The organism is Curtobacterium sp. ME26, from assembly GCF_903970945.1.
GTDB classification, from domain to species: Bacteria; Actinomycetota; Actinomycetes; order Actinomycetales; family Microbacteriaceae; genus Curtobacterium; species Curtobacterium citri.
In genome coordinates this window covers 1-54,737 of the sequence record NZ_CAJCKG010000017.1, presented here as the reverse complement: position 1 = coordinate 54,737, position 54,737 = coordinate 1, and the positions used below count along the sequence as shown (strand labels likewise).

General features: G+C 68.1%; 57 protein-coding genes and 1 pseudogene (1 of these 58 running past the window's edge). 23 read left to right on the top strand and 35 right to left on the bottom strand.

Annotated elements, in window-relative coordinates:
• The 5 genes from H7A69_RS08825 to H7A69_RS08805 all read left to right on the top strand — a co-directional run.
• Nucleotides 1-116, top strand: partial view of a DUF4190 domain-containing protein gene (locus H7A69_RS08825; RefSeq protein WP_182046700.1) — the 3' end only. Its footprint begins 196 nt before the window's first position; 116 of the gene's 312 nt are visible here — the last part of the coding sequence; its start codon lies beyond the left edge, outside the window; the stop codon is at nt 114-116.
• Nucleotides 117-239: 123 nt separating this feature from the next.
• Nucleotides 240-404, top strand: a complete 165-nt coding sequence (locus tag H7A69_RS08820) for a hypothetical protein (RefSeq protein ID WP_182046699.1) — start codon at nt 240-242, stop codon at nt 402-404.
• A gap of 374 nt (nt 405-778) precedes the next feature.
• Nucleotides 779-1,885, top strand: a complete 1,107-nt coding sequence (locus tag H7A69_RS08815) for a tyrosine-type recombinase/integrase (protein WP_126890076.1) — start codon at nt 779-781, stop codon at nt 1,883-1,885.
• Entirely contained in the window at nt 1,882-2,214 is a 333-nt protein-coding gene (locus H7A69_RS08810) for a helix-turn-helix domain-containing protein (RefSeq protein ID WP_182046698.1), read from the top strand. Before H7A69_RS08815 ends, H7A69_RS08810 begins: the two co-directional genes overlap by 4 nt.
• Before the next feature lie 310 nt (nt 2,215-2,524).
• Nucleotides 2,525-3,718 carry a recombinase XerD gene (locus tag H7A69_RS08805; RefSeq protein ID WP_182046697.1) on the top strand — a complete coding sequence of 398 codons (1,194 nt, stop codon included), beginning with the start codon at nt 2,525-2,527 and terminating at the stop codon, nt 3,716-3,718.
• A 12-nt stretch (nt 3,719-3,730) separates the two neighbouring features.
• Here H7A69_RS08805 and H7A69_RS08800 read toward each other — a convergent pair whose 3' ends face one another.
• The 4 genes from H7A69_RS08800 to H7A69_RS08785 all read right to left on the bottom strand — a co-directional run bounded on the left by H7A69_RS08800 (nt 3,731) and on the right by H7A69_RS08785 (nt 8,715).
• Nucleotides 3,731-6,355 (bottom strand): PHP domain-containing protein, encoded by a 2,625-nt coding sequence (locus H7A69_RS08800; protein WP_182046696.1) that lies wholly within the window; start codon nt 6,353-6,355, stop codon nt 3,731-3,733.
• Nucleotides 6,356-7,000: 645 nt separating this feature from the next.
• Nucleotides 7,001-7,774, bottom strand: coding sequence for a hypothetical protein (locus H7A69_RS08795; protein ID WP_126890080.1), 774 nt, complete (start codon nt 7,772-7,774; stop codon nt 7,001-7,003).
• A gap of 130 nt (nt 7,775-7,904) precedes the next feature.
• Nucleotides 7,905-8,309, bottom strand: a complete 405-nt coding sequence (locus H7A69_RS08790) for a hypothetical protein (RefSeq protein WP_182046695.1) — start codon at nt 8,307-8,309, stop codon at nt 7,905-7,907.
• A gap of 49 nt (nt 8,310-8,358) precedes the next feature.
• Nucleotides 8,359-8,715 carry an ArsR/SmtB family transcription factor gene (locus H7A69_RS08785; RefSeq protein ID WP_058724395.1) on the bottom strand — a complete coding sequence of 119 codons (357 nt, stop codon included), beginning with the start codon at nt 8,713-8,715 and terminating at the stop codon, nt 8,359-8,361.
• A 110-nt stretch (nt 8,716-8,825) separates the two neighbouring features.
• Between H7A69_RS08785 and H7A69_RS08780 the strand changes: the two genes are divergently transcribed.
• From H7A69_RS08780 to H7A69_RS08755, 6 genes are read left to right on the top strand one after another with little or no spacing between them, the layout of a single operon-like run.
• Nucleotides 8,826-10,208 (top strand): FAD-dependent oxidoreductase, encoded by a 1,383-nt coding sequence (locus tag H7A69_RS08780; protein WP_182046694.1) that lies wholly within the window; start codon nt 8,826-8,828, stop codon nt 10,206-10,208.
• Complete coding sequence (locus H7A69_RS08775; RefSeq protein WP_182046693.1) at nt 10,208-11,611, top strand: arsenic transporter; 1,404 nt, start codon at nt 10,208-10,210, stop codon at nt 11,609-11,611. The genes H7A69_RS08780 and H7A69_RS08775 overlap by 1 nt, the downstream gene beginning before the upstream one ends.
• 29 nt (nt 11,612-11,640) lie before the next feature.
• Nucleotides 11,641-12,057 carry an arsenate reductase ArsC gene (locus H7A69_RS08770; RefSeq protein ID WP_182046692.1) on the top strand — a complete coding sequence of 139 codons (417 nt, stop codon included), beginning with the start codon at nt 11,641-11,643 and terminating at the stop codon, nt 12,055-12,057.
• Nucleotides 12,058-12,077: 20 nt separating this feature from the next.
• Complete coding sequence (locus tag H7A69_RS08765) at nt 12,078-13,475, top strand: FAD-dependent oxidoreductase (protein ID WP_182046691.1); 1,398 nt, start codon at nt 12,078-12,080, stop codon at nt 13,473-13,475.
• A gap of 12 nt (nt 13,476-13,487) precedes the next feature.
• Nucleotides 13,488-13,883, top strand: a complete 396-nt coding sequence (locus tag H7A69_RS08760) for a low molecular weight phosphatase family protein (RefSeq protein ID WP_058724533.1) — start codon at nt 13,488-13,490, stop codon at nt 13,881-13,883.
• Nucleotides 13,880-14,398 carry a GNAT family N-acetyltransferase gene (locus H7A69_RS08755; RefSeq protein WP_182046690.1) on the top strand — a complete coding sequence of 173 codons (519 nt, stop codon included), beginning with the start codon at nt 13,880-13,882 and terminating at the stop codon, nt 14,396-14,398. Before H7A69_RS08760 ends, H7A69_RS08755 begins: the two co-directional genes overlap by 4 nt.
• 12 nt (nt 14,399-14,410) lie before the next feature.
• Here H7A69_RS08755 and H7A69_RS17285 read toward each other — a convergent pair whose 3' ends face one another.
• The 4 genes from H7A69_RS17285 to H7A69_RS17450 form a co-directional block, all read right to left on the bottom strand.
• The gene (locus H7A69_RS17285; RefSeq protein ID WP_220456218.1) at nt 14,411-14,896 is read right to left on the bottom strand and encodes a toll/interleukin-1 receptor domain-containing protein; all 486 of its coding nucleotides are present in this window, start codon (nt 14,894-14,896) and stop codon (nt 14,411-14,413) included.
• Nucleotides 14,897-15,248: 352 nt separating this feature from the next.
• Nucleotides 15,249-15,932 carry a cation diffusion facilitator family transporter gene (locus tag H7A69_RS08745; RefSeq protein ID WP_182046689.1) on the bottom strand — a complete coding sequence of 228 codons (684 nt, stop codon included), beginning with the start codon at nt 15,930-15,932 and terminating at the stop codon, nt 15,249-15,251.
• Complete coding sequence (gene cmtR / locus H7A69_RS08740; protein WP_126890088.1) at nt 15,929-16,282, bottom strand: Cd(II)/Pb(II)-sensing metalloregulatory transcriptional regulator CmtR; 354 nt, start codon at nt 16,280-16,282, stop codon at nt 15,929-15,931. Before cmtR ends, H7A69_RS08745 begins: the two co-directional genes overlap by 4 nt.
• A gap of 91 nt (nt 16,283-16,373) precedes the next feature.
• Entirely contained in the window at nt 16,374-16,817 is a 444-nt protein-coding gene (locus tag H7A69_RS17450) for a M23 family metallopeptidase (protein ID WP_259346153.1), read from the bottom strand.
• Between H7A69_RS17450 and H7A69_RS17445 the strand changes: the two genes are divergently transcribed.
• Entirely contained in the window at nt 16,714-17,196 is a 483-nt protein-coding gene (locus tag H7A69_RS17445; protein WP_259346154.1) for a hypothetical protein, read from the top strand. The genes H7A69_RS17450 and H7A69_RS17445 overlap by 104 nt on opposite strands.
• A 270-nt stretch (nt 17,197-17,466) precedes the next feature.
• Here the strand turns inward: H7A69_RS17445 and H7A69_RS08730 are convergent, their stop codons facing one another.
• Both H7A69_RS08730 and H7A69_RS08725 read right to left on the bottom strand, forming a co-directional pair.
• Complete coding sequence (locus H7A69_RS08730; protein WP_126890090.1) at nt 17,467-18,060, bottom strand: DUF305 domain-containing protein; 594 nt, start codon at nt 18,058-18,060, stop codon at nt 17,467-17,469.
• 105 nt (nt 18,061-18,165) lie between these two features.
• Nucleotides 18,166-18,621: a hypothetical protein gene (locus tag H7A69_RS08725; protein WP_126890091.1), complete on the bottom strand. Its 456-nt coding sequence runs from the start codon at nt 18,619-18,621 to the stop codon at nt 18,166-18,168.
• Nucleotides 18,622-18,849: 228 nt separating this feature from the next.
• Between H7A69_RS08725 and H7A69_RS08720 the strand changes: the two genes are divergently transcribed.
• Nucleotides 18,850-19,326: a DUF4396 domain-containing protein gene (locus tag H7A69_RS08720; RefSeq protein WP_182046687.1), complete on the top strand. Its 477-nt coding sequence runs from the start codon at nt 18,850-18,852 to the stop codon at nt 19,324-19,326.
• 82 nt (nt 19,327-19,408) lie between these two features.
• On the opposite strand, the pseudogene H7A69_RS08715 reads toward H7A69_RS08720, so the two are convergent.
• From H7A69_RS08715 to H7A69_RS08685, 7 genes and pseudogenes are all read right to left on the bottom strand, one after another.
• Nucleotides 19,409-20,590, bottom strand: a pseudogene (locus tag H7A69_RS08715) (IS30 family transposase).
• A 108-nt stretch (nt 20,591-20,698) separates the two neighbouring features.
• Complete coding sequence (locus H7A69_RS08710) at nt 20,699-22,606, bottom strand: ATP-dependent nuclease (protein ID WP_182046686.1); 1,908 nt, start codon at nt 22,604-22,606, stop codon at nt 20,699-20,701.
• Between the two features lie 436 nt (nt 22,607-23,042).
• Nucleotides 23,043-23,855, bottom strand: coding sequence for an AAA family ATPase (locus H7A69_RS08705; RefSeq protein ID WP_002857202.1), 813 nt, complete (start codon nt 23,853-23,855; stop codon nt 23,043-23,045).
• Nucleotides 23,852-25,246, bottom strand: a complete 1,395-nt coding sequence (locus H7A69_RS08700) for a Mu transposase C-terminal domain-containing protein (RefSeq protein WP_182046685.1) — start codon at nt 25,244-25,246, stop codon at nt 23,852-23,854. Before H7A69_RS08700 ends, H7A69_RS08705 begins: the two co-directional genes overlap by 4 nt.
• 6 nt (nt 25,247-25,252) lie before the next feature.
• On the bottom strand, nt 25,253-25,855 hold the full coding sequence (locus tag H7A69_RS08695; protein ID WP_002857200.1) for a recombinase family protein: 603 nt from the start codon (nt 25,853-25,855) through the stop codon (nt 25,253-25,255).
• Nucleotides 25,856-25,995: 140 nt separating this feature from the next.
• On the bottom strand, nt 25,996-26,580 hold the full coding sequence (locus H7A69_RS08690; protein WP_182046684.1) for a uracil-DNA glycosylase family protein: 585 nt from the start codon (nt 26,578-26,580) through the stop codon (nt 25,996-25,998).
• Complete coding sequence (locus H7A69_RS08685; RefSeq protein WP_182046683.1) at nt 26,577-27,734, bottom strand: TDT family transporter; 1,158 nt, start codon at nt 27,732-27,734, stop codon at nt 26,577-26,579. The genes H7A69_RS08690 and H7A69_RS08685 overlap by 4 nt, the downstream gene beginning before the upstream one ends.
• Before the next feature lie 70 nt (nt 27,735-27,804).
• Here H7A69_RS08685 and H7A69_RS08680 point away from each other — a divergent pair, with 70 nt between their 5' ends.
• On the top strand, nt 27,805-28,731 hold the full coding sequence (locus H7A69_RS08680; RefSeq protein WP_182046682.1) for a LysR family transcriptional regulator: 927 nt from the start codon (nt 27,805-27,807) through the stop codon (nt 28,729-28,731).
• On the opposite strand, the gene eno is transcribed toward H7A69_RS08680, so the two are convergent.
• The 7 genes from eno to H7A69_RS08645 form a co-directional block, all read right to left on the bottom strand.
• Nucleotides 28,716-30,050: a phosphopyruvate hydratase gene (eno, locus tag H7A69_RS08675; RefSeq protein ID WP_182046681.1), complete on the bottom strand. Its 1,335-nt coding sequence runs from the start codon at nt 30,048-30,050 to the stop codon at nt 28,716-28,718. The genes H7A69_RS08680 and eno overlap by 16 nt on opposite strands.
• A gap of 152 nt (nt 30,051-30,202) precedes the next feature.
• Nucleotides 30,203-30,688 carry an inorganic diphosphatase gene (locus tag H7A69_RS08670; RefSeq protein WP_182046680.1) on the bottom strand — a complete coding sequence of 162 codons (486 nt, stop codon included), beginning with the start codon at nt 30,686-30,688 and terminating at the stop codon, nt 30,203-30,205.
• A gap of 47 nt (nt 30,689-30,735) precedes the next feature.
• Nucleotides 30,736-31,107 (bottom strand): fluoride efflux transporter FluC, encoded by a 372-nt coding sequence (locus H7A69_RS08665; RefSeq protein WP_182046679.1) that lies wholly within the window; start codon nt 31,105-31,107, stop codon nt 30,736-30,738.
• Entirely contained in the window at nt 31,104-31,607 is a 504-nt protein-coding gene (locus tag H7A69_RS08660; RefSeq protein ID WP_259346148.1) for a fluoride efflux transporter FluC, read from the bottom strand. Before H7A69_RS08660 ends, H7A69_RS08665 begins: the two co-directional genes overlap by 4 nt.
• A complete protein-coding gene (locus tag H7A69_RS08655; RefSeq protein ID WP_259346152.1) occupies nt 31,604-32,341 on the bottom strand; it encodes a 2,3-diphosphoglycerate-dependent phosphoglycerate mutase in 738 nt (245 codons plus the stop codon). Before H7A69_RS08655 ends, H7A69_RS08660 begins: the two co-directional genes overlap by 4 nt.
• 5 nt (nt 32,342-32,346) lie before the next feature.
• Nucleotides 32,347-32,853 (bottom strand): universal stress protein, encoded by a 507-nt coding sequence (locus tag H7A69_RS08650; protein WP_182046677.1) that lies wholly within the window; start codon nt 32,851-32,853, stop codon nt 32,347-32,349.
• Nucleotides 32,854-33,496: 643 nt separating this feature from the next.
• A complete protein-coding gene (locus H7A69_RS08645; protein WP_126890096.1) occupies nt 33,497-34,201 on the bottom strand; it encodes a hypothetical protein in 705 nt (234 codons plus the stop codon).
• 872 nt (nt 34,202-35,073) lie between these two features.
• Here H7A69_RS08645 and H7A69_RS08640 point away from each other — a divergent pair.
• Nucleotides 35,074-35,478, top strand: coding sequence for a hypothetical protein (locus H7A69_RS08640; RefSeq protein ID WP_126890097.1), 405 nt, complete (start codon nt 35,074-35,076; stop codon nt 35,476-35,478).
• Between the two features lie 430 nt (nt 35,479-35,908).
• Here H7A69_RS08640 and H7A69_RS08635 read toward each other — a convergent pair whose 3' ends face one another.
• From H7A69_RS08635 to H7A69_RS08625, 3 genes are all read right to left on the bottom strand, one after another.
• Complete coding sequence (locus H7A69_RS08635; protein ID WP_182046676.1) at nt 35,909-36,265, bottom strand: cupin domain-containing protein; 357 nt, start codon at nt 36,263-36,265, stop codon at nt 35,909-35,911.
• A gap of 48 nt (nt 36,266-36,313) precedes the next feature.
• Nucleotides 36,314-37,345 carry an alcohol dehydrogenase catalytic domain-containing protein gene (locus H7A69_RS08630; protein WP_182046675.1) on the bottom strand — a complete coding sequence of 344 codons (1,032 nt, stop codon included), beginning with the start codon at nt 37,343-37,345 and terminating at the stop codon, nt 36,314-36,316.
• 73 nt (nt 37,346-37,418) lie between these two features.
• Nucleotides 37,419-38,099 (bottom strand): SDR family NAD(P)-dependent oxidoreductase, encoded by a 681-nt coding sequence (locus H7A69_RS08625; protein ID WP_182046674.1) that lies wholly within the window; start codon nt 38,097-38,099, stop codon nt 37,419-37,421.
• 101 nt (nt 38,100-38,200) lie between these two features.
• Here H7A69_RS08625 and H7A69_RS08620 point away from each other — a divergent pair, with 101 nt between their 5' ends.
• Nucleotides 38,201-39,034 carry a helix-turn-helix domain-containing protein gene (locus H7A69_RS08620; protein WP_182046673.1) on the top strand — a complete coding sequence of 278 codons (834 nt, stop codon included), beginning with the start codon at nt 38,201-38,203 and terminating at the stop codon, nt 39,032-39,034.
• Between the two features lie 12 nt (nt 39,035-39,046).
• On the opposite strand, the gene dhaM is transcribed toward H7A69_RS08620, so the two are convergent.
• Genes dhaM through dhaK form a run of 3 tightly spaced genes read right to left on the bottom strand, consistent with a single transcriptional unit; the run spans nt 39,047 to nt 41,405 of the window.
• Nucleotides 39,047-39,748: a dihydroxyacetone kinase phosphoryl donor subunit DhaM gene (gene dhaM / locus H7A69_RS08615; RefSeq protein WP_182046672.1), complete on the bottom strand. Its 702-nt coding sequence runs from the start codon at nt 39,746-39,748 to the stop codon at nt 39,047-39,049.
• Nucleotides 39,745-40,371 (bottom strand): dihydroxyacetone kinase subunit DhaL, encoded by a 627-nt coding sequence (gene dhaL / locus H7A69_RS08610; protein ID WP_069710885.1) that lies wholly within the window; start codon nt 40,369-40,371, stop codon nt 39,745-39,747. The genes dhaM and dhaL overlap by 4 nt, the downstream gene beginning before the upstream one ends.
• A gap of 32 nt (nt 40,372-40,403) precedes the next feature.
• Nucleotides 40,404-41,405, bottom strand: a complete 1,002-nt coding sequence (gene dhaK / locus H7A69_RS08605; protein ID WP_182046671.1) for a dihydroxyacetone kinase subunit DhaK — start codon at nt 41,403-41,405, stop codon at nt 40,404-40,406.
• 312 nt (nt 41,406-41,717) lie between these two features.
• Between dhaK and H7A69_RS08600 the strand changes: the two genes are divergently transcribed.
• Both H7A69_RS08600 and glpK read left to right on the top strand, forming a co-directional pair.
• On the top strand, nt 41,718-42,443 hold the full coding sequence (locus tag H7A69_RS08600; RefSeq protein WP_182046670.1) for an MIP/aquaporin family protein: 726 nt from the start codon (nt 41,718-41,720) through the stop codon (nt 42,441-42,443).
• A gap of 44 nt (nt 42,444-42,487) precedes the next feature.
• Nucleotides 42,488-43,999 (top strand): glycerol kinase GlpK, encoded by a 1,512-nt coding sequence (gene glpK, locus H7A69_RS08595; RefSeq protein ID WP_182046669.1) that lies wholly within the window; start codon nt 42,488-42,490, stop codon nt 43,997-43,999.
• 83 nt (nt 44,000-44,082) lie between these two features.
• Here glpK and trpD read toward each other — a convergent pair whose 3' ends face one another.
• A complete protein-coding gene (trpD, locus tag H7A69_RS08590) occupies nt 44,083-45,138 on the bottom strand; it encodes an anthranilate phosphoribosyltransferase (RefSeq protein ID WP_182046668.1) in 1,056 nt (351 codons plus the stop codon).
• Nucleotides 45,139-45,208: 70 nt separating this feature from the next.
• Between trpD and H7A69_RS08585 the strand changes: the two genes are divergently transcribed.
• The 5 genes from H7A69_RS08585 (at nt 45,209) to H7A69_RS08565 (ending at nt 50,602) form a co-directional block, all read left to right on the top strand.
• Nucleotides 45,209-45,847, top strand: coding sequence for a heme-copper oxidase subunit III (locus tag H7A69_RS08585; RefSeq protein ID WP_069710889.1), 639 nt, complete (start codon nt 45,209-45,211; stop codon nt 45,845-45,847).
• A gap of 21 nt (nt 45,848-45,868) precedes the next feature.
• Nucleotides 45,869-46,672, top strand: coding sequence for a cytochrome c (locus tag H7A69_RS08580; RefSeq protein ID WP_069710890.1), 804 nt, complete (start codon nt 45,869-45,871; stop codon nt 46,670-46,672).
• Nucleotides 46,673-46,705: 33 nt separating this feature from the next.
• Entirely contained in the window at nt 46,706-47,773 is a 1,068-nt protein-coding gene (locus H7A69_RS08575; protein ID WP_069710891.1) for a ubiquinol-cytochrome c reductase iron-sulfur subunit, read from the top strand.
• Entirely contained in the window at nt 47,773-49,467 is a 1,695-nt protein-coding gene (locus H7A69_RS08570) for a cytochrome b (protein ID WP_182046667.1), read from the top strand. The genes H7A69_RS08575 and H7A69_RS08570 overlap by 1 nt, the downstream gene beginning before the upstream one ends.
• Before the next feature lie 175 nt (nt 49,468-49,642).
• Complete coding sequence (locus tag H7A69_RS08565) at nt 49,643-50,602, top strand: phosphodiesterase (RefSeq protein WP_182046666.1); 960 nt, start codon at nt 49,643-49,645, stop codon at nt 50,600-50,602.
• A gap of 285 nt (nt 50,603-50,887) precedes the next feature.
• On the opposite strand, the gene H7A69_RS08560 is transcribed toward H7A69_RS08565, so the two are convergent.
• The 4 genes from H7A69_RS08560 to H7A69_RS08545 all read right to left on the bottom strand — a co-directional run.
• Nucleotides 50,888-52,441, bottom strand: coding sequence for a stealth conserved region 3 domain-containing protein (locus H7A69_RS08560; protein WP_182046665.1), 1,554 nt, complete (start codon nt 52,439-52,441; stop codon nt 50,888-50,890).
• Nucleotides 52,442-52,527: 86 nt separating this feature from the next.
• Complete coding sequence (locus H7A69_RS08555) at nt 52,528-52,974, bottom strand: DUF6804 family protein (RefSeq protein ID WP_259346147.1); 447 nt, start codon at nt 52,972-52,974, stop codon at nt 52,528-52,530.
• The gene (locus H7A69_RS08550) at nt 52,974-53,558 is read right to left on the bottom strand and encodes a GDSL-type esterase/lipase family protein (RefSeq protein ID WP_182046664.1); all 585 of its coding nucleotides are present in this window, start codon (nt 53,556-53,558) and stop codon (nt 52,974-52,976) included. Before H7A69_RS08550 ends, H7A69_RS08555 begins: the two co-directional genes overlap by 1 nt.
• Nucleotides 53,555-54,737, bottom strand: a 1,183-nt coding sequence (locus H7A69_RS08545) for an SDR family oxidoreductase (protein WP_182046663.1), incomplete at its 5' end; no start/stop codon positions are given. The genes H7A69_RS08545 and H7A69_RS08550, both read right to left, overlap by 4 nt.

Genomic DNA, 54,737 nt, shown 5'->3' with positions numbered 1-54,737 from the left:
AGGCGCGTGGCATGGTCTTGGGCGGCATCATCCTGTCGATCGTCGCCATCGTCCTCGCGGTCATCGGGTTCATCCTCGCAGCCGTGGTCTTCTCGCAGCTGATGCAGAACCAGTAGCGACACCGGACGGGAGGCGCGTGGCGGGGTCGCCACGCGCCTCCCGCGTGTCCGTGGCCGGGTCGCGCACCCGGTGGCCGGTCTCCGAGACCGCCCGGACCGACGGCGAGTAGCGTCCGCGCCATGAGCTACAGCCAGCCGGACCCCGCAGAAGAGACCACCCAGGCCGAAGCGCCCGAGCAGCCGGACACCGACCGCGCGAACGTCGAGGAGGACGGCCGCGAGCAGGCCGCCCTCGAGATCGACGCCGACGACGTGCCCACCGGCGACGAGACGCCCGAACACTGACGGGACGGCCGTCGCACCGAACCGCTCGGTCGCACAGAACCACGGAGACGACGTCGAACCAGCCCACCGTGCTGGTTCGACGTCGTCTTCGTGGTTCGTCCCGTCTGTCCAGCAGTGAGGCCCGAGCGCCGATAATGCATATTATGTCAACTCAACCCGGTATTATCCAACCAGACGCAAGATCCTGGCCTCGAGCCACTCCGACCACTGGCCCGAGCCACCTTTGCTCGTCTACGGGCATATTTGGGGCGCTCGCTCCCTGCGGGCGGGCCACGCGACTCGCCGCGCGAAGTCTAGACGCGCCGATCCGAACCCACTGCTTGCGCGGATCCTTCAGCTGATGCATGATTCTCGCGTCTAGTGAAAGGATCGGAATGACTGTTGACGACCGGGGCCTGTTCGTCGTAGACCCTCACCGACTCCCCCTTCTCCGCCCTGATGCGCAGACGTTCGAGGAGATGCTGCATGGTTTCCGAAATCAGCAGCTTGCCCGGAGCCTCGCCCTCAAGACGGTTGAGCAGCGCGAACGGTTGGTGCGGATCTTCGTCGATCACGCTGGCACGTACCCGTGGGACTGGACGCTGCAGTCAGTCGATGAGTTCTTCGCCGATCGTCGATCGGTTCACCACAACCTCCACACCACAATCCGTAGCTACCAAAACGCGCTGAAGCTCTTCTGCGACTACGTTTGCGACCCTGGCTATGGGTGGGTCGAACGCTGCCTTGAGCTCTTCGGGACTCATCCCGTACGAGTGATCAACGACTGGAACACCGCGCGCCATGTGCAGGACGTCGAGCACGGTGGAGGTAGGCGCGCGTTCACTCGAGGCGAGCTCCAATCCCTCTTCGACGTGGCGGATGACGACGCCGACCGAATCGCGCGTCTTGGGCGCAAGGGGTGGATGACGGCGTTCCGTGACGCCACCGTGCTGAAGACTGCCTATATGTTCGGACTCCGCATCAACGAGGTCCGCCACCTGCAGACCGTCGATTTCACCAGGAACCCCTACGCGCCGGAGTTCGGCAAATACGGGCACCTCAACGTGCGCTTTGGCAAAGCCATGAAGGGCAGCGGTTACAAGCAACGAAACGTGCTCGCGGTCCTGCCTTGGGGGTCTGAGATTCTCTCCGAATGGGTAGAGCGAAGTGCTCGGTTCCGCGGCGAGTCGCTCGACCTCTTCCCCACTGAGCGATCAACGCTTGTCTCGGAGGCGACGCTGCAGTCCAAGTTCCGCCGGGTCCGCGCCGAGATTGGACTTGGCGAGGAAGTCACGTTCCACTCCCTGCGACGCTCATACATCACACATTTGATCGAAGACGGTTTCGATGCGCTGTTCGTGCAGCAGCAGGTCGGACACGAATACGCTTCGACCACGGCGATCTACACCGGCGTCTCGAGCGACTACCGAACGTCCACGTTGCGGGCTGTGCTGGACGGCATGATGGGAGATGCCCTTCAAACGACGACGGGAAGCTCATGAGACGCGACACCGATTACACCTGGCACCTTGCCGAGCTGATGGCACGCAACGGCATGCACAACTCCACGGACCTCGCGCCCCATCTCGTTGAACGGGGCATCAACCTGTCCGCAGCCCAGATCTGGCGCCTGGTTAAGCAGCGCCCCGAGCGCATCTCCATGCCTGTCCTCGCCGCAATCTGCGACGTGTTCAAGTGCACGCCCGCGGACCTGATAACCGTCACCGCGGTGGATGCGGCGCTGACGAAGGCCGTCAACGCGGCGCCGCGGTACGACGCACCCGACGCGAAGGCCCGACCGCGGCGGGCGCGGGTGACCCGAGATGACTGAACCCCCTGCTCCTCGTCGAGGTCGTGGAAGACCTCGAGCGGCGGGCGCCGTCGACTGCCCTCGATGCCACGAGATGGTGCCGCGGGTGAAGTACTCGTTTCCCGAAGGGCGGATCTGTGGCCGCTGCTTCGACGAGGCGATACATACGTCCGGACGCTGCGCCAGGTGCGGCATCGCCCGGCTTCTCCCCGGGCGAGACAGTCGAGGCGCAGCAATCTGCGGTGACTGCGCAGGGATTCGCATGTCGTTCCGATGTGGCACGTGCGGCGAGGAAGGGGCCCTGAAGCGAGCCGGGCAGTGCGAGAGGTGCGTGAACCGAGTCGATCTGAGCGAATACCTCCGGCTCGACCGTCCCGCGGCAGACCCGGCCCTAGACCGTCTTCGCGACCGGCTTTTGAGTGCGGACCGGCAGGCAAGTATTTACCAATGGCTTCGGTTGAAGCGGCCCCGGGATTTGTTGCACGCGCTCGGATCGGGAGAATTGCCCCTAACGCACGAATCGTTCGATGCGCTCCCTCAAAACGCTGCCGTCCGGCACATGCGCGCTCTTCTGGTCGACGTGGACGCACTCCCCCGGCGTGACGAACCCCTTGCGCAGTTCGAGATGTGGATCACGTCGAAGATCGCGTCCATTGACGACAAGACAGCACGGGATGCCGTGGACCGGTTCGCTCGATGGCACCACTTGAAACGGCTGCGCGCAGGGACGGAACGATGGGATAGCCAGCGAAGCGTGCATAACGCGAAGCAGGAGATCACGGTCGCAGTCGACTTCGTCGGGTGGATTTCTAGCCGGGGCATGCCCCTGGCTCAGTGCAGTCAGGCCGATGTCGACGAGTGGCTCGTTACCGGGGCCACGACACGCTACACCGTTCGCCAGTTCCTGCTGTTCGCCTCACGCGCTCAAGACACGGTCCCTCTCGACGTCCCCCGCCGGCCTGCTCGGAGCACGCGCCGGATTAGTCAGCAAGAGCGCCTTGCCGCCATCGGCTCGTTCCTGCAAGATGAAACGGTCACCCCGGCCGATCGCGTGGCGATGTTACTTCTGCTCGTCTTCGCGCAACCCGTCGCGCGGATCGTCGAGTTCCCTCTGACAGTCATCCGAGAACTGGACGACTCGAGACTAGTTCTCGAGGTCGTCTCCGATCAGGTCCCCATCCCCGAACCGTTTGCAAGCCTTGTCCGCGATCACCTCGCGGCGCGATCACGAGATCGGACGGGGAACGTGGCTCGGAATCCGTTCCTGTTTCCCGGAACCCGTGCCGGCTCGCATGTGACGCAGAACCACCTCCGCACTGTCATCGCCGGCCTTGGCGTGAATGTTCTCGCGGCAAAGAACGGCGCTCTGGACGAGCTCGTCGCGGCGATGCCTGCTCCTATGGTCGCCGATGCGCTGGGGTTCAGTTACACCGCCCTTGGGCAGCACGAGCGCTACCGTGGCTCACAGTACGAACGGTACGTCTCCGCGCGACAGGGCCTAGAGGCACGGCGCCCGCGTCGGTGAACGGCGCCGAAGTCACGCGTTGATCGAGGCGCGGAGTTTCCGGGCGCGCCTGTCAAACGGCACCTTGCCTCCCTCGAGATGATGCAGCGCAAGCGTATTGACGTCGTGCCGTTCCAGCGATCCGCGAGCTTCGACCTCACCTCGCGTGGCCGTCGCTTTCATGGTCACCAGTTGCTCCGCGTCCGCGCTGACCACGAGTCCTGCGCTTCGGGTGGCGAACAAGTACTGGCGGGTGCCTCGGAGATCGCGGAGCCGATCGACAAGGTAGTCCTCGATCCATGGCGCGTGAAGGGCATCCTCGGGTTGGTCAACAAGAACGGGCGTGTCACCGTCAGCAAGGAGGATGACCAAGACCGCGGTGCATTTTTGGCCGTGGGAGAGGTGTTCGATTGGAACGTAGTCGTCGCCTTCGGGCTTCTTGAATTTAACGTCTAGCTTGTCGGGGAGATCGACGATCTGCATTGCCAGGAGCTCCGACCATAGCGCCTTGTCGGCGATATTAGTCTGCAGTCGGGCAATGTCGGTGGCGTTAACGCCGTCTGGGAGCGGCCCCAGCAGTGAATGGTCGCCGGACCAGATCGCCCGAGCGAGCGAATACGGGTGGATCTTCTCGGAGATGGTGTCGAGGACTGGCCCCTGGAGATGCGACCCGACCTTGATCTCTTCCAAGCGGGCGCGGTACTCGGTGCGATCGGATCCGTTCGGCACGTCCAGCTTGACGATCCCGGCGGTTTCCTTGTTCAGTACCTTGACGCGGCGGCGGCGCAGGTCACGTCGGTCATCACGGGCACCCTTCAGCTGCGTGAGGAGTCCTTCTCGCTCGACCAAGAGTCGGGTCAGTTCCGGTGCCGCGGAGTCGCTGAGGTCCTTGGCTGCGCTGTTCGCCAGCGTGAGCGCCGCCTGCACGGCCTGCAGCTCGGCCAAGAGGCTCGCCATGGTGCTTTGACCGGACTGTGCGAGCCGCTCCTGGAGCGTGTTCTCGAATGCGGCATAAGACCCGTCCAGTTCTTGCCGGACGGCGATGAGTTCGTCTAGCAGCGCCCTCCGCGCGGAGGCAGTATCACTCCTGGCGCGTGTGATCGTAGTTTTGAATGCGGCTTGTTTCTGAGTCAACCTTTGGAAGGCTGCTTCGTGACCGTCGATTCGTGCGGCGGGTACCACCGGTGGGTCCGGGAGTTGGAGACTCCAGCCGTCGATCTCCGTGCGAAACGCAGACAGGTCAGAGCGCTCACTGGACCACTCTCGCTGCTCGTTGACAAGATCTTGATCGAAGAAACCGGAGAGTTCACTCTCGCGTGTAGTCAGGGTCGGGGCTGTCGACGACTTTTTGCCGAGGTCTTCGTACCGCTTCCGTGACTCGACGAGGTCCGTCGCGTTGGCGGCGAGGGCGGCCTCGGCAGCTTCGATTCGGCTGTCGATCTCGACGAGATCGATGTGCGCATCAACGAGTCCGACACGCCCCACGGGTTGGCGGGAGTACTCAAGGATCTCGCCCTGAGAGAAGGCGGCGATCGGCAGGATGAGAGCCGGGCCGCGTTCGATGGCAACCCACTCATCCCCCAGCCGTTGTGCGACTTCTGGCGCGGACGGCGTGGCGGTGAGCCGTCTACTGAACCGGTACGTCTCACCTCCCACGGACGCGGTCACAAGCACCGTCGTTCCGACACCGAGAGCGAGCGAGAGGCGGAGGTCGACTTCTTCGCGGATGGCGGCAAACGCCGCGGCGTCCACCTGCTGGTCGACGGCGAAGCGGATGCTCTCAAGTACAAGGGACTTCCCGGCGCCCGTACCTCCGAGCAGACAGTTCAGGTCTGGGCTCAGGTCGATGATCGTACCGCCGAGAAAGCCGGCGGTGATCTCCACCCGCTCGATGGTCGGGTGCCCCTCCGACGCGGTTGGGTCGACCGTACGGATTCGCAGTCCCGGGTCTTCGAGTGCGTAGCGAACGCCGAGGAGATCCGGGCGGGCCGCTTTGTACCAGGTGCGACGGTGCCCGATTCCCGAGAGCGCGTGGTGGCCCAGTTCGGCGCTGAAAGTGTCAGAGTGCCGCACCATTGCTGGCGTACGGCTGTCGCCGAGTTTGGCCACGACCGTCGCCACCGTCTCGGCGCGAACGTATTCGAATCCGGCGATGTGGGGGTGCGCGAGGAGCTCATTCACATAGGTCTGTACCTGCTGGCGTAGCAGGCCGCGCTCTTTGTCAATGTGGGCCGCGATCGCGAGACCGTTCGCGGCCTCAATCTGCGTTGCGCACTCCCCCATCCCGTACGCCGCGGTCACGTTAGTTGCGCCGAAGTCGCCGCGGCTGATGCCGAGCTTGAGGAGAACGTCCTCAATCTGCTGAGCGGGGGTGCCCTCTTCCCAGATCCCGAGCAGGTGTCCCTCGCGAGTGCTGAGCTCAACCCCGGGGAGGACAACGAGAGGTGTGTCGCGCGCGGCATCGGATATGCGATCACACCACGCGGCGGTGTTGTGGTCTGTCACGGCGATCGCTGCGAGTCCCTGGTCGAGCGCCGCCTGAACGACATCTTCCGGAGTGCCGTAGTGCGCGTCGTCGGCGTCTTGCGAGCCAGGGGTGTGGACGTGAAGGTCGACAGCCCAGAATCGGGCCCAGCTCTCGTCGACGTGCTCCGTCATGATGTTCTCCCCCAGTTCGGTGCGCTTGAGTGCTCAAACCGCTTCTTTATCCCCCTAAACGAGGACTTCCTAAGTAGAGCACGAACCTGGCGGGAACGACAAGTCCGAAACTACTGTCGGTGCTTCAACCGGATGGCTACTCGCCCGAGGAAATGGTCCTCCCTGATGACATGAACCATCTGCAAGGCGGAAGATGACACGACGATCAGATCGACGCCATGAGGTTCCCGCCTACCTACCTGCGCCGACGTTTGTGCCAATACTGGAGCACTCAGCGCTTTCACCCTCGGCCTGAGCTTCGACGGCGATGCACATCTCGAATCCCTGCGGATTTCGAAAGATGTTGTGCACGGCGCAGGATCAGCTCGTTGCCCGCTTCGGATCTGGTTTCTTCGAGTCTTTTACTCGACCGGTCCCGAGAGATCAATAACTCAGGCGCACTCGCTCACTCGGCTGGCCAGCTAGAGAATGAGTCAGGTCGCCCGCCGAGTGTCTTATCCACCTGACAAAGGACCTGTCCTCAAATTCGGAGGTGAACATATTAGTTGACGGCCCCGCCGGTGTTCCTCAATGCAACTGACTACGCGGCGGCGTGACCGCTACGCACCTTGGTGCTCGCATAGAGTGATTCACCCCTACTCTGCATCAAGAGAGCCCAGCGCTCAGGTCGTCTCGCCGAACTGCGCGTCGTCGATGCTCAATACTGACTCCGTCAGTGAACAGGTTGATGAGGACCAGTAGATAAGCCTCGTACCATGCATCTGCGATCTGTTCAGCGCGGCGGATGCGCTGGAGATCCTGCTCGGCGAAGCTGATGAGCTCGGGATGTTCGTCTTCGTCGACCGGTTCGTAGGTGGCAGCATCCAACCATCGACGTTCGTCTGCTTGCCAGATCAGGCCAACCCAGTCGTCTTCTTCGCCGGACAGGGGCTCAAAGTCGAACTGCCAGTTGTCAGCCCATGCCTTTCCAGTCGAGCAAGCGGCGTAGCCGTCGGGTTGCGGCGTCTCGTCCGGAATTGGTTCGTGGGGGTACCGCATGATCGTGTTTCCGTATGCCGCGTAAAACAGGACCTCACCGGTCAGCAGGGCGTCGACAACCGATTGATGTTTACCTCTGCTGGCGAGGTCGCCGCGGAACATCCATAGCGCCGTGTCCGCTTGCTTCTGCCAGTGGTCCCATGCCTCCTCGGGCCCCGGCAGTGTCTCGCCGGGTGGCTCGATCGTCCACGTGGTTCGGTTCCCGAGGACCCATGTCAGAGTGGCCCGTTGAGTCGCATCGGGTTGGAACCGCAACGTCTCTGGCCCGTTCTCCTCGCCGGCGACGGTCAGGCGGGGAGCGTTGAAGTGACGGCGGACTGCAGAGTGGTCGACCTGATGCGATGGCCATTGATAGCGGATCTCTAGCACTACCGTGGCCACGCGAACCTCCCGCGACGTCGTACTGGTCGCTGACTCAGCGTCCCGTCTCTGTGGACGGGCACGGTAGTAGTGATCGCCGCCAGGGTCCCACGCCTTAGCGCTTTGCTGGACGCAAGTTTCGATCGTTCGATCAGAATTGGATGTAGCCGTTCCAAGCTGCCTTTGCCTTTGCTTCGTCCTCACCGAAGATGTCAGGGTCAACTGGGAAGTGCTCGTTCCGGAAGTGGTCCAGCTCCAGCTGCGCACGATCTCGGAGTGTCGCTCGGTCCTCGTCAGGATGTCCCAGAGCAAGCATGGCGATGCGCCGCTCGATGACGGCATCCCACAGTTGTCGTCGGCTGACTTCCGCGATCAGTTGCGAAGCAACGAGCATCGAGTTGAACTCAAGCGACCCAGCGAATCGGTCCATCAAGGTGACGAGGTCCCTGTCCTTCACCTCGGTGAACACCTTCGGCTGCTTGCGTTGCTCCTCCATCATCCAACGGATCTGTGCACGGGCGTCCGCGATTGGGTTGGATTCTTGCTCGTCGGTCATGTCTTCATCCTCACCGTGCGGAGGCTTCGTCGCGAGGCGAGTTTGGTGATCAGCGGGTGGGTGAGGTGAGCAGTGCCGCGACCGACTCGAGGGCACCGGGGACGAGGGAGAAGTAGGCCCAAGTGCCGCGCTTCTCCCGGTGCAGGATGCCGGCGTCGACGAGCACCTTGAGGTGGTGCGACACGGTCGGCTGAGACAGCCCGAGCGGTTCCTGCAGGTCGCAGACGCATGCTTCCGCACCCTCGTGCGCGGCCACCATTGAGATCAGTCGGAGCCGCGCCGGGTCCGCGATCGCCTTCAACGACTTCGCCAGGACTTCCGCGGACTCCTGCGTCATCGCTTCGGTGGTGACGGGCGAGCAGCATGCGGTGACGTCCTGGATGGGGAGCAGCTCGATCGTCGTCATCACCCCATCATCCCACGTCCTTCGATGCACGTCTATATTTGCGCTCATCGATATCGACGTGCTTCGATGTCCCTGCTCGCCTTCCGATCGATCTGTAGAGGACCGACCCGATGACTCACCTTGTTGCCGTTGGTGGCAGTGACGCCGGCATTGCCGCGACGCTGCGCGCCCGTGAGCTCGACCCGTCGACCGATGTGACCGTGGTCCTCGCCGACGAGTTCCCGAACTTCTCCATCTGTGGCATCCCCTACTGGGTCTCCGGCGACGTCGCCACGGAAGCGTCCCTCGCGCACCGCACCCGCGCCGACCTCGAAGCCGCCGGGATTACTGTCCGCTCCTCGACGTGGGCTTCCGCCGTCGACATCGACCGCCGGCTGCTGAGTGTCACCGGCCCGGCCGGCGATGAGCAGATCGGGTACGACGAGCTGCTGATCGGGACCGGTGCGGAGCCGGTCCGCCCGGCCGGGATCCCGTTCGGTGAGCCCGGGATTCACCTGCTGCACTCGATGACCGACGCCGAGCAGGTCGTCGCCGCCTTGGAGCTCCTGCCGGCCGGAAGCCGCGTCGCGGTCGTCGGCGCCGGCTACATCGGCCTCGAGATGACCGAGGGGCTCGTCGCCCGCGGCTTCGACACGACGCTGATTCAGCGCAAACCGGAAGTGCTCTCCACCCTCGACCCGGAACTCGGGTCCCTAGTCACCGAGGAGGTCCGTCGGCACGGCGCGACGGTGCTGACCGGTGCGACCGTCACCGGAATCACCCCCGCTGGCGGCGGGCAGTGGAGCGTCGCGACTATCTCCACGTCTGGTGACGCAGCCGGAACGTTCGCGCTCGTGGTGGTCTGCGTCGGGGTGCGGCCGGTGACGGATCTCGCGGCCGCGGCAGGCGCGCAGCTCGGCCAGGCCGGCGCGATCGTCGTCGACGAGCAGATGCGTACCGGGGTGCCGCACGTGTGGGCAGCGGGTGACTGCGTCGTGACACACCACCGCTTTCTCGGGACGACCTGGCTGCCGCTCGGGACGACCGCGCACAAGCAGGGACGCGTCGCCGGGGAGAACATGCTCGGCGGGTCCCGGACCTTTGCAGGCTCGGTGGGGACGCAGGTGGTGAAGGTGTTCGACCTCGTCGCCGCCCGCACCGGCCTCCGCCACCACGAAACCGCCCCGCTGGACGTGTCGCCGCTGACGCGTGTGACGGTCGCGGACGACCACAAGCGGTACTACCCGGGTGCGGTGCCGTTGACGATCAGCGTCACCGGCGACCACACGTCCGGACGGCTCCTTGGGGCGCAGATTGTCGGGGAACGCACCGCGGAGATCAGCAAGCGGATCGACACGTTCGCCACCGCCCTGCACGCCGGCCTGTCGGTCGACGACGTCATCGACTTGGACCTCAGCTACACGCCGCCGCTCGGGTCCCCGTGGGATGCCGTGCAGGTCGCCGCGCAGGGCTGGGAACGCGCCGTAGCGAACCAGGCCGGGGTGGGCGTCTGATGGTGCTGGCGGTCGTCGCGGCGGCGATCTTTGTCGCGACGCTCGTGGTGGTGATCTGGCAGCCCAAGGGCTTTCCGATCGGCTACACCGCGCTCATCGGCGCGGTCATCGCCCTTGCGACCACGGTCGTGGGGCTCGGTGATGTGCCGACGGTGGTCGGGATCGTGTGGAACTCGACGCTGACGTTCGTCGCGGTGGTGCTGATCTCGTTGATCCTCGATGAGGCCGGGTTCTTCGAGTGGGCCGCGCTCCACGTGGCCAGGTGGGGTCGCGGGAACGGTCGGCTGCTGTTCGTGCTGATCGTCGGCCTCGGTGCGGTCATCGCGGCCGTGTTCGCCAACGACGGGGCCGCGCTGATCCTCACCCCGATCGTTGTCGGGATGCTTCGCGCCTTGAACATGCCGGCGAAGGCTGCGCTAGGGTTCATCCTCGCCACCGGGTTCATCGCCGACACTGGCAGCCTGCCGCTGGTGGTGTCGAACCTGGTCAACATTGTCTCCGCCGACTACTTCGGCATCGGGTTCGCCGAGTACGCCACCGTCATGGTGCCCGTCGGCATCGTGTCCGTGCTGGCGTCCCTCGGGATGCTGCTGGCGTACTTCGGCCGGTCGATCCCGAAGCGGTACGACGTCCTCGCCCTCACCCGGCCCGCCGCCGCGGTGAAGGACCGAGCGACGTTCCGCGTCGGATGGGTGGTCCTCGCCGTGCTGCTGGTCGGCTACTTTGCCGCCGACCCGCTCGGGGTGCCCCTCGCCGCCGTCGCTGGTGTCGGCGCGGTCGTGATCCTTCTCGTCGCTGCCCGGCAACCCGCATTCCTCTTCGCCTGTCAGGCTGCGTCCCCGGTCCTCGTCACGACCGGCGGCACCGCCACCGTCACCGGCGGCAGTGGTGGCACCGTTGGCGGGTCGGGGCGGGTGATTCCGGTGTGGAAGACGATCCGGGAGGCGCCGTGGCAGATCGTGCTGTTCTCGATCGGCATGTACCTCGTCGTGTACGGGCTGCAGAACCAGGGCCTCACCGACTACCTCGCCCGCCTGTTCGACGTGCTCGGGGACCACGGGGTCCTCGTCACCGCGCTCGGGGTCGGGTTCGTGATCGCGATTCTCGCGTCGCTGATGAACAACATGCCGACCGTCCTCATTGCCGCCCTCGCGATCGGCGGAGCCGGCGCGACCGGCCTGACCCACGAGGTGATGATCTACGCCAACGTCATCGGCTCCGACCTGGGCCCGAAGATTACCCCCATCGGGTCGCTGGCGACCCTGCTGTGGTTGCACGTGCTCGACCGGAAGGGCATCCACATCGGCTGGGGGCAGTACTTTCGCACCGGCATCGTGCTCACCGTCCCCGTCCTCGCCGTCACCCTGACAGCCCTCGCCGGCTGGCTCACCCTCATCCGATGACCACGCCTACGCCTACCGAAAGCACCGCCATGACCGCGACGCCCACGATCCTGTTCGTCTGCGTCCACAACGCCGGCCGCTCCCAGATGGCCGCCGGCTACGCCCAGGCCCTCGGCGGTGACCGCGTGCAGGTCCTCTCCGCAGGCAGCGCGCCGAAGGACCAGATCAACCCCGTCGCGATCGAAGCGATGGCGGAGGACGGCATCGACATCGCCTCGAACCAGCCGAAGATCCTCACTACCGACGCCGTCCGCGAGTCCGACGCGGTCATCACGATGGGCTGCGGCGACGCGTGCCCGATCTTCCCCGGCAAGCGGTACGAGGACTGGGACCTCAACGACCCCGCCGGGAAGGGCATCGACGACGTCCGCCTCATCCGCGACGAGATCAAGACCCGCGTGCAAGCGCTCCTGGCCGAGCTGCTGCCCACCGAAGCATCCGCCTAACCACCGGAAGGACCAATCCCATGACCCTCACCCTCACCGTCCCACCCCGAGCCGACGCGGACCGCCTGACCGGGCTGCCCGTCGCGGTCATCGGCGCCGGCCCCGTCGGGCTCGCCGCGGCCGCGCACCTGCTCGAGCAGGGTCTGCCCGTCGTCGTCTACGAAGCCGGCGACCAGGTCGGTACGTCCGTCCGGGCGTGGGGGCACACCAGGCTGTTCTCCCCGTGGCGGTACGTCATCGACGACGCCGCCCGCCGGCTCCTCGAACCCACCGGCTGGACTGAGCCGCGCCGGTCGTCGCTGCCGACCGGCAACGACCTCGTCGCCCAGTACCTCGAACCGCTCGCCCAGACACCCGAGCTGGCACCGGTGATCCGGTACGAGGTCCGCGTCGACGCGTTGTCCCGGCAGGGCATGGACCGCACCCGCTCCGCCGGCCGCGCCGACACCCCGTTCCTCCTCCGCCTCCACACCGCGGACGGCGTCGAGGACGTCACCGCCCGCGCCGTCGTCGACACCTCCGGCACGTACACGTCCCCGAACCCGCTCACCGCCGCCGGCCTCGCCCCCGCAGCGGACCTCGGCGACCGCATCGTGCACGCTCTGCCCGACGTGCTCGGCGCGGACCGGGCTCGGTTCGCCGGGAAGCGGGTCCTCGTCGTCGGGGCCGGCCACTCGGCAGCGAACACGCTCATCAAGCTCGCCGCCCTCGCCAAGAACGAACCGGGCACGACGCTGCTGTGGGCGATCCGGAACGCCGGCACCGCTCGCCTCGGCGCGGACGCTGCCGATGGGCTCGCCGCACGCGGGCAGCTCGGCTCGAACGTGCACGGCCTCGTCGAGTCCGGGCACATCGAGCAGCTTGCCTCGTTCGAGATCGACGACGTCCGTCCCGTCGGCGACCAGGTCGCCGTCACCGGCCGCCGTACCGGGGAGCCGTTCGCGGTGACGGTGGACGTTGTGGTGAACGCGACCGGGTTCCGGCCCGACCTCGACATGCTCCGCGAGATCCGCCTGGGCCTGGACGACATTGTCGAAGCACCGCGGGCGCTCGCGCCACTGATCGACCCGAACCTGCACTCTTGCGGCTCCGTCCCGCCGCACGGTGTCGCGGAGCTGGCGCACCCGGAGCCGAACTTCTTCATCGCCGGGATGAAGTCCTACGGCCGCGCCCCCACGTTCCTGCTCCTCACCGGCTACGAGCAGGTCCGCTCCATCGCCGCGGAACTCGCCGGCGATCATCAGGCCGCCCGCGACGTGCAGCTCGTGCTCCCCGAGACCGGCGTTTGCACCACCGATGTTGGCGGCTCATCCTCCTGCGGCGTTCCCGCCACGAACGAAGCGGCCGAGGGGTCGTCCTGCTGCGTTGCACCCGCCTCGGCCGCTCCGCCCGCCAGCAGCTCCTGCTGCACGAACTGAACCGGACCCCACATGACCACCAAGCCCACCGTGCTGTTCATCTGCAAGCACAACGCCGGCCGCTCCCAACTCGGCGCAGCCCTCCTCGAGCTCGCCGCCGACGACCGCTACACCGCCACCTCCGCCGGGATCGCCCCCGCCGACGAGGTGAACCCGTCGATCGCCGCGACCGTCGCGGAACTCGGCCTCGACATCAGCGACCGCGCCCCGCGGAAGGTCACCCCCGAACTGCTGGATCAGGCCGATGTGGTTGTGCTGATGAAACCCGGCCTCGACCTTCCCGCGACGCCCCGCGGGAAGGTGTTGCAGTGGTCGTTCCCGGACCCGGACTCCTGGGCCCCCGACGACGTCCGCCCCATGCGCGACGCCGTCGCCGCCCGCATCCAGGACGAGCTCCTGCACCCATGACCGATCCCACGGTCCTCGTGCGGCCGATGGCCGCCGCGGACTGGCCCGACGTGGAAGCGATCTACCGGGAGGGCATCGCCACCGGGAACGCGACGTTCGAGGCGGCACCGCCGACGTGGGAAGCATTCGACGCCGGGAAGCTGCCGGAGCACCGGTTCGTCGCAGCCGACGGTGACGCGGTTCTCGGCTGGGTGGCGGTCTCTCCGATCTCCGCCCGGCCGGTGTACCGGGGCGTCGTCGAGCACTCCGTCTACGTCGCCGCCGCAGCGCGTGGTCGCGGCGTCGGACATCTGCTCCTCGACGCCCTGATCGCGTCGACCGAGGCCGCCGGCATCTGGACCATCCAGTCCGGGATCTTCCCCGAGAACGCCACCTCCCGCGCCCTCCACGCCCGCCACGGGTTCCGCGAACTCGGCACCCGAGAACGCGTCGGCCTCATGACGTTCGGGCCGTGGGCCGGGCAGTGGCGCGACAACGTCCTCGTTGAACGACGTAGCCCACGGGTTGGCTGCTGAGCAGCAGCGCTGTCAGTCGCTGACCGATGCCAGGCTCAGTGCGTCAGCTTCTTCACCGTTGAGCTCACCAACGAGTTCGGCGATCTTCTCGGCGATGACCGCCAACGAGTCTTCCTCCGTGCTCAGGCCACCGCGAGAGGCGAGCATCGGGCTTACCTGGTCAAGTTCCTCGAACGACACCCCGTGCAGCACCGGCACCAGCAGGCTCCGGCGCAGCAGAGCGCTGAGTTCACTGCTCGCCACACTGCGGTCCGTGCGGAGCTTGTCGAGCATCGCGGGCGTTACGAGCACGATTCCGATGCGGGACGTCACGAGCCCCTTGTCGATGGCCACCCGCATGTCGGTGCCAAGCTGAAGAGTGACCTCGCTGAACCAGACCGACACGTCCTCGCCGCGGAGCAAGTCGTAGAGGTCCTTCGCGTCTGCCTGACGATCCGGCCACGCGTGACAGAGGAAAACGTCGTGCACCTGCGTCCGCGTCGCGGCTGCGGCGCGCACCGGCTCCAGGTCGCGAACTTCCTGCGCTGTGTACGAGACCGAGGACGTGCTCGGCTGCCAAGACGGCCGAGCGGCGCGTCGGGCCCCTCCTCCACCGCCGCTGCTACCCCGACTGATGCCAGCGCCACTCCGCACTGATGCGGCTGGAGCGGGGAAGGATGGGTGCGAACGCGGCGGCGAGTAGCTGTACCGTCCGCGCCGTCCGCAAGACGGGCACGCAGCAGCAGCGGCGGAGGACCGATGACCCCGTACGGGCGCGGTGCAGTACGACATGCGGCTGATCGTATCCACAGCCACCGACACCGATGAGCCACCTCATCAGGCGATGAGATATGGACCCACCTCGACGGAGTCAGCAGCAGTCGCAGGCGTCGACTTCTCGCTCGCCGGTGAGCGCAGAGACGGGCTGCTTGCACGCGTCACCGCGCCACGCTTCCAGACCTTCCCGGACCGCGAAGACGACCACGACGAGCCCCGCCACCGGGTCTGCCCATGACCATCCAAACAGGGTGTTCAGCAGCAGGCCGATGAGGACGGCAGCCGAGAGGTAGCTGCAGACGAGGGTCTGCTTCGAGTCCGCGATCGCGGACGCGGAGCCGAGTTCCTTCCCGATGCGCCGTTCCAACAGGCTGAGGAACGGCATGACCGTGAGGCTGACCGCAGCGAGGATGATGCCCACGGTGCTGTGCTCCGGCTGGCGGAGCCCAGCGAACGTGAGGCCCGCGTTGACGGTGACGTACAGCGCGAGGCCGAAGAACGACACCGCGACGACCTTCAAGGCGGTGCGCTCTCGCGCCTCCGGGTCACGTCCGGCGAACTGCCACGCCACCGCGGCGGCGGAGAGGACTTCCACGATTGAGTCGAGGCCGAACCCGATCAGTGCCGTCGAGGACGCCACCGTGCCGGCGGCGATCGCTATCACGGCTTCGATCACGTTGTAGGTGATCGTCGCGGCGACGATCCACCGCACCCGCCGCTGTAATACGCTCCGGCGCGTAGCCGACAAGGGCGCAGCGAGCTGCACGGCGGCGCTCATGCGCCGGCCCCGCAGCACAGCGGTACGTCGCAGTCCTCGTCCGCGCATCCGGCGCCGTCGTCGACAGCGAGCACGACGTCGACCAGCGCGTCTATCGCACGTGTCAGGTGCGGGTCCGCGATCTCGTACCGGGTGCTTCGCCCCTCCTGGACGGCGACGACAATGCCGCACCCACGCAGGCACGCGAGATGGTTTGACACGTTCGTGCGCGTTAGATCCAGCTCCTCCGCCAGCCGCGCCGGGTAGCCAGGCTCGTCGAGCAGTCGGAGCAAAATCCGGGCTCGCGTCGGATCGGCCAGCGCCCGGCCGAGACGGTTCATCACGTCAAGCCGCGAAGCAATGGTCAGCATACGGTGACTATACAGCCGACGATGAGCATAGGACGAGAGCCACCCTGTCTCGATAGCCGATGGCGCTCCGGACATTGGCGTGGCTGACGTCCTAGAGGGTGCGTCCAGCGTTCGCGGTGAGCCACGGGATCGGGTTGACGGGCGTGGTGCCGCCGGGCATGACTTGGAGGTGCAGGTGCGCTCCGGTGCTCGCGCCGGTGTTGCCGACGAGTCCGACGAGCTGCCCGACCGCGACGGTGTCACCTGGTCGCAGCGGTGAGGAGCCGAAGATCATGTGCGCGTAGAGGGTGGAGACGAGGCGGCCGTCGATCTGGTGGTCGATGATGACGTACTGCCCGTACTCCGGGTGCGTTGTCGACACTCGGACGGTGCCGGCAGCAATAGCGCCGACGGGGGTGCCAGCACCGGGAGTGAGGTCGACGCCCTGGTGGATGGAGGAGCAGGTCGCGCATGGTGCGCTGCGCGGGCCGAACGGTGAGCTGATGGTGATGGCACCGGCGATGGGCCAGCGAATGTCGCCGGTACCCGTGTTCACGATCGTGCCGCCTGTGGTCACGGGGACGCTCTGCTTCGTCGACGGGGAGGAGCCGGTCGACGTCGTTCGTGGAGCGGGTGTGGTCTTGGTGATGACGGGCTTCGGGGCCGGCTTGGTGATCGTGTATCCGTCGCGGTCGACCGCGTCGGTCAACCCAGACGCGGTGAAGCTCTGCCCGGCAGCGGTGGGAGCGACTCCGGGCACGACGGCCGCGGGGCCGGTCGTTGCCTGCGCGGGCAGCGCTGCGGCAGCGGTGAACAGTGCCATCGCGGCCGCAGCGCCGGTGATCGGGACCGCGGCGAGAACGCGTGACCGCAGCGAGCGGATCGGCGTTACCGGTGCGAGCGTCGCGGTCGGTAGTGGCCGCGGTACCGGCTGATTAGCGGCGGTGGTCGTTGCGCGACCAGTGCGGTTGGTGGTCAGGGTTGCGGCGGCTCGTTCGGCGGCGAGGGCTTCGCGGCGCGTCAGGGGTGCGGGAATGGCGGGGGTCTGGTGGTGCTGCTGGGGCACGGACAGGCTCCAAGAGTGGTGGTGGCCGGCAGGCCTAAACATGGGGTGACCCGAGCGGGAGTCGGGCAGAGGGGAAGGGGTGGAGCCGGTCGTGGGCCGCGGCGGGAAGGGGGGAGCCCGCCGCGACCCACGCCGGGGTTTAGAGGGACGCGAGCATGTCCTGCATCTGGGTGATCTGCTCGGTCTGGCTCGACACGATCGACTTCGCCATCGCGACGGCGTCGGTGTTCTTGCCCTTGTCGACTTCGGTCTTGGCCATGTCGACGGCGCCCTTGTGGTGCTGGACCATCTGCTCGAGGTAGAGCTTTGCGGCGTCCTTCGCGGACGCCTGGTCGAGGTCGTTCATGTCGGAGTCGGACATCATCCCGGACATGGAGTGCCCCATCCCGGAGTGCTCCGACTCGGTCGGCTCATCCCAGCCCTTCAGCCAGCTGGTGAGCTGGCTGATTTCCGGGGACTGCTCGGCCTTGATCTGCTTCGCGAGGTCGGTGACGCCGGTGTCGACGCCGGAGCCCTTGGCGAGGAGCATGTCGCTCATCTCGACGGCCTGCTTGTGGTGCGGCAGCATCATCTGCGCGAACATCACGTCCTGGTCGTTGTGCGCCGATGCGGCCGACGTCGACGACGATGCGCCAGCGTCGGAGCTGCTGTTGCCGGCGGAGCAGCTGGCGAGGGTGAGTCCGAGGGTCAGTGCGGCCGCGACCGCGAGCGTGCGCGTGGTGGTGGTGTGCATGATCTTCCGTTCCCGTGGATGCGTCAGGTGTTCCGGGCAGGCGGACGCCTGCCGGATCTGGGCATGCGGGAGCCACCCTTCGGGGGTGGGTCCCGCAGGGGCGGATCAGATGCGGATGATCTGCAACGCCGTCAGTGACGGCGGTTTCGGTGCCGCGATGCGGCGCGGCAGCCGGTCAGCCAGCGCGAGCAGGCGCGCGAGCAGGTAGAGGATGCCGCCGGTCCGTGCGCGCAGCAGCGCCCACGTGAACAGGGCGACCGTCAGCGCGCACGCCATCCCCATCAGCGAGCACATCAGCGCACAGAGGCCGCTGTCACAGCCTGCATCGGTGAGGACGGTCATCACCGCTGTCACGGGAGCTGCGTGCTCACCGTGGCTGGCAGCCGCGACGTGGCTGTGCTCGGCGGTGGCCGCGGGAGCAGCCATCGGGTGCTCGTGGCCGGCGGTGTGCCCGGCCATCGTGCGCATCAGGAGCGTGAACCCGACCAGCAGCAGCAACGCCAGCGTCGCCGTGGCCTGCAACAGCAGCCGGCGACGCGGGGAGACGGTGGTGGTGAGCATCAGTCTTTCGAGCAGACGGGTCGGAGGAGCGCTTCTATGGTGCGGTACCCCGAACGGCGGCGGCAACTCGGTGTCCGGATTCACACCGATCCCGCCGCGACCGACTCACTCGGGAACACCGCGCGGGGCCCCGCGTTACAGCGCATGGTACCCCCCAGGGGTATACGCGAACTGTTGACGTCAGCAGCGTCAGATCGGAGCAGCATGAACACGCACGAGCACCACCAGATGAGCGGACACGAGCACGCCGGCCACGCCACCGAGCACGGGACGACGACGTGGTCGATGGCGGCGCAAGCGACGCTGCACTGCCTCACCGGCTGCGCGATCGGTGAGGTTCTCGGCATGGTCATCGGCACCGCAGCCGGCTTCCATAACGCCGGAACTATCGTTCTGTCGATCGTCCTGGCATTTATCTTCGGCTACGCCCTCACCATGCGCGGTGTCATCAAGTCGGGCCTGACGCTCGCGGCGGCGTTCAAGGTCGCTCTCGCGGCGGACACTGTCTCGATCGCCGTCATGGAGATCATCGACAACACGGTCGTGGTCGCGATTCCGGGAGCGATGGACGCGCAGCTCAACCAGTGGCTGTTCTGGGGCTCCCTCGCCCTGTCCCTTGCCCTGGCGTTCGTGGTTACCACCCCGGTGAACCGGTGGATGATCAGCCGCGGGCTCGGCCACGCCGTCGTTCACGGCCACCACTGATCGTGGCAAGGAGCGCCGCCGGGAATCATCAGCCCGGTGGCGCTTCCTGGCGTTCAGCGCGTCTCGATAGACGATGGCGGTTTCAAGGGGTCGTTGCAACGGGTGGTTGTTTCGGGTCTGACAGTAGCTGCTGAAACGCTTCCGCCGGGGTGCGGTGGCCGAGAGTCTTGCGGGGTCGACCGTTGAGTTCGGCGGCGACCTCGAGGAGCCGTTCGGGTCTGTGAATTGTGAGGTCGGTGGACTTCGGGAAGTACTGCCGGAGTAGGCCGTTGGTATTCTCGTTCGAGCCGCGCTGCCACGGCTTGTGCGGATCGCAGAAGTAGATCGCGAAGTCCGTGGCGAGGGTGATGTCCTTGTGCCGGGCAAGCTCCGTGCCCTGATTTCATGTCAACGACCGACGGAGATGCTCGGGCAGGGCCTGGATGGTGGGGATCATCGCGTCGCGGACCGCGTCGGCGCTGTGTCCATTGGGGAGGTGGAGCAGCATCACGTATCGGGTGGTGCGTTCGACGAGGGTGCCGATCGCGCTCCTGGCGTTGATCCCGACGATCAGATCGCCTTCCGAGTGCCCGGGAACAGCCCGGTCGTCGACCTCGGCCGGGCGTTCGCTGATCAGGATCATGTCGCGGATCTTCGACCACGACGCCCGCCGGGGCTCACCCCGGTGTCGGCGGATGGCGCGGCCGGTGCGGAGGTGTTTGTGCAGGTCAGCGCGCAGGTGCCCGCGGCCCTGCACGAACAGGGACTGGTAGATCGTCTCGTGCGACACGTGTATCTCCGGCCGGTTCGGGAAGGACCGGATCAGGTCATCACGGATCTGCTCCGGGGACCAGTTCCTCACCAACCGCAACTCGACCTGCAGCGCAAGCTCGACCCGGTCAAGCTTCCGGGGCTTCGGGCACCGCGCTCGAACTCGGCACTGCTTCTCCGCCGAGTACGGCCGGTAATTCCCGCCAGCTGCAGCGTTCCTGCTGAGCTCGCGTCTGATCGTCGATGGCGCCCGGCCGAGGGCTTTCGCGATCGCGCGCACGCCGACACCGTTGAGGCGCAGGTCCGCGATCTGCAGCCGCTCTTCCTGACTCAGGTACCTGTCCGAGCGAGGCTTGTGGGCGAACGGGTTTCGCCCGCCGGCTGCTTTGACCCATCGGTATCCCTGACGTCGATCCACGCCGACAGCATCACACGCCGCCGTACGGCCAAGGCCCTGTCTCAATAGCTCCCAGAACCGAGCCTCTCGAGCGCGGTGTTCCAGCCTCGATCCCATCTGCAGCATTCCGATTCACGGTGGTGTTGCAACGACCGGCTGAACCCAAGGATCCCTCAGCGGGCTAGGACGCGAGTTAGGCCTCTGTTCGGCCGGGCTCAGTAACACTCAAGGAGTGGAAGCAACGAGTGCGCGAGCGGCGACCATTACCTCCATGAGTTCACCACTGGGGGCAGCCGGGCACTCCTGAGCGGCCAGGGCGTATGTCGCCGCGTTTTTCCCCGCAGCGCCACGACCGCTGTCGACGATTGACTGCCGAGTGCTGTTCCACTCGCCCCACTCGTTGTCGATTACGTCCTCCAGCCGGTCTGCCCACACGTGGAGAGTGGCGCTGACCTGTCCCTCGGGGTTATCTACGACGGTCTCTCCCAGGTACGCGAGTAGCCGTCGGTTCGTGCGGATCTCATTCGCCTCGGTTGCAGCGGCATCGTGCTCTGGCTTGCCGTTGGCCCGTAGCCGCGAACCGCCGCCCTTGTCGTTATCGAACACGACGAGCGTCGGGATGGACAGTTCCGCCAGGATCGCGTGGGGTATGAAGAGATGCTGTTTTCCGCCGGAGTAAGCGACGGTTATGCCCTCCACCTCCAGAGCGGTCTGTCCTTTGCGTGCGGCAATGCCATCAAGGATGCCCTTATCGGTGTCGCCCTCGACCAAGACGACGGCGTCAGCGAAGAACGCCTCAGCCAGGTTCTTCGTCCACACCTGATCCCATCTTGACCGCAGGGCGTCATCGGTCACCTCGGAGCCGTTGAGTCGCTTGGTTACGGCATCAAGAGATGCGAGGTGAACGCTGACCGATGGATGCTCGTCCGGCGCGTGCTGGCGACGAGTGACACGACGAACCTGGTCAAAGAATCGTGGGTCAATGAAGTATGGGGAATGCGTCGCGTACATGACCTGGAGCCCGCCTGTGAGGTTATCTGCTAGATCCCGTAGCACTTTCGAGAATACCCGCGCCTGGGTTGGGTGTTGAAACAGTTCGGGCTCCTCGATGGCGAGGCAGATGACACTGCCGTCGTTACCTTGGGCGCCGCGGGCGGCGAGTAGTTTGAGTGATGAGATCAGCAGCGCTCGCTGGAAGCCGTGCCCCTGGCGATCCACGCTGGTTTCGTTCAGAGCGTCACTGATGGCGACGCTGATCGATGCCGGGCTGGGGCGTAAGTCTGAGGTGCGCGGGTGAAGTCGAATACCGCGGCCGGCGGTGAAGGCACGCACCTCGGCGGTCAGCGCGTCAGCCAGATCGTTGAGCTGCTCGCCGAGGTGTTCCTTGTTGATCGCCGTTTGCTTCTCGCTGACCTCTTTCGCAAGAGCCTCGAACGCTGCGTTGGCACTCTTCCGGTCAATGGTGCGTTCGAGGATGCGTCCGATGATCGTCTTCTTGCCCTCCACGCTCTCCTCGCTAGCGCGAAGATCAGCCGTCACGAGCACGAAGTCAAACAGCCCAGACAACTTGTTTTGCCCGTTGAACCCGAACAGGTGCGTGACTCCACTCTCCGTCTCTTCAAGACGATCGGGGTTGTGACTCTCCCATAGCGTCATCGCCTGGTCAGCAGCACCTTGGTTTTTCCAGTTTGGCAGCCCGGGTGCTTCACCGCGCGCAATCAGATCATCCCAGAGACCTCTCTTCTCCTTCGCTGATCCCGCGTTCCGGATTTCCTCGAACGCTGGAAATGACCGGGCTCGCGCAGTCATCTTGTCGCTGCCGTTATCCCAGATTCGCCAGGCCGTGAAGGTCGTGGAGCCGGGGGGAGCGTAAGTCGACCCGAGGGCTTCGCGATCCGCAACGCTGAGATCGGAGAACTTGACCTCGACGCTAATCCGCCGGTCCTCGACTGCCCCGGAATAAACATCCTCGTCGACCAGGCGTGTTTCACCGTTGAAGAACCAGTCCAGCGCGCGAAGGACTGTCGACTTACCTGCTCCGTTCGGCCCGACGAACGATGTCAAAGTTTCCATATCGACGCACACGTCCTCGAGGCACCGGAAGTTCTTGACCCTGATCGACTTGATGCGCATCTCTACCCCCTGATCGCGGCCGCGCGGCCGAAACTATTGTTACAGCGGCGGGTCTCCAACGCTGGAGCGACACGGTAGACGGGCTCGACGACGGTGCGGCACGGCAGGCATGTCGAGCGTGGCTGGCCGCTCATCATCCTCGCTTTGCAGGTTTGAATTCAGCGCTTCGCTCGTCGATCCTGGATCAAAGCGATGGGCACGCAGATCGCAAGAGCTATGAGAATCGGTTCCGCCCAACGCCCCGCTCCAGGGGTGAATGTGACGCTAGCCTCCGCCGTAGGGAAGCGGCAGTCCCTGCGAAGGGCGACAGAAACCACCGGTCGGCCGCGGACGGGCCGTCCGATAGCCGGTCGTGAACCGGACGTCCAATATCCAGGATGGGATCCTGTCAGCAGCTTCGCTCTGTGTCGCGGTTTTCGCTGCGTTCCGTGTCGGGTTAGGTGGTGCCGATGACGAGGGTGCTGCGGGCGGCTTCGACGACGTCGTTGGTGATGACGTCGAGCTCGTTGATCTTCAGGACACGTTGAATCTGTGGGAGGAGACGTTCGAGGAGACGGAAGTTGCCGCGGGTGATGCGTTCGACGGCGGCGATGGCTTGCGCGTCAGTGAAGTCGTCGGGGTCGAGGGTCTTGCCGAGCTTGCGCCATTGACGTTCGAGGACGAACAGCAGCTCGTCGTGGCCGAGGGGGCGGTACTGGTGGGCGAACCCGAGTCGGCTGTAGAGCTGTGGGTAGTGAGTGAACTGCTTCTCGATGCCGGGCATGCCGATCAGGATCATCGCGATGCCTGTTCGGTCGTACTGGTCGCGGAGCCACTCGATGGCGTTGCCGGTGAGGCGTTCGGACTCATCGATGATGATCAGCTCGAGCAGTGACGGGTTGGGGCCGTGCGCGTGGTCGACGTGGCCGCCGTGGAGGACGAGGTGTTCCTCAATGCAGCGTTCGGTGCGGATCATGTCGTGCCGGAGGTCCTCTTGCAGGGCGCGCATCGTCGCGGAGACCTCGGGCGTGTAGAAGACAGTCCGGGCGCGGTGGGCCGCGGCATAGATCTTGGTGTCGTCTTCACTGCGTGCGGCCCACCTGGCGATGAACGGGCCGATGCTGTCCCAGTGCGCGTAGCGGCGCGCTGAGAGGGTCTTGCCGACGCCGGCGGGCCCGAAGCAGACGCCGATGGTGTTCTGCTTCCGGACCGCGTCGGCAAACTCCGCGAACCGGCGGTGCTCCTTGGTGACGATGAACTGGCTCGTCATGACCGGTCCTCCTCGTAGGTCTTCAGTCGCGGCCGATCCGTCTCGACGGCTGCCGGTGTGGTGGTGTCGTCGAGTTTGGGATTGACGATCGCGATGCGTTCGTGGATCTGCCCGCGTAAAGCCCGGCGCTGAGCGTTCCTGGCGGCTTGGATCTGCTTGAGGCTGATCGTCTCGGTCTGGTGCTCGGTGCTGATCGCGGTGCAGAGGAACACGTCGCGGTGGAAGACGCGGATCTCGGTGACGTCGCGTGGGTCGTACCGGACACTCACGGTGCTACCGACGAACGGCGCGAGAGTGGCCGCGGTGTAGCGGAGGCCCTCGAAGTGGATGCCATCGCGCTGCACGACCCGCGTCGTGGGGACGGTGAGCAGGAACCCGTCGAGCTGTTCAAGGGACTCCGGGAGCCGTGGCAGCCACCCGTCTGCGATCCACGCGTGCAGTGGGCTCGTCCGGAGCTCGCGGTGGGTGCGGGCGTTGTAGCTGCGGATGAACGTGCTGATGGCACTGTCGACGCCGCCGAGATCCAGCGCCGGCGTCGGCGCCGAGGATCCGGCTGCGAGGTGGCCGGGGAGCGTTGGGAGCAGTTCGGTGTTGATCGTGCCGAAGAACCGCTCGATCTTCCCGCGCCCCTGGGGCCGGGCGACCTGCGAGTGGATGATGCGGAGGTGCAGCACAGCGGCGGTGTCGCCGAGACGATGGCTGGTGAAGTCGGACCCGTGGTCCGTGTAGAGCACGTCCGGGATCCCGCAGACGGGCCAGTCCGGTTCCGGCTTGTGCCAGATCGCTTGGCGCAGCGCGAGCGCGGTGTTCGCCGCTGACGGGGCACCGAGGAACACCATGTACCCGCAGATCGCGCGGGAGTAGTCGTCGAGGATCACCGTCAACCACGGCCGTGCGGGCTTGCCGTCGGGCCCGACGATGAGCAGGTCAAGCATCGTGTGGTCCGCCTGCCAGATCGCGTTCGGGCGGTCCGCGCGACGTCGGAGCAGCAGCTCGTGTTTGTCACGGTATGACGCTGGCCCCTCGAGTGCGAGCGTCACCATTTCGGGATCGAGCCCGTTCACGATCGACCGCACGGCGGAGTACGACGGCGACGGCAGTCCCCGTTCAGCGCAGTGGACGCCAACCTGACGGTGAATGGTGGCGATCGACGGCCGCGGCTTGGTGAGCGCAAGCCCTTCGACCAGGCGGACGAGTTCCGGTGCTGTGCGTCGGACGCCATGGTCGGCGCGAGCGTCGTCGGCGAGGGCGGCGTATCCGCCTGTCCGGTAGCGGGCGAGCCAGCGTTGCAGGGTGCGCTCGGTGACGCCCGTGCTGCGGGCCAGGGTGGCAAGCGGGATGGCGTCCTCGACGTGCAGTCGAAGGATTCGCCACCGCTCGCTCGCGTCCATGACCGGCTACATCGTCGGTGAGGGCTTTGCGCGTCGGCGGGCGACCGGTTCGGCGTGCTTCGCGAGCGTCCGATAGATGGTGGTGCGGCTGACGCCGAGGACATCGCCGATCTGCGCGACGGTCATGTCCTGCTGTTCGTAGAGCCGGCGTGCGGTGCGCACCTGGTCTGCGGAGAGCCGAGATGGTCGGCCTCCGGTGCGGCCGCGGGCTCGGGCGGCGGCGAGGCCGGCGTTGGTGCGTTCCTTGATGAGGTCCCGTTCGAACTCCGCCAGCGCGGCGAAGACGTGGAACACGAGCCGGCCACCGGGTGAGGTGGTGTCGATGGTCTCCTGCAGTGACCGGAACCCGATGCCGCGTTCGGCGAGTGCGTGCAGCTGGTCGATGAGGTGCCGGATGGATCGACCGAGCCGGTCGAGTCGCCAGACGACGAGGGTGTCGCCGGGGCGGAGCTGGTCGAGGAGCTTGTCGAGCTCGGGCCGGTGTTGCAGCGACCCGGACATGGTGTCGACGAACACGCGGTAGCAGCCGGCGGCGCCCAGCGCGTCGATCTGTAGCGACGCGTCCTGGTCGGTGGTGGACACGCGCGCGTACCCGAGGAGGTGACCCATGGAGAGAACGTAGCGAAACTCGACCAGGAGGGGTAGTGGTGGCACGTAGATTCCGGGATTGGGTTCCGTTACAAGACACGCCGCCTCACACGCTGCCGAACCGTCGGCACGGGCAGTTGTAGCGGAATCGTTCGTATTTGCTACAGCCGGTGAGTCAGCGCCGCGAGCCGGAGCGCTTGGACGGAACGTCGTTGTTGTTCCGCGCGATGGCGGCCGTTGGCCGGAGAGGGGTGTGGTGCCGCGATGACGGGTACGAGTCGGGGGTGTTGGTCCAGGGTGAGGTGCCGCATGACTCCGTCGAGGGCGGCGGTCCCGTACGTGACGATGGCATCGAGCACGGGGAGCACCTTGAGCAGAGTTTCGAGGGCGTGTCGCCCCTCGTCGATGTCCACAGGTCGGACGCGGCCGAGAATCTCCCACGGGATGAGGTTCCAGCGGAGGTACTCGTTGCGTGCGAGTCCGGACTCGATGCGGGCCGCGCGGAACGCGGCCGCGGTCGGGCCCGGGTTGTCCTCACTGCAGATCGCCGTGTGCGCTGTGGCGATCGTCTGGGGGCCGGGCGACTGCATGAGGACCAGGACGCGGCTGGATGTGCCGCCGGATCGTGGGTCGAAGTTCGGGACGAACCGCCGTGAGCCGTCGGGTCCGGTGCGCCATGTCTCGGCGAGGGCGTTCAGGGATCGAACGTCCGCGAGCTCGTCCGCGAGTTCGTCGGGGGTGCTCATGCCGGCTGTGGTGGTGCGAGGAGTGTGCCGCGGATGACGGAGCCGTGGAAGGTGCGGACGGCGACGGTGATCCACGCGGCGACCAGGCCCGCGTAGTAGACGACTGCGATGACGGCGACGACGGTGAGTCCGGAGTGCAGGGCCAGGCCGTTCAGGCCGGTGACGCATGTGCCGACGGGGAACGTGAAGGACCACCAGGTCAGGCTGAACGGCAGGCGCTCCCGGGCGGTCCGGATGGTGATGGCGAGGGCGATGACGGTCCACAGCAGCGCGAAGCCGACCATCGCGAACCCGTACACCAACGCGACGACCAGCAGTGCGTGGGCGGTGGAGGCGTCGACGACGGTCGGGGCGTTCGATGCGAGGAGGTTCACGGCGGTGATGGACTGCCCGACAGGCCCGAGGACGATCCAGAGGGTCGGGACCATGCCGGCGGCACCGACCTTGTGCTGCGCCAGTCGGTTCCAGATCAGCGTGATCACGACCAGCGACGTGACGAGGCTGAGGCCGAAGAAGCCGTAGCAGGACCACAGCAGTGTCTCCCGCGCCTGCCCGGCGGGGGCGTACGGCAGCAGGAGTGCGCCGGTGGAGGCAGACACCATTGGCGGGACGATCGGCATCAGCCAACCGCCGAACGCGGAATCGGGCGTGTTCTCGTGGCGGGTGAACGCCAGGTACGGCACCAGGACCGCCGTGAACAGTCCGCCGATGGTACCGATGCTCCAGAGGACCCAGTCGACGGTGACGGCGGCGGGAAGGCCGATCCAGTCCTTGCCGAGGAGGATCGTTCCGGCGCCGACGGTGAGGAACGCCATCGGCGGTGCCCCGTAGAAGTGGGAGATGACCGGGTTGAGGTGGTGCTTCGCTGCGGTGCTCCGGTAGCGGACCCAGTGCAGGGCCGTCGCGATGGTGAGGGCGACCAGGAGGACCGCCGCGATCGCCCACACGATCGTCGCCGCCGTGCGCAGGCCGGGGAACTGCAGCGGCAGCGATGCGGCCGCGACGGCGACGATCCCGGTGCCCATGATCGACGCGAACCAGTTCGGGGTCAGGTTCGACACGATCAGACCGGGCCGCTCCAGCTCCCGGAACAGCCGCCGGTCGCGCGCATCGTGCTCGGACGTCGCGGGTGCGTGGGCGAGGTGAGCGGACATGCACTCATCGTGCGCGCGTTCCCCGTGGTTCGGGAACGGCGGACTCGTTGGCAGGGCACAATGGTTGCTTGTGGCACTGCGGCGGTTGACGGACCGGACTCTGGACCTCGACACCCTCGAGGTTCTCGTCCGCGTCGCGGAGACCGGTTCGTTGACCCGCGCGGCCGAGGTGTTGGGGGTGACACAGCAGGCGGTGTCTGCGCGCTTGCGTGCCGCGGAGCAGGCGACCGGTCAGCCGCTGGCGCACCGGACGGCATCCGGGACCGCGCTGACCGACGCCGGCCGGGTGGTGCTCGGTCTCGCCGTCCCGGTGTTGGAGGCCTCCCGGCGGCTTGAAGCAGGCGTCGCCGCGCTGCGGGAACCGGCGGGATCCCTCGTGATCGCAGCGTCGCAGACGATCGCCGAACTCCTGCTGCCCGGATGGTTGCTCACCCACCGTGCTGCCGCGCAGGATGCGTCGGTGCGCCTGATCGCGGGGAACTCCGCCGACGTGACCGACCTCGTCCGTTCCGGCGCTGCCGACGTCGGGTTCACGGAGACTCCTGCTGCGCCGATTGGCCTCTCATCGCTGGTGGTCGATGAGGACGAACTCGTGGTCGTCGTCGCTTCGCACCATCCTTGGGCAAGCGCTTCGGCCATCACCTCGGATGACCTCGCGGAGACGCCCCTGCTGCTCCGCGAGGAAGGGTCCGGCACCCGCGCCACGGTCGAGGCGTGGCTCGACGACGCGGGTCTGACCCTGGTCCCGCCGGCTGCAGTGCTGGAAACGACCGGCATCATCCGCGCCAACGCTCGAGCGGGCATCGCGCCCGCGGTGATGAGTCTCCGCACCGTCGACACTGACCTCGAAGACGGTGCCCTCGTCCGGGCGCTACTGCTCGGCCCGCCACTGATCCGGCCGCTGCGAGCGATCTGGTCAGGCCGCCCGGGACCCGCTGTGACGGCGTTCCTGGACACCGTCCGCAGCTCGAGTACCGGTGGTCAGATCAGTCCGTAGGGCAGCTCCGGGTGCTGCTCGGCGATCTCGGTGAGCCGGTTGTACTTCGCGACGCGTTCCCCGCGGGCGGGTGCGCCGGACTTGATCTGCCCGGTGCCGGTCCCGACAACGAGGTCCGCGATGAACGTGTCCGTGGTCTCCCCAGAACGGTGGGAGACCATGCTGGCCATCCCGATGCTCTTGGCGGTGGCGATCGCGCCGAGGGTCTGGGAGACGGTCCCGATCTGGTTCGGCTTGATCAGTGCCGCGTTCGTCAGCTGCTGCTCGCCGCCGTCGCGGATCCGCTGTGGGTCGGTGACGTAGAGGTCGTCGCCGACGATCTGGATCCGGTCTCCGAGCGCCGCTTGCATGCGGCGGAACCCCTCATGGTCGTCCTCCGCGAACCCGTCTTCGATGCTCCGGATCGGATATGCGTCGACCAGATGCCGGTAGTAGTCGACCAGCCCGTCCCGGTCGAGGCTTTCGTTGAGCACCCGGTAGGAGCCGTCGCCCTGGGAGAACTCGTTCGCTGCCGGATCGAGCGCGATCGCCACCTGATCGACGCCCGGCTCGTAGCCGGCGGTACGGATCGCAGCGACCAGCAGGTCGAGCGCTTCCTCCGGGGCGGCAATCGACGGTGCGAAGCCGCCCTCGTCGCCGAGGCCGAGGCTGCCAAACCGGTCCTGAACCAGGGCCGCGAGAGCGTGGTAGACGTCCGCTCCGATGCGGACGGCGTCGGCCATCGAGTCGGCATCGACGGGGGCGATCATGAACTCCTGGAAGTCCAGGGCGTTCGCTGCGTGCGCGCCGCCGTTGAGGACGTTGAAGTGCGGGACCGGCATCCGCGGCGTGCTTCCGGTGATCTCGGCGATCCACTGCCAGAGCGGCAGGTCCGCGGCATGGGCAAGAGCCCGGGAGGCGGCGATCGAGGTCGCGACGATGCTGTTCCCGCCGAGCCGGCGGTACCCGGTGGTGCCGTCGAGGTCGGCGAGGGCGGCGTCGATCCGCCCGATCGCCGACCAGGACCGGCCGGTGAGGAGCCCTGAGATGTCGGTGTCGATCAGGTGAAGCGCCTGAGTGACGTCACGGCCGCCAAACGCGGAACCGCCGTCACGGAGCTCGACGGCTTCGTGGGCGCCGGTGGATGCGCCCGCGGGGGCGTCCCCCGTGACGGTGCGGCCGTCGTCGAGCTCGAGGGAGACGCGGACGGTCGGGTAGCCGCGGGAGTCGAGGATGCGGGCGCCGTGCACGGCGTCGATGGTGATCGGGTGGTCGTGGTGGGTGACGTACTCGCCCTGATGGGCTCCGTGGTGGTGGATGCCGCTGATGTAGTCGTTCACGGTGACGCTCCTTCGGTTCGGTTCGGTTCGGTTCGGGTCATGCGTCGGGCTGGGGTGTGGTTGGAAGGGAAAGCCGCGGGGAGGCGGAGGGACGACCTGCTGGCGATCACTCGGCGCCAGTGCCTCCCCGCGGCAGTCTGTGGACCCGTGGGTCACGGGTGTCGGGTGTGGGCTTCCTGCGCGGTGCGAATGACGGCTTCGGCAGCAGCACGGTCGGCCCACCCGTTGGTGGTGACGTGCTTGCCGTGCTCGATTTCCTTGTAGTGGGAGAAGAAGTGCTCGATCTCCGCCAGCGTGTGCTCCGGCACGTCGGTGATGTCCTGCAGCTGCGCGAAGCGGTCGTCGTTGGCGGGGACGGTGAGGATCTTGTCGTCGCCGCCGTTTTCGTCGACCATGCGCAGCATCCCGATCGGCCGGACCGTGATGACGACGCCGGGGAACGTGGGACGGGGTAGGAGCACGAGGGCGTCGAGGGGGTCGCCGTCATCGCCGAGGGTGTTGTCGATGGAGCCGTAGTCCTGGGGGAACACCATGCTGGTGAACACGGCCCGGTCGAGCCGGATCCGGCCGGTGGTGTGGTCGACTTCGTACTTGTTGCCGCTGCCGCGGGGTATCTCGATCGTGACGTCGAAGAGCATCAGCGCCTCCGGTTCTGGAGCGGGTGTGTGGTCCGTGGGCGGGGTGGTCACAGGGTGCCGCCGAGGAGGATGCCGGCGGTCGCGGCGGCGACGGAGACGACGAGCATCCCGAGACCGTTGATCGCGGCGGCGGTGATCCGGCCGCTGCGGGCGAGGCGGACGGTTTCGAAGCTGGCGGTGCTGAACGTGGTGTAGCCGCCCATCACCCCGGTGCCGAGGACCGCGACCGGTACCGCGCCGAGGTGGGTGGCGGTGCCGACGGTGATCCCCAGCAGCAGCGACCCGGTGATGTTGATCGTCAGCGTGCCGACGGGGAGCCGGAACTCTCGGCCGGCGTTGATCAACCCGTCGAGGAGGAACCGGCCGGCAGCGCCGGCACCGCCGCCGAGGGCGACGGCGAGGACCAGGAACGGGCTCATGCTTCCTCCGTGCGGGGTCGGAACCAGCCGGCGACGACGAGACCGACCGCGGTCGCGATCGCGCCGGACAGGACGGTTAGGAGTGCGTAGCCGGTGCCGGCGAGGCCGTGGCCGTCGCGGAACAGGGCGGCGGTGGACTCGGCGAGGGTGCTGTAGGTGGTGAACCCGCCGAGGACCCCTGTCCCGAGCAGCAGCCGCAGCACGCGTCGGCGGCCGGCGTCGGGCCCGCGGTGCGCGAGCGCTTCCAACAGCACACCGAGGGCCAGCGCCCCGGTGATGTTGATCCAGAAGACCGACCAACCCACCCCGCCATCGGCGGGAAGCAGGCTGCTGATGACGTCGCGGAGGGCAGTGCCAGCGGCGCCGCCGACTGCGACGAGGCCGACGTACCGCCACCGCAGATGCACCGGCCGCATGGTCGTTGCGGGGTCGGAGACGTCGACGTCGGGGTCGGAAGGGAGCTGGTCGTCGGGCATCGGGGTGTCCGTTCGGGTGGTCATGTTCCGCCTTCTGCCGCGACCAGCGCCGCGGCGTGCTGTGCTGCTACCGGATCGAGGAACGCCCCACCCCGCGGGACGAGAGCACCCGTCGGGGCGAGGTGGTACTGCACGGGTTGCCCGGTCGGCAGGTTGAGCTGCTCGAGCTCCGGGTCGGTGAGGTCGTCGATGCATGCGCAGAGTGCGCGGAGCGAGTTCCCGTGCGCGACGACGAGGACGCTCCGCCCTGACCGCACCATCGGCAGGAGCCGGTCGTGCAGCACGGGACGGACCCGCTCGATGACGTCCGAGAGCGCCTCGGTGCGTCGGAGGGCACCGTCGGGCAGGCCGCGCAGCGCGGAACTTGACCGCAGTTCCTCCCACAGCTGCAGCGACATCGGTGGCGGTGTGCCGGTACGGGACCTGCGGAGCCGCATGTACTCGTCGTCACCGAGCATCCGACGGGCGTCGGTCTTCGTCATCCCGGTCAGGGCGCCGTAGTTGCGTTCGTTGAGCTGCCACACCGCTTCCGTGGGCAGCTGTGTCCTGAGGGCGTCGCAGACCAGTTCGGCGGTGCGGACGGCACGGTGCAGTGTGGAGGTGACCACGACGTCCGGCGTGATGTGGTTCGACCGGAGGAGCCATCCGGCTGCGGACGCTTGCCGTCGTCCGTGGGGCGTGAGCGGGACGTCGAGGAGCCCGGTGAAGGTGCCGGCTTCGTTCGCGGTGCTCTCCCCATGCCGCAGGAGCGTCAGCATGCCAGTCACGGGGCTTCCGACGGGAGGAGCACGGTGACGCCGACCGGGTCATGCGGGACGACCAACACCGGCCGGTGCTGCTGATGGGTCAGATGCGCGGCGACGGACCCGTTGAACAGTTCCGCCATCCGGCGTCGGCCGACCTGCGATCCGACGACGATCATCACCGCGTCACGTTCCTCAGCCACCGCAGCGAGTGCTCGACCCGGATCTCCGACCCGGGAGAGAATCTCGACGCCCACCGACCGCGCCGCAGCAAGACCGTGAATGACCCGCACGTCATCGTCGGGCAGCTGCTGCGGGTCGCTGTCCGCCGTGTCCGGGTCGATCGGTTCGATTATCTCCGACCCGTCCGCACGCACCCCCGCTGACAGCAGTGCCGGATCGACGACAACACACACCATCGGGGCGCTGAAGCGTTCAGCGACGTCAGCCGCGACGCCGACGACGTCGTGCGCCTGCCCGGACTGCACACCGACGACGACAACACCGGCAGTGCTCGACTCGACCATGACATCTCCCTACCTCAGGCGCACAGAAGCGCAACCGACTGAGATAGGGACTGTTGTCGACGAGTGTCGAGGTTGGGTCCGGCAAGCCCCACTGCCGGGTCCGAAGACACCACCAGTATGCACCCACCACCCCATGCCCGCACCGACGATCTTCCGCACCTCGAGAACCGGTCCGCTTCGTGACGCGGGACGACAGGGAGAGAAGCTTGAAGGGCGACACTGAGCGGAGCTGCTCACAGGGATCCTTCGGAGGGTGCACCCACGCGCTGTCCGGATAGATGGTCCGGAATAGGTTCCGAAGAAGGCCCCCTGAGCGGGACGGTTAAGCAGCTGAGAAGGCCTGCCCGTCGGCCTTCATTCGCCGAAGAATCCCGCCTGGCCCGCGAGGGAGATCATGTCCTCAGCTCGCCCGGTCGCAGGGTAACGAAGGGCTCCGGAATGAGCACCTTCCCGACGGTCCCGACATCCTCGGCGAGGACCGGTCAGATGCGGAACAGGCGCGGAACGGACACATCGAGTTCCAACTCGACAACCTTGAGCTTCCGCCGCCGCCGGCGCAGCATCAGGAGTACGACAAGGTGCGTGCTGCTTCAGAGTGTGAGGTAGTGCGCCAGGGGATCGAGGAGCTCCTTACCCGAAGGAGCTATCTCAAGCGCCGGGTTTCGAGCAGCTCCAGCAGCGGCTTCACGTCGCGGCCCGCAGTGAGCCACTCAACCGGCGTCGCCGGTTCGCCGTCGAAGGACGTGTACGAGTGCGGAGTCGTCATGAATCCGAGGATCGACGTCGGGTGCATGTCGTCATCGAAAGCTCCGACCAGCGACGTCATGTAGTTCAGCGATGGTTGATCCGGATCGTCGGTGAACTGCCATGTCGGGAACAGAAGCTCGTCGTCGCACACGAACGCGAACAGGTCGCCGAACGCGAGATCTGTGAGGACCCGGCCAGTTCCTGTGTCCAGCCAGTCGGCTGCCTGTTCCAAGGTGAGTGAGGCGCTCAATCCGCGCTGCCACGATCGGCGTTCAAGTGCGTCGAGCTCTCCACGCGCGACAGCAGCCTTCGCCGCTTCATACCGCTCCCGCGTAACGAACACGGCCTCGATCAGGACCCCCTCCTCGTCAGGGGTAAGGTCCCGGCCGGTCTGCGTTCGCGGCGGGTTGTGGCGAGGCCCAAAGTCGTGACCGCCGGCGTGGACGCCGATGAGCCTCCGGAAGGCGCCATCGAGCCGGGGCGAGTCGAGCTCGCGGTCCCGTGCAACTTGGACCGCGTCGTCGGCGTCCGCAAAGTCCATCGCGGCAACCTCTCGGACGCTTTCCAGCAGCTCCTCACCGGTCCGGACGGCGAGAGCCACACGTGCGCGAGCGCGAGCGATTTGTAGCCGTGACGTCATCGGGGGTTCACAGTGGTTGCTTCCTCTGCTTCAGCCGAAGTGTGGACGCCGTTTTTCCCCAGCCGATCTCACCGATCATCCCGTCCTCCGAGAACGAGATCTGGGAGGCGTGAAGCGGACCCTTCGAGCACAAGCAGCAAGGTCCGCACCACGGGCCAAGGCGATCCGCCCGCGATTAGATGTTCTCGTGGGCTGCACCGCGAGCCGCCCCGCTGCAAGTGCGGGTCTTCGGAGCACATCAGGCGAGTAACTAGTGCCGGCGGCGCGTCCGGGGGTATGCATTGCAGCACCGTCGGGAGGACCTCGGAGATGAGCTCCAGAGTCCGGGCACCGGCGTCGATGAACTGCCACGAAGGGAACAGCAAGGCTCCAGCCCGTTCGAATCCCCAAAGCTGTCGAGAAACCATGTCAGCCCGAAGCTCACGGAGAGTGCTCCCCCGTCGTCGGGCCACGTCATCGGCCTGCAACACCGTCGCGTGCTCGATCGATATGGCTCGGATCAGCACGGTCATGAGATTCCGGTCGCTCAGCTCCGCTTCCCATTGGAACTCGTCACCGACGGCGCCGATCCACTGAAGGATGAGGGCTCGCTTCGCCGTTCCCAGCGGACTCGGCCGGTTGAGCGCCGTTAGCGAGTCCGCGATCTGCGCCACTGTTGCGTCGAACTCGAGGCCAAGCGATTGGATGGCCGCTTCCAGCGCGGCGACCGACGTTTGATGCGAGCCCGCAGGCTCCAACGACGCAGGGGCCGCCCCTGATACGTCCGACGCCACTTCCCCACCTTCCAGCCGCTTGCGACCCGACTCATGCCGCGTGCTGATTATAATCAGCGCATGGGAGAAGGCGAGCAGGGCGCGGGTTCTGCTTCACCGCGCCTCACGATCGAAGCCGCAGTCGGCACCAGAGTTGAACTCTCTTGGCTGGACGCGGTCGTGGTTCCCGAGGCCGCGCGTATCGACTATCGAACCATCGGGCGTCGCGGTGACTTCGTCGTGACCGTCGGAGCTGCCGAACTCGCCGCTGTCTGTGACCTCGACTCCGGCGAGTACGTCATCAGCGGAGAGCTTGGAGGGGACGAATCGGCGGCGGCGCTGATGCGCGAACTCCTGAGGCGCCGCCTCCAACACCTTCATGAGGCTCCCATCGAGTCTCGGCAACGCTTCGAGGGACGCCTCCGTTCCCTCGCTGAGATGTCGGGCGGAACCTGGTTTGCTTTCGAAACGGTGATCGACCCCTAACGGGCGGGTCGTCGCCACAGTTCGGCGTCGAGGGCAAGCTCGAGCCGAGCGAGCGTGGCGAGATCCGGCCAGGAACGACCGGCTAGAACACCGAGCAACGTTGTGTGGTGCACTCCAGCAGCCGTCGCGACAGCGCGTGTGCTCTGAGTTCCCATCGCCTGTCTCAGTCGCACCACAAATGTACGAGCCGCTTCTGCGATCGCGTCGTCGGCAGGAATCTCCGGCCAGGGTGCCGGAGCGAGCTCGAACGGTCGCTGTCGGGGAGTTCTGCTCACGCGTCCCAGCGTAGAGCGCGAACCGTCCATCATGAGGATCGCCAACTGCCTCTGCGGCCTCGGCTCCTCCGAACAACCACCTCTCAGACGCAGATCAATATCAAAACGAATATTGACGTCCACCAGCAGGCCTTCGGAGGCCCGCTCCTGACGGGTCACGGCGCGGCTCGCGGCGTCGCGAGCGGTCGCCCCTCCGGGTGCACGGCGACGAACACCAGCACGAGCTCCTCGTCGGACACGTTCGACGCCTCGTGGTCGACGAACGGCGGCTCGACCAGGACGTCGCCCGGTCCGTAGTGGCGGACCGCGTCAGCGGTCCGGTGCCGCAGGCGTCCGCGCGCGACGATGCCCGTCTGCCAGGCGTCGTGCCGGTGCCACCCGGTCGATCCCCCGGGCGGGATCCGCGCCACGAGCGAGCGCACCGTCGCCTCGATGGGGCCGTCCGGGTGCGGCACCGTGCACGCCGGCTCGGCGGCCCGTTCGTCGACGCGGATCTCCGGAGTCTCCGTCATGCACGTAGTATTCCAGATGCCGACACCGGTGTCCGGGAGTCCGAGCCCTCAGAACACCGCGACGGTCATGCCGGATCCGCTCGCGGGCCGGTCCATCGCCTCGAGTGCACCCGGCAGGTCGTCGAACCCGATCGTCGACCCGATCGACTCCGCGGGCCGCAGCCGACCGGCCACGACGTCGTCGAGCATCGCGGCGTACTCCCCCACGGCGATCCCGTGGCTGCCGAGCAGTTCGAGCTCGTCGGCGATGACGCGGCCCATCGGGATCGCCGGCGTCGCCTCGTCGTCGAGCAGGAGGCCGACCTGCACGTGCCGACCCCGGGGACGCAGCGACGCCACGGCCGCCACGGACGTGGCCCGGCTCCCGTACGCGTCGACCGACACGTGGGCACCACCGTCGGTCAGCCGGTGCACCGCGGCCGGCGCCTCGTCGTCCATCACCAGGGTGGCCGCCCCCAGCGCGGCGGCACGGTCGAGCGCCGCTGTCGAGACGTCGACGGCGACGACCCGGGCCCCCGCGGCGACGGCGACGATGATCGTCGACAGCCCCACGCCGCCGCAGCCGTAGACGACGACCCACTCCCCTGGTGCCACCCGACCGCGGGCGTGCAGTGCGTGGTACGCGGTGCCGAAGCGGCACCCGAGTCCGGCGGCCTCGGCGAACCCGACCGCGTCCGGCAGGTGCACGAGGTTCACGTCGGCGTGCGGGACGACCACGGACTCCGCGTACGAGCCCTGCAGGGTGAAGCCGGGCTGCTGCTGGCGTGTGCACACCTGGGTCGCGCCGTCGCGGCACTGGTCGCACGTGCCGCACGCGAAGACGAAGGGTGCGGTGACCCGGTCCCCCACGACGACACGGGTGACGGACGCCCCGACGGCGGTGACGACCCCGGCGAACTCGTGCCCCGGGACGTGGGGCAGCCGCACGGAGTCGTCGTGGCCCCGCCAGGCGTGCCAGTCGCTGCGGCACACGCCGGTCGCCGCGACCCGGACGACGACGCCGTCGTCCGGGGCGTTCGGCTCGGGGAGCTCGACGATCGAGGGGGTGGAACCGAACCGGTCGTACTGGACTGCGCGCACGGCGCCATCCTGGCAGACGCGCGACGCCGGGCGCGCGGCAGGTCGACCGCGCTCCCGGCGCTCGACGGCCCGCCTAGTACTCGATGCGCCCGTCGCGGTCGTGGAACTCCCCCGTCGGCCCGTCCGCGCCGATCGTCGCCAGGGCCACCGTCGCGTCGGTGCCCTCGGTGACGGTCTGGTGCCCGCCGAAGCCGTTGAAGGCCGTCGCGGTGTAGCCCGGGTCGCTCGCGTTCACCCGGAAGCCGGGCAGGTTCTTGGCGTACTGCACCGTCATCGCGATCAGCGCCGCCTTCGACGCCGCGTACGGCACGGCCGCGACCGGGTGCTCGTCGCGTCCCGGCGTGGTCAGCCAGCGGGCGAACCCGACGCCGGATGCCACGTTCACGATCACGGGGTTCTCGGAGGCGCGCAGGAGCGGCAGCGCCGCCTGCGTCACCCGGACCACGCCCGTGACGTTGGTGGCGAGCACGGCGTCGAGGGCGCCGGCATCGAGGTCGTCGACCCCGAACGAGGTGCCGAGCACCCCGGCGTTGTTGACCAGCACGTCGAGCTCCGGCAGTGCCGCGATCGCCGCGTCCACGCTGGCCTGGTCGGTCACGTCGAGCTGCACGACGTGCGCGCCGAGGGCCCGGACGTCGTCGCCGTCGGCGGTGTCCCGCATCCCGGCGTACACGGTGTGCCCGGAGTCGATGAGCCGTCGTGCGGTCTCGAGGCCGAGGGAGCGGTTGGCTCCGGTGATGAGTGTCGTCGTCATGCCTCCACCCTGCTCTCCGGTCGACCGTGTTCCCAGGCACCGTTCGACGGTGGGACCAGCGGTACCAGGACCGATCCCGCCCGAACGGCGAGGATGGGACCATGAGCGAGTTCGCGGACGTCCTGCGGTCCTGGCGTGACCGGGTCCGACCCGAGGAGGTCGGGCTGCCGGCCGGCGCGGGACGTCGGACACCCGGACTGCGGCGCGAGGAGCTCGCTGCGCTGGCCGGGGTCAGCGTCGACTACGTCGTGCGCCTCGAGCAGGGCCGGGCGACGAACCCCTCGCCGCAGATGCTCGGCGCGCTGGCGACGGCACTCCGCCTGTCCGTGGCGGAGCGCGACCACCTGTTCCGGGTGGCCGGCGCGGCCCCGCCGTCCCGCCAGCTCGTCCCCCGGCACGTGCCGCCGGGCGTGCAGCGCATCGTGGACCGGCTCGGCGACGTGCCGATCGCGGTGTTCACGGCCGCCCACGACATCGTCCTCTGGAACGACCTGTGGGCCGCCCTGAACGGCGACCCCTCGGGCTGGACCGGCATCGAGGGCAACCTCGTCTGGCGGCACTTCGTGCACGGCCACGACGGCGTCTCGTGGGACGACACCCACCAGGAGGACTTCTCGAGCGACCTGGTCGCCGACCTCCGCGCCGCGTCCGGACGCTACCCGGCCGACCGCGACCTCGCCGCCCTGGTCGCCCGCCTGCGTCGCGAGTCCCCGGAGTTCGAGCGACGGTGGGAGACCGGGCGGATCGCCGAGCACCGGACGAGCCGGAAGGTCGTCGCGAGCCGCGTCGGTCCGGTGGAGATCGACTGCGACGTCCTCACGGTGCCGGGCAGCGATCTCCGGATCGTCGTCTACACCGCGACGCCCGGTTCACCGGACGCAGCCGCCCTCGACCTGCTCCGGGTGACCGGGCTGCAAGAGCTGCCGACCGCCTGAGCGGGCGCAGGGCTACTCGCCGAACCCCGAGCGGACCAGTGCCACCAGCGTGTCGACGGCGTCCTGCGCGTCCGGACCGTCCGCCTCGACCGTCACGGACGCCCCCTGCGGCAGCGCCAGCGCCATGATCGCGAGCAGGCTCTTCGCGTCGACGCCGTTCACGCGGACGCGTGCCTCGTGCTTCGCCGCTGCCTTCACGAACTCGGCCGCGGGGCGGGCGTGCAGCCCGCTCTCGTTGACGAGCTCGACGGTCGCCGAGGCGACCGTCCCGTCGACGGGAGTTGCCTCGTCTGCCGGTGCCGTGCCTCCCGGCCGGGCGTCGTCGTCGAGCGTCGACCCGCCGGCGGACGCCGCTGCCGCCAGGACCGCCTTGGCGTCGCCGCCGGTCTGCGCGGCGACCGCGGCGGCGACCGTCCCCTCGACGAGCGGCGCCTGCGAGACGTGCACGCGGGCGCGGGCCTCGTCGTCGAGGAAGTCGAGCGCGGTGTCCGTGGTGAGGTAGGCGGACCCGAGGTCGCAGAGCACGACGACGGCGTCCGCGGCGGCGAGTTCCTCGATGCCGTCGGTGATCGCCTCGAAGGACGTCCCGATGCCGCCGTCGTCCGTGCCCCCGGCGGCGACGAGCGGGACGTCCGCCGCCATCTGGCGGGCGAGCTCGACGGTACCGGTCGCGATCGCCGCACTGTGCGACACGACCAGGATGCCGACGGTCACGCTGCGTCCACCGCTGCGCGCAGGATGTACGCGGTCGACTGCGCGCCCGGGTCGCGGTGCCCGACGGCGCGCTCGCCGAGGTAGCTCGCGCGCCCCTTGCGGGCGACGAGCGGGTCCGTCGACTCGGCGCCCGTGACGGCGGCGTCGGCCGCGGCCTCGAGCACCCGCTCCGGGCCCTCGCCGGCCGCTGCCGCCGTGCTCGCGGCGTCGACGGCGGCGGACCACGCGTCGACCATCGTCTTGTCGCCGACCTCGGCCTTGCCGCGCGACACGACGCCGTCGCGGGCGGCGGTGAGCACCGCGACCAGGGCGTCCGCGTCGAGCTCGGTAGCCTCCCCCGCCGCCTGCGCGGCCTTCAGGTAGGCGGTCCCGAACAGCGGACCGGCGGCGCCGCCGACGGTCGAGATGAGCTTCGTCGCGACGACCTTGAGGACCGCTCCCGGGGTCTCGAAGGAGCCGGCGTCGACGGCCTCGAGGACGGCGCGGAAGCCGCGGTCCAGGTTCTCGCCGTGGTCGCCGTCACCGATCTCGCGGTCGAGCGTGACGAGTTCTGCCCGGTGCTCGTCGATCGTCGCCGCGGTGCGACGCACCCAGTCGATGGCCCATGCGGTGTCGAGCGCCAATTCGTGTTCCCTTCCTGGACGGTGGTCGGTGGTCAACGGCCCCAGCGCAGTGCCGGGGTCTCCACCGGAGCGTCCCAGAGGGCGGTGAGCTCCTCGTCGAGCACCGTGACGGTGATCGAGAAGCCCGGCATCTCCAGGGACGTGACGTAGTCGCCGACCAAGCTACGCGCGACGTGGTGCCCGCGGTCGGTGAGCACCTCGGCGGCGCGTCGGTAGACGATGTAGAGCTCGGACTGCGGGGTCCCGCCCATGCCGTTCACCAGGAGCAGCAGTTGCGAGCCGGCCGGTGCGTCGAGGTCGGCGAGCACCGGTCCGAGCACGCGGTCGACGAGCTCGTCGGCGGGCGCCATCGCGATCCGCTCACGACCGGGCTCACCGTGGATCCCGATGCCGAGTTCGACCTCGTCGTCGGCGAGCGTGAAGGACGGCTCCCCCGCGTGCGGCACCGTGCCGGAGCCGAGCGCGAGCCCCATCGACCGCGTGACGTCGTTGACGTGCCGGGCGACGGCCGCAACGGCGTCGAGGTCGTCGCCGCGCTCGGCAGCGGCGCCGGCGCACTTCTCGACGACGACGGTCCCGGCGACACCGCGGCGCCCGGCGGTGTACAGCGAGTCCTGCACGGCGACGTCGTCGTCGACCACGACCGACTCGACACGGACGTCGTCCATCGCGGCGAGCTCGGCGGCGGTCTCGAAGTTGAGCACGTCGCCCGTGTAGTTCTTGACGATGTGGAGCACGCCCGCTCCCCCGTCGACGGCCTTGGTCGCTGCGACGATCGGGTCCGGGGTCGGGCTCGTGAAGACCGGACCGGGGACGGCCGCGTCGAGCATGCCGTGGCCGACGAAGCCCGCGTGCAGCGGCTCGTGTCCGCTGCCGCCACCGCTGACGATGCCGACCTTGCCCGCGACCGGGGCGTCGACGCGCCGGAGGTGGATCGGGTCCTCGACGAGGACCACGTGGCCCTCGTGCGCCCGGGCGAAGCCGCGGACGGTCTCGGTGACGACGTCGTGCGGATCGTTGATGAGCTTCTTCACGCTGACCTCCACGGGTGCGGGGCCGACCGTCGGAGGAGCCGTCCACCGCCGTCGTCGACCGGAGTGGGTTCACCCTACAGCGGGCGCTCGTTCGCATGCCGTGCACGTTCGTGCACGACCATCGCGGTCAGCGGGCCGCTTCGGATGGCGCGCCGCACACTGCTCCTGCACGTTCGTGCACTTCGCGGAGGTTCCCTCGGCGCCGCATCGCGGAGCGGTGACCGGCGTCACTATGCTCGGCCCCAATCACTCGACGGGGAGTGCCGGACGCAGCACCACCGGACCCCCACCCACTCGCACTGGAGGTCACCGATGGACGGCATCGGCGTCAATTTCATGTCAGAGCTCGTCGGAACGGCGTTGCTCATCATCCTCGGTGGCGGTGTCGTCGCCGCCGTGTCCCTCACGAAGTCCAAGGGCTTCGGCGCCGGCTTCCTCATGGTCACGATCGGCTGGGGCTTCGCGGTCTTCGCCGGCGTCACCGTGTCGTACAGCTCGGGCGGCCAGCTGAACCCCGCCGTGACCCTCGCCCAGGCGCTCCTGGGCAACATCACCGTCGGCGAGATGTTCCTCTACTGGATCGCCCAGCTCATCGGCGCGATCATCGGTGCCGTCATCGTGTGGCTCGCCTACAAGCAGCACTTCGACGAGGAGCCCGACGCAGCCGCCAAGCTCGGCGTGTTCTCCACCGGCCCGGCCATCCGCAGCTACGGCTGGAACGTCGTCACCGAGATCATCGGCACCTTCGTCCTCGTGTTCGTCGTCCTCGCCTTCACCAACGGCAAGACCCCGGCCGAGCTCGGCGCGGTCCCCGTCGCCTTCCTCGTGATCGCGATCGGTGTCTCGCTCGGTGGCCCCACCGGCTACGCCATCAACCCGGCCCGTGACCTCGGCCCGCGCATCGCGCACGCGCTCCTGCCCATCAAGGGCAAGGGCTCGAGCGACTGGGCCTACGCGTGGGTCCCGGTCGTCGGCCCGCTGATCGGTGGCGCCCTCGCCGCCGGCGCGTCGACCTTCCTGCTCCCCGTCGTCTCCTGACGACCTCCCGTCCACCACACCGAACACACCCCCAAGGAGAACCCATGGCCGACTACATCGTCGCCATCGACCAGGGCACGACCTCGACGCGCGCCATCGTCTTCGACCACTCCGGCTCGATCGTGTCCGTCGGACAGAAGGAGCACGAGCAGATCTTCCCGCGAGCGGGATGGGTCGAGCACGACCCGGCCGAGATCTGGGACAACGTCCGCGAGGTCATCGGCCAGGCCCTGTCCCGCGCCGACATCACCCGCCACGACGTCGCGGCGGTCGGCATCACGAACCAGCGCGAGACCGCGGTGGTCTGGGACAAGAACACCGGCAAGGCCGTCTACAACGCCATCGTCTGGCAGGACACCCGCACGCAGTCGATCGTCGACAAGCTCGCCGACGGTGACACCGACCGCTACAAGGCGGTCGTCGGCCTGCCCCTCGCGACGTACTTCGCCGGCACCAAGATCGCCTGGATCCTCGAGAACGTCGAGGGTGCGCGCGAGAAGGCCGAGGCGGGCGACCTGCTGTTCGGCACCACCGACACCTGGGTCCTCTGGAACCTGACCGGCGGCACCGACGGCGGCGTCCACAAGACCGACGTCACGAACGCGTCCCGCACGCTGTTCATGGACCTCGAGACGCTGCAGTGGCGCGACGACATCCTGGCCGACTTCGGGGTGCCGAAGTCGATGCTCCCGGAGATCGTCAGCTCCTCCGAGGTCTACGGCCACGTCGAGTCCTCGAGCCTGCTCCGCGAGGTCCCGATCGCCGGCATCCTCGGCGACCAGCAGGCCGCGACCTTCGGGCAGGCGGCGTTCGACCAGGGCGAGTCGAAGAACACCTACGGTACCGGCAACTTCCTCATCTTCAACACGGGCACGGAGATCGTCCGGTCGGAGAACGGGCTGCTCACCACGGTCGGCTACAAGCTCGGCGACCAGGAGACGCACTACGCCCTCGAGGGCTCGATCGCCGTCACGGGCTCGCTCATCCAGTGGCTCCGCGACAACCTCGGCATCATCGGCAGCGCACCGGAGGTCGAGGCCCTCGCCAAGACCGTCGAGGACAACGGCGGCGTGTACTTCGTGCCGGCGTTCTCCGGCCTGTTCGCGCCGTACTGGCGCCCGGACGCCCGCGGCGCGCTCGTGGGTCTGACCCGGTACGTCAACAAGGGCCACATCGCCCGTGCCGCCCTCGAGGCGACGGCGCTGCAGACCCGCGAGGTCCTCGACGCCGTCAACGCCGACTCCGGCGTCGACCTGACCGAGCTCAAGGTCGACGGTGGCATGACCGCCAACGACGCGCTCATGCAGTTCCAGGCGGACATCCTGAACGTGCCGGTCGTCCGCCCGGTCGTCGCGGAGACCACCGCCCTCGGTGCCGCCTACGCCGCCGGTCTGGCCGTCGGGTTCTGGGCGAACCTCGACGAGCTCCGCGCCAACTGGCAGGAGGACAAGCGCTGGGAGCCGCAGCTCGACGACGCCGAGCGCGACCGCACGCTCCGCCTGTGGAAGAAGGCCGTCACGAAGACCTTCGACTGGGTCGACGAGGACGTGCGCTGACGCTCTGCTGAGGTGACCGCCTGGAGGCGCGGTGCCGGTCCCACGGACCGGCACCGCGCCTCTCGTGCGTGCGCTGGTGGTGCTCAGGCAGCGGGTGCCGCGCCGACCCAGTCGGCGAGCTTGCGGGCCGCGGCGCCGGAGTCGACCGCGTCCGCCGCCACGACGAGCTGCTCGCGGAAGCGCTGCAGGATCGGCCGGTCGGCCTGCTCCGGGTCCTCGGCCAGGCGGAAGGACACGAGACCGGCAGCGGCGTTGAGCAGGACGATGTCGCGGACCGGTCCGGTCTCCCCGGCGAGCACGCGGTGGACGACCGCGGCGTTGTGCTCGGGGTCGCCGCCGAGCAGGTCCTCGGTGCGGGCGCGGGCGATGCCGAGGTCGCGGGGGTCGAGGTCGTGCTCGGTGACCCGCCCGCCCGTGACCTCCCAGATGTGCGAGTGCCCGGTCGTCGTGAGCTCGTCCAGCCCGTCGTCCCCCCGGAAGACCAACGCGGTCGCGCCCCGGGTCTGGAACACGCCCGTGATGATCGGCACCAGTTCGAGCTGTGCCACGCCCACGGCGTTCGCCTCGCAGCGCGCCGGGTTCACGAGCGGCCCGAGGAAGTTGAACACCGTCGGGACGCCGATCTCGCGACGGACGGGGGCGGCGTGCGCGAAGCCCGGGTGGAAGGCGCTCGCGAAGGCGAAGGTCAGTCCGACACGCCGGAAGGTGTCCGCGACGCGCACCGCGTCCATGGAGAGGTCGAGCCCGAGCGCGGCGAGCACGTCGCTCGACCCGGACTTCGAGGAGCTCGCGCGGTTGCCGTGCTTGACGACCGGCACGCCCGAGGCGGCGATGACGATCGCGGCCATCGTCGAGACGTTCACGGTGCCGACCACGTCGCCCCCGGTGCCGACGATGTCGAGCGCCATCGGGTCGACGTCCAGCGGTACGGCGGCGTCGAGGATCGCGTCGCGGAACCCGACGACCTCGTCGACCGTCTCGCCCTTCGCCCGCAGCGCCACGGCGAAGGCGGCGATCTGGGAGTGGGTCGCACGTCCCTGCACGATCTCCTCCATGGCCCACGTGGACTGGCTGATCGTGAGGTCCTCGCGTGCCATGAGGGCGCTGATCACCGCGGGCCAGGAGAGTGGGAGCGACATGCCTCGATCGTACTGAGTTCGGAAGACCCGCCAGTCTGCTGCGAAAACACTGTCACCGGTTTCGGCCATAATGGAACACGTGACTAGCACCCCTCTCTCCAGATCCGCCAGCGGTCCGGTCCTGAACAGGCCGAACGCCGTTGCCGTGGGGACGATCGTGTGGCTGGGCAGCGAGGTCATGTTCTTCGCCGGCCTGTTCGCGATCTACTTCACGCTGCGCAGCACGTCCCCCGAGCTCTGGGCCACCGAGACCTCCAAGCTCGACGTGCCCTACGCCTCCGTGAACACGATCATCCTGGTGCTGTCCAGCTTCGCCTGCCAGTTCGCGGTGTTCGCCGCGGAGCGCTTCCAGGTGCACCGCACGAGCTGGAACCCGAAGGACTGGGGCATGACGGAGTGGTTCTTCGTCACCTACTGCATGGGCGCGATCTTCGTCTGCGGCCAGCTCTTCGAGTACGCGCACCTCTGGCACGACGGGGTCACGCTGTCGTCCAGCGCCTACGGCTCCGCGTTCTACATGACCACCGGCTTCCACGGCCTGCACGTCACGGGTGGTCTCATCGCCTTCCTCCTGACCCTCGGCCGCGGCTTCGCCGCCAAGAACTTCGGTCACAAGGAAGCGACCACCGCGATCGTCGTGTCGTACTACTGGCACTTCGTCGACGTCGTCTGGATCGGCCTCTTCGCCGTCATCTACCTTCTCAAGTAGGAACTGGATAGCCCCCACCGCATGTTCAACAGAAGCAAGTCCAAGAAGGGCCGCCGCTCCCCGATGGCGACCGTGTCGCTCATCGTCGTGGGTCTGATGACCACCGGCGGCGCGTACGCGCTGTTCAGCTCGACGGCCAACGCCGACGACAGCACCACCACCGCTGCGTCGAGCCAGTCCCAGGTGAACGAGGGCGAGAAGCTCTTCGCCTCGAACTGCGCCACCTGCCACGGGCTCGATGCCCAGGGCACCGGCGAGGGCCCGTCCCTCATCGGCGTCGGCGCCGCGTCGGTCGACTTCCAGGTCGGCACCGGCCGCATGCCGATGGCTGCGCAGGGCCCCCAGGCCGAGGAGAAGCCCGCTCAGTTCACGGACGAGCAGGTCGACGCCATGGGCGCCTACGTCGCTTCGCTGGGCCCCGGCCCGTCGGTCCCGTCCTCGTCGCTGACGGACGGCAAGGGTGACGCGGCCGAGGGCGCCGAGCTCTTCCGCATCAACTGCGCCATGTGCCACAACGTGGCCGGTGCCGGTGGCGCCCTGACCGAGGGCAAGTACGCCCCGAACCTGCAGTCGGTGTCCGGCAAGCACATCTACGAGGCCATGGTCACGGGCCCGCAGAACATGCCGGTGTTCAACGACCTGAACCTCACCCCGGAGCAGAAGGCCGACATCATCACGTACCTCAAGTACGTGCAGGACAACAAGTCGCCCGGCGGGTTCGCCCTCGGCTCCCTCGGCCCGGTGGCAGAGGGTCTGTTCATCTGGATCTTCGGCCTCGGTGCCGTCGTCGCGATGACCGTCTGGCTGACGGCGAAGTCCAACTGATCGTCCGTGTCGAACGACACTGAAGGGAACACCATGGCAGAGCACGACGACGAGGCACTGAACTCGTCCTCGGCTGTCGAGAAGCACGGCACGACCAGCACCTCCGTCGGGACGGCTGTCGTCCCCGCCGAGCCGTTCGAGAACCCGGGCGAGCCGCCGCACCGCCCTCGCCGCACCGACGTCGACCCGAAGAAGCAGCGCCTCGCCGAGCGTCAGGTCGCGACGTTCTTCTACCTCTCCGTCGTGGGCAGCGTCCTCGCGATCGCGGCGTACGTCGCGTTCCCGATCGACCCCGAGGACTTCGGAACCGTCCGTGCCGGCAACCTCTGGCTCGGCCTCTCGATCGCGCTCGCCCTCCTCGCACTCGGCCTCGGCGCCGTCTACTGGGGCAAGTCGCTGGTCGTCGACCGCGAGATCTCGGAGATGCGCCACGGCACCCGTGGCACCGACGCGACCCGCGCCAAGGCGGTCGAGGCGTTCCAGCTCGCCGACAAGGAGTCGGGCTTCAGCCGTCGCAAGCTGATCCGCAACTCGATGATCGGTGCGCTGGCGGCCTTCCCGCTGCCGGGCATCGTGCTCGTCCGTGACCTGGCCCCCGCCGAGGACCCGAACGAGCTCCTGCGCCACACGTTCTGGAAGTCGGGCATGCGCCTGACCAAGGACCCGACGGGCCTGCCGATCAAGGCGTCCGACGTCACGATCGGTTCGGTGTTCCACGTCATCCCGGACGGCATGCTCGACTCCGAGCACATGCTCGAGGAGAAGGCGAAGGCCTCCGTCCTCCTCATGCGTCTCGACCCGAAGGACCTCAACCCCAGCAAGGGGCACGAGGACTGGGGCTACGACGGCATCGTCGCCTACTCCAAGATCTGCACCCACGTCGGGTGCCCGGTCGCGCTCTACGAGCAGCAGACGCACCACCTGCTGTGCCCGTGCCACCAGTCGACGTTCGACGTCTCGAACAACTGCGAGGTCATCTTCGGCCCGGCTGCACGTCCCCTCCCCCAACTTCCGATCGCGATCGACGACGACGGCTACCTGGTCGCACAGAGCGACTTCCACGAGCCGGTCGGGCCGTCCTTCTGGGAGCGTGAACGCTGATGACCAGCACCACCACCACCAGCGCACCGACGACGGCCACCCGGCCCGAGCCGACGCGCGGGTCCCGTCTCATCGGGGCCACCGCCAACTACATCGACGAGCGCACCAGCATCTCCGGCCTCGTGAAGGAGGTCGGGCGCAAGATCTTCCCCGACCACTGGAGCTTCATGCTCGGCGAGGTCGCGCTCTACAGCTTCGTCGTCGTCCTGCTCTCGGGAACGTTCCTGACGTTCTTCTTCCAGGCGTCGATGACCGAGGTCGTCTACAACGGCTCCTACGTGCCGCTCAAGGGCGTCGAGATGTCGACCGCCCTGCAGTCGACGCTGAACATCTCGTTCGACATCCGCGGCGGGCTGTTCGTCCGGCAGATCCACCACTGGGCCGCCCTGCTGTTCGTCGCCTCGGTGATGCTGCACATGGCCCGCGTGTTCTTCACGGGTGCCTTCCGCAAGCCGCGTGAGCTCAACTGGGTCTTCGGCTTCGTGCTGTGGGTCCTGGCCATGGCCGAGGGCTTCACCGGCTACTCGCTCCCCGACGACCTGCTCTCCGGCAACGGTCTCCGCATCATCGTCGGCATGATCGAGGGCGTCCCGGTGATCGGCGTCTGGATCGCCTACCTGCTCTTCGGCGGCGAGTTCCCGGGCACCGACATCGTCGGCCGCCTCTACACGCTGCACATCCTGCTGCTGCCGGCGATCCTCGTCGCCGTGCTGGGCGTCCACCTCGTGCTGGTCGTCATCAACAAGCACACGCAGTTCGCCGGACCCGGCAAGACCGAGGAGAACGTCGTCGGCGTCCCGATCCTCCCGGCGTTCGCCGCGAAGGCCGGTGGCTTCTTCTTCATCGTCGCGGGCATCCTGGCCCTCATCGCGTCGCTGTTCACGATCAACCCGATCTGGAACTACGGCCCGTACGACCCGTCCCCGGTGTCCGCCGGTACCCAGCCCGACTGGTACATCGGCTTCGCCGACGGTGCGCTCCGTCTGGTGCCGCCGCACTGGGAGGTCGTGTGGTTCGGCTACACGGTGTCGTTCAACATCCTCGCGCCGATCGCCGTCCTGATGGCCCTCATCATCGCGATGTTCGCCTACCCGTTCCTCGAGGCGTGGGTGACGGGCGACAAGCGTGAGCACCACCTCGCCGACCGTCCGCGCAACGCCCCGACCCGCACGGCCATCGGTGCCGCCGGCATCACGCTCTACGCGTCGCTGTGGGCCGCTGCCTCGTCGGACATCATCGCGACGCACTTCATGGTGTCGATCGAGCACGTGATCCACGTGATCCAGGCCACGACGGTCCTCGGCCCGTTCGTCGCCTTCTGGATCACGAAGCGTGTCTGCCTGGCGCTGCAGAAGAAGGACCGCGAGATCGTCCTGCACGGCTACGAGTCGGGCCGCATCGTCCGACTCCCCCACGGCGAGTACATCGAGGTGCACGAGCAGCTCGACGAGTACGAGCGCTGGAAGCTCCTGCAGTTCAACGAGTACAAGCCGCTCATGGTCCGCCCGGATGCGAAGGGTCGGATCACCGGCGTGCAGAAGGTCCGTGCGAACGTCTCCCGCTTCTTCTTCGAGGACCGCATCGCGCCGGTCACGAAGGCCGAGCTCGAGGCCGCGCACGCCGCACACCACGGCCCGGAGTTGGAGGGCGACCACCAGGCCCAGGCCCCGGCGCTCGGTGCGGCCAACCACTGAATACCAGCACCACCGAACGAGCCCCCCGACCACATCGTGGTCGGGGGGCTCGTTCGTTCCGGTTCGGCGAAACCCCGCTTCCGGTTCACCCCCAGTTCACGGTGTCGTGCTGGACTCGTCCAGGACGGTGTGGCAACGTGTTGCACCACGCATCCGCCAACGGAACGAGAGACCGATGGACAGCCGGACGGCCGAACACCCCAGGCCGAACCACTTCCTCCTCCACCTCAGCGACACCCACCTCGTGGCGGGTGACGGCGCGCTCTACGGCGACGTCGACTCCGCCGCGCGACTCTCCGCGATCATCGCCGACATCGAGGCATCGGGCACGCGGCCCGAGGCGATCGTCATCACCGGCGACGTGGCGGACAAGGGCGAACCCGGTGCCTACGTGCGGGTCCGAGACATCGTCGAGCCGGCCGCCGAGCGCCTCGGTGCGCAGGTCGTGTGGGCCATGGGGAACCACGACGAGCGCGGTGCCTTCCGGCAGGAGCTCTTCGGTCTCCAGCCGACCGACCGTCCGGTCGACTTCGTCTACGACGTGAACGGCCTCCGCGTCATCACCCTCGACACGAGCGTGCCGGGGGCGCACCACGGCGAGGTCTCCCCCGCCCAGCTCGACTGGCTCGCCGAGGTGCTGTCCGAGGCGGCGCCGCACGGCACGATCCTCGCGATGCACCACCCGCCGGTGCCGAGCGTGCAGGACCTCGCCGTGCTCGTCGAGCTGCGCGACCAGGCCGCGCTGGCGGAGGTCGTCGAGGGGTCGGACGTCATCTCGATCATCGCCGGACACCTGCACTACTCGACGAGCGCCGTGTTCGCGGGTGTGCCCGTGTCCGTGGCGAGTGCCACCTGCTACACCCAGGACCTCACCGAGTACCAGGGCGGGACCCGGGGCCAGGACGGCGCGCAGTCGTTCAACCTCGTGCACGTGTACGGCAACAACGTCGTGCACTCCGTTGTGCCGATCGGCCACTACTCGACGGTGGGTGAGCCGGTGTCCGCGGAGCAGACCGAGGCGCGTCTCGGTGCGGCCGGCATCACCATCGCTCCGGCCGTCGAGCCGGCGCCCGTCACGTCGAGCATCCCGGTGTTCACCCTGGACACGGTGCCCACCTCCCCCATCCGTCGCTGACCGCCATCCGTCCTTGATGGCCGTCACGTCGCTGACGGCCACCTGTCCTTGATGGCCGGATGTCGCTGCATGCCGGACAGCGATGGAGGGTGACGTCCCTGCCGGACGCGCGCCGGGCCTCCCGTCCGTCACTGTGGATGTTCGCGTCCGCCGAACGGCCACGACGTGCCGCGCGCGGTCGTCCGGCGGGCACGACTCGTCGCGCCCGCGCGCCGAGCGTGACAGGAAGGACCCGCTCGCGCGGAGGCGACCGGCCCGGAACAGGCCGGACCGGCCGCAGCCCGCTCAGTCGGTCGGCTGCTCCCACGGCGCCGGGAACGGGAAGTACTTCTCGAGGAAGTCCGTCACCCGCCGCGTGCGCTCCTCGTCGGAGACCTCCGGGAAGCTGCCGTCGTTGAGGCAGAAGAAGTCGACGTTCCGCTTCTTGAGCAGGTCCTCGAGCGCCTTGAGCCCGGACTGCATCGTCGTGTCGACGTACCGGACCGGCGCGTTCTCCTGCACGATGGCCCGCCCCGTGAGCAGCGCGTAGTAGTGGTAGAGCGAGTTCGTGACGGAGATGTTCTCGGCCGCACGGAACCGCGAGGCCATCGTCGCGCGGAACTCGTCCGCGAACTCGTGCTCCATCTCGGTCATGATCGACGCCCGGAGCGGGGTCGGCGCGTGCTCGAGGTGCCGCGTGGTGACGGCGCCGAACCGCTGCTGCAGGAGGCGGCGGTTGACCCGGGCGGAGTTCTCGAATCCGCTTCGAGCCGGGTTGTTCGAGCCGAGCCCGATGCGGGTCGTCGCGAGGATGAACTTCGTCACCGAACCCGGGCTGAAGAACACCGACGGGTCCACGAGTCGCCCGAAGAACATGTCGTCGTTTGAGTAGATGAAGTGCTCGCTGATGCCCGGGATGTGGTGCAGCTGGGACTCGACGGCCTGCGAGTTGTGCGTCGGCAGCACGGACGGGTCGGCGAAGAACTCCTCGCTCCGCACGATCCGCACCTTCGGGTGGTCCGCGAGCCACGCCGGCGCCGGGGAGTCGGTGGCGATGTAGATGCGGCGGATCCACGGTGCGAAGGTGTGCACGGAGCGGAGCGCGTACTTCAGCTCGTCGATCTGCCGGAAGCGGGCCGGGGCGTCGTCGCCCTCGCCGAGCACGGCGTTCGCCTGCGCGGCCTGACGGGCGCGCTGGTACTCGATCGCGTTGCCGTCGACCCACGAGAAGACGATGTCGATGGGGAAGCGGATGTCGGAGACGTGGTCGTCGAACATGTGCTCGACCGTCCGCCAGGTGCGGCCGTACCGCTCGATGTCGACGAGCACGAACTCGTCGATCGGCAGGCTGCGGCGCATGAGCGCGTTCTCGACGGGCGCGAGCACCTCGGTGTCGGTGACGCGCCAGAACTCGAGCTGCACGCTCGTCTCGGCGCCGTACCGGAGGCGACCGAGGGGCTCGAGGCGGGGCCGGAAGACCCGGAGCACGGGCTCGTCGGCGTTGCCGAGGCCGTCGTCGACGACGAGGACCGCGGGCTCCCCCGGCGGCTTGGCGTAGAGCGGCTCGTTCGCTGCGGCCGCCATGACGGCGCTCTCGGCGCGCTGGCGGTCCCGCTCGTCGACCGCGATGACCGGCCGTCGGTCGTTGCCACGGATGAGCAGGTGGTCGACGTCACCGGCGGTGAGGGCGTCGTCGAGGAACAACAGGTCCTCGATCATCGACTGCTGGGGCGTGAGGTGCCCGTTGACCAGGGTCAGCCGTCCCTTGCGGACGACGACGTCGGGACGGTCGAGACCGCCGGAGGACGGTCGAGGGTTCAGCAGAGGACTCTCGGTCGCCGGCTCGGTCTCGTGGCTCATCCATGCCCTTCGGGTCGCGTCAGCCGGACCCCGTGCCCGGCTCCTGCGATCCTACCGTCCGCCGGGAGAACGCGAGCGCGTGCCGGTCACGGCCGGGAGGCACGCCCCGCGTCCGCCTCACGGGGCACCTTGACCGAGATCCCGACCAGGATGAACGCCGCGGCCGCGACGAGCTGCAGGGCCGCCCAGACCTGTCCCGGGATCGGCACGACGACGACCGGGTTCCAGCAGACCGCGATCGCGGCCGTCAGGGCCACGGCCCACCACGCCCGGCCGCGGACCGCGAAGACGAGCACGATGAGGGCGAGCACCGTCACCCCCCAGCGGACGAAGACGAACGCCGACGAGTCGACGATCGCCACGAAGGCGACGAGGACCACCGCGGCGAGCAGCGACGGCGCGAGTGCGGGGCGCGTGAACGACGGTGTGCCGTCGGTCCCGGCGGTCGCGCCCGCCGGCCGTCGCGCGTCCGGACGCCCCGACGGCACGCCCTGCAGCGACGACCCGGCCGGTGGGCGTCCCTTCCGCGGCATCAGGCGCCGGTCTCCCCGAGGTCGATCGCCTGGATGGAGCGGGACATCGGGGGCAGGTCGCGGACCCGTTCGAGCGCCGGCAGGAGCTCGTCGACGACCGCGCGGTAGCCGTCCTCGGTCAGGTGCAGGCCGTCGTCGGTGTACCGGGCGTCCAGGTGGTCGTCGTCGGCGAGGGCCGGCCACAGGTCGAGGTACTGCGCGTGGCAGGTTGCGACGAACTGGCGGAGGTGGCGGTTGGCCTCCTCGATCTTCGCGCACCAGTTGGCCTGCCGCGGCAGGATCGAGACGAGCAGCAGTCGGACCCCGGGCAGCTCGCGGCGGAGCGTCACGAGGATCGACTCCACGCCGCGGACGACGTGCTCGACGCTGGCGCGGTGGTTGCCGAAGTCGTTCGTCCCGATGAGGAGCACGATCACCTCGGGCTGCTCCGCGATGACGTCGTCGAGCCGGGCGAGCACGCCGTCGGTGGTGTCGCCACCGACTCCGCGGTTGCTCGTGCGTTCGCCGGGGAGCCACTGGTCCCACGACCCCTGCTCGGTGATGCTGTCGCCCAGGAACAGGACGCTGGGGTGTTCCGTGGTCATGCTGCCTCCTCGTGTGCCGGTTGCGGGTCCCCATTCTGCTGGGTCCAGTTCCGCCCCGTCGACTCGGTGTGTTCGGACTCGCGCTCGGCCGCCGCGGTGATGCGCTCGACCATGCCGGGGAAGATGACGCCGTGGAAGGGCAGGATGCCGTACCAGTACAGGCGCCCGGACAGCCCCTGGGGGAAGTAGATCGCCCGCTGGTGGTAGTCACTGCCGCCGTCGTCGCTCGGCGTCACGGTCATCTCGAGCCAGGCGCGGCCCGGGGACTTGAACTCCGCCCGCAGGCGGAGGTACCGGCCACGCTCGAGCTGCTCGACGCGCCACCAGTCGAGCGCGTCGCCCTGCTCGAGCCGGCGCTGGTCGCGACGGCCCCGGTTCAGCCCGACGCCGCCGGCCACCTTGTCGAGCCACCCACGGGCGACCCACGCCAGCGGGAACGAGTACCAGCCGTTCTCGCCGCCGATCGACTCGACGACCCGCCACACGTCCGCGGCGCTGGCCGAGGAGTGTCGCTTCCGGTCGTCCACGTACACCGTGTGGCCGGCCCACTCGGGGTCGCTCGGCAGCGGGTCGGCGGACGTCGCCGCGAGGGTCGCGTTGCGCCAGCTCGTCTCGACCTCGCCGTCGCGCATCTTCGTCAGGGCGAGCCGCACGGCACGGCGGTAGGAGGTCAGGCCGCCCTCGGGACGGGGGACGACGTCGTCGATGTCGTGCTCGCGCTGGACGCACTCGAACTGGAGCGACTCGATGATCGGCGTCGCGAGCTTGCGCGGGATGGGCGTCACGATGTTGAACCAGTGCGCGGACAGCCCCGGGGTGAGCACGGGGAGCACCGAGAAGCGGCGCTGCGGCAGCCCGGCCTCGACCGCGTAGCCGTTGAGCATCTGGCCGTACTTGAGCACGTCCGGCCCGCCGATGTCGAAGGTGCGGTTCACGTCGGCCGGGATCCGGAGCGCCTCGACGAGGTAGTACAGGACGTCCCGCACGGCGATCGGCTGGATGCGGTTGCGCACCCACCGCGGCGCGGGCATCCACGGCAGGACGTCGGTGACGTGGCGGATCATCTCGAACGAGGTGCTGCCCGAGCCGATGACCACACCCGCCTGGTAGGCGATGGTCGGCACGCCGGACGCGAGCAGCACGTCGCCCACCTCCTTGCGGCTGCGGAGGTGCTTGGAG

What these genes read in the sequence shown, in the direction of transcription:
- H7A69_RS08820 (WP_182046699.1), top strand. Translation starts at nt 240, where the DNA reads ATGAGCTACAGCCAGCCGGACCCCGCAGAAGAGACCACCCAGGCCGAA.
- H7A69_RS08815 (WP_126890076.1), top strand. Translation starts at nt 779, where the DNA reads ATGACTGTTGACGACCGGGGCCTGTTCGTCGTAGACCCTCACCGACTC.
- H7A69_RS08810 (WP_182046698.1), top strand. Translation starts at nt 1,882, where the DNA reads ATGAGACGCGACACCGATTACACCTGGCACCTTGCCGAGCTGATGGCA.
- H7A69_RS08800 (WP_182046696.1), bottom strand. Translation starts at nt 6,355, where the DNA reads ATGACGGAGCACGTCGACGAGAGCTGGGCCCGATTCTGGGCTGTCGAC.
- H7A69_RS08790 (WP_182046695.1), bottom strand. Translation starts at nt 8,309, where the DNA reads ATGACCGACGAGCAAGAATCCAACCCAATCGCGGACGCCCGTGCACAG.
- H7A69_RS08785 (WP_058724395.1), bottom strand. Translation starts at nt 8,715, where the DNA reads ATGACGACGATCGAGCTGCTCCCCATCCAGGACGTCACCGCATGCTGC.
- H7A69_RS08780 (WP_182046694.1), top strand. Translation starts at nt 8,826, where the DNA reads ATGACTCACCTTGTTGCCGTTGGTGGCAGTGACGCCGGCATTGCCGCG.
- H7A69_RS08775 (WP_182046693.1), top strand. Translation starts at nt 10,208, where the DNA reads ATGGTGCTGGCGGTCGTCGCGGCGGCGATCTTTGTCGCGACGCTCGTG.
- H7A69_RS08770 (WP_182046692.1), top strand. Translation starts at nt 11,641, where the DNA reads ATGACCGCGACGCCCACGATCCTGTTCGTCTGCGTCCACAACGCCGGC.
- H7A69_RS08765 (WP_182046691.1), top strand. Translation starts at nt 12,078, where the DNA reads ATGACCCTCACCCTCACCGTCCCACCCCGAGCCGACGCGGACCGCCTG.
- H7A69_RS08760 (WP_058724533.1), top strand. Translation starts at nt 13,488, where the DNA reads ATGACCACCAAGCCCACCGTGCTGTTCATCTGCAAGCACAACGCCGGC.
- H7A69_RS08755 (WP_182046690.1), top strand. Translation starts at nt 13,880, where the DNA reads ATGACCGATCCCACGGTCCTCGTGCGGCCGATGGCCGCCGCGGACTGG.
- H7A69_RS08745 (WP_182046689.1), bottom strand. Translation starts at nt 15,932, where the DNA reads ATGAGCGCCGCCGTGCAGCTCGCTGCGCCCTTGTCGGCTACGCGCCGG.
- cmtR (WP_126890088.1), bottom strand. Translation starts at nt 16,282, where the DNA reads ATGCTGACCATTGCTTCGCGGCTTGACGTGATGAACCGTCTCGGCCGG.
- H7A69_RS17445 (WP_259346154.1), top strand. Translation starts at nt 16,714, where the DNA reads ATGGAGGAGCAGGTCGCGCATGGTGCGCTGCGCGGGCCGAACGGTGAG.
- H7A69_RS08730 (WP_126890090.1), bottom strand. Translation starts at nt 18,060, where the DNA reads ATGCACACCACCACCACGCGCACGCTCGCGGTCGCGGCCGCACTGACC.
- H7A69_RS08725 (WP_126890091.1), bottom strand. Translation starts at nt 18,621, where the DNA reads ATGCTCACCACCACCGTCTCCCCGCGTCGCCGGCTGCTGTTGCAGGCC.
- H7A69_RS08720 (WP_182046687.1), top strand. Translation starts at nt 18,850, where the DNA reads ATGAGCGGACACGAGCACGCCGGCCACGCCACCGAGCACGGGACGACG.
- H7A69_RS08710 (WP_182046686.1), bottom strand. Translation starts at nt 22,606, where the DNA reads ATGCGCATCAAGTCGATCAGGGTCAAGAACTTCCGGTGCCTCGAGGAC.
- H7A69_RS08705 (WP_002857202.1), bottom strand. Translation starts at nt 23,855, where the DNA reads ATGACGAGCCAGTTCATCGTCACCAAGGAGCACCGCCGGTTCGCGGAG.
- H7A69_RS08700 (WP_182046685.1), bottom strand. Translation starts at nt 25,246, where the DNA reads ATGGACGCGAGCGAGCGGTGGCGAATCCTTCGACTGCACGTCGAGGAC.
- H7A69_RS08695 (WP_002857200.1), bottom strand. Translation starts at nt 25,855, where the DNA reads ATGGGTCACCTCCTCGGGTACGCGCGCGTGTCCACCACCGACCAGGAC.
- H7A69_RS08690 (WP_182046684.1), bottom strand. Translation starts at nt 26,580, where the DNA reads ATGAGCACCCCCGACGAACTCGCGGACGAGCTCGCGGACGTTCGATCC.
- H7A69_RS08685 (WP_182046683.1), bottom strand. Translation starts at nt 27,734, where the DNA reads ATGTCCGCTCACCTCGCCCACGCACCCGCGACGTCCGAGCACGATGCG.
- H7A69_RS08670 (WP_182046680.1), bottom strand. Translation starts at nt 30,688, where the DNA reads ATGCTCTTCGACGTCACGATCGAGATACCCCGCGGCAGCGGCAACAAG.
- H7A69_RS08665 (WP_182046679.1), bottom strand. Translation starts at nt 31,107, where the DNA reads ATGAGCCCGTTCCTGGTCCTCGCCGTCGCCCTCGGCGGCGGTGCCGGC.
- H7A69_RS08660 (WP_259346148.1), bottom strand. Translation starts at nt 31,607, where the DNA reads ATGACCACCCGAACGGACACCCCGATGCCCGACGACCAGCTCCCTTCC.
- H7A69_RS08655 (WP_259346152.1), bottom strand. Translation starts at nt 32,341, where the DNA reads ATGCTGACGCTCCTGCGGCATGGGGAGAGCACCGCGAACGAAGCCGGC.
- H7A69_RS08650 (WP_182046677.1), bottom strand. Translation starts at nt 32,853, where the DNA reads ATGGTCGAGTCGAGCACTGCCGGTGTTGTCGTCGTCGGTGTGCAGTCC.
- H7A69_RS08640 (WP_126890097.1), top strand. Translation starts at nt 35,074, where the DNA reads ATGGGAGAAGGCGAGCAGGGCGCGGGTTCTGCTTCACCGCGCCTCACG.
- H7A69_RS08635 (WP_182046676.1), bottom strand. Translation starts at nt 36,265, where the DNA reads ATGACGGAGACTCCGGAGATCCGCGTCGACGAACGGGCCGCCGAGCCG.
- H7A69_RS08625 (WP_182046674.1), bottom strand. Translation starts at nt 38,099, where the DNA reads ATGACGACGACACTCATCACCGGAGCCAACCGCTCCCTCGGCCTCGAG.
- H7A69_RS08620 (WP_182046673.1), top strand. Translation starts at nt 38,201, where the DNA reads ATGAGCGAGTTCGCGGACGTCCTGCGGTCCTGGCGTGACCGGGTCCGA.
- H7A69_RS08600 (WP_182046670.1), top strand. Translation starts at nt 41,718, where the DNA reads ATGGACGGCATCGGCGTCAATTTCATGTCAGAGCTCGTCGGAACGGCG.
- glpK (WP_182046669.1), top strand. Translation starts at nt 42,488, where the DNA reads ATGGCCGACTACATCGTCGCCATCGACCAGGGCACGACCTCGACGCGC.
- trpD (WP_182046668.1), bottom strand. Translation starts at nt 45,138, where the DNA reads ATGTCGCTCCCACTCTCCTGGCCCGCGGTGATCAGCGCCCTCATGGCA.
- H7A69_RS08585 (WP_069710889.1), top strand. Translation starts at nt 45,209, where the DNA reads ATGGAACACGTGACTAGCACCCCTCTCTCCAGATCCGCCAGCGGTCCG.
- H7A69_RS08580 (WP_069710890.1), top strand. Translation starts at nt 45,869, where the DNA reads ATGTTCAACAGAAGCAAGTCCAAGAAGGGCCGCCGCTCCCCGATGGCG.
- H7A69_RS08575 (WP_069710891.1), top strand. Translation starts at nt 46,706, where the DNA reads ATGGCAGAGCACGACGACGAGGCACTGAACTCGTCCTCGGCTGTCGAG.
- H7A69_RS08570 (WP_182046667.1), top strand. Translation starts at nt 47,773, where the DNA reads ATGACCAGCACCACCACCACCAGCGCACCGACGACGGCCACCCGGCCC.
- H7A69_RS08565 (WP_182046666.1), top strand. Translation starts at nt 49,643, where the DNA reads ATGGACAGCCGGACGGCCGAACACCCCAGGCCGAACCACTTCCTCCTC.
- H7A69_RS08560 (WP_182046665.1), bottom strand. Translation starts at nt 52,441, where the DNA reads ATGAGCCACGAGACCGAGCCGGCGACCGAGAGTCCTCTGCTGAACCCT.
- H7A69_RS08555 (WP_259346147.1), bottom strand. Translation starts at nt 52,974, where the DNA reads ATGCCGCGGAAGGGACGCCCACCGGCCGGGTCGTCGCTGCAGGGCGTG.
- H7A69_RS08550 (WP_182046664.1), bottom strand. Translation starts at nt 53,558, where the DNA reads ATGACCACGGAACACCCCAGCGTCCTGTTCCTGGGCGACAGCATCACC.